General features: G+C 59.0%; 49 protein-coding genes, 7 pseudogenes and 1 riboswitch (1 of these 57 running past the window's edge). Of the genes and pseudogenes, 28 read left to right on the plus strand and 28 right to left on the minus strand.

Annotated features, from left to right (window positions below; translation table 11 throughout):
* Positions 1-127 (minus strand): ABC transporter permease subunit (locus tag ACQ5BM_RS29355; protein WP_429819031.1); only part of this gene is annotated, 127 nt, incomplete at its 3' end.
* A 211-nt stretch (positions 128-338) separates the two neighbouring features.
* On the minus strand, positions 339-1,370 hold the full coding sequence (locus tag ACQ5BM_RS29360) for a 1-aminocyclopropane-1-carboxylate deaminase/D-cysteine desulfhydrase (protein WP_429818895.1): 1,032 nt from the start codon (positions 1,368-1,370) through the stop codon (positions 339-341).
* Between the two features lie 75 nt (positions 1,371-1,445).
* Here ACQ5BM_RS29360 and ACQ5BM_RS29365 point away from each other — a divergent pair, with 75 nt between their 5' ends.
* Positions 1,446-2,249 (plus strand): AraC family transcriptional regulator, encoded by an 804-nt coding sequence (locus ACQ5BM_RS29365; RefSeq protein WP_429818897.1) that lies wholly within the window; start codon positions 1,446-1,448, stop codon positions 2,247-2,249.
* Positions 2,250-2,358: 109 nt separating this feature from the next.
* Here the strand turns inward: ACQ5BM_RS29365 and ACQ5BM_RS29370 are convergent, their stop codons facing one another.
* The 7 genes from ACQ5BM_RS29370 to ACQ5BM_RS29400 form a co-directional block, all read right to left on the minus strand.
* Positions 2,359-2,628 (minus strand): SDR family oxidoreductase, encoded by a 270-nt coding sequence (locus tag ACQ5BM_RS29370; RefSeq protein WP_429818899.1) that lies wholly within the window; start codon positions 2,626-2,628, stop codon positions 2,359-2,361.
* Between the two features lie 237 nt (positions 2,629-2,865).
* Positions 2,866-4,032 (minus strand): mandelate racemase/muconate lactonizing enzyme family protein, encoded by a 1,167-nt coding sequence (locus tag ACQ5BM_RS29375; RefSeq protein ID WP_429818901.1) that lies wholly within the window; start codon positions 4,030-4,032, stop codon positions 2,866-2,868.
* Between the two features lie 264 nt (positions 4,033-4,296).
* Positions 4,297-5,304 carry a LacI family DNA-binding transcriptional regulator gene (locus tag ACQ5BM_RS29380; protein ID WP_429818903.1) on the minus strand — a complete coding sequence of 336 codons (1,008 nt, stop codon included), beginning with the start codon at positions 5,302-5,304 and terminating at the stop codon, positions 4,297-4,299.
* A complete protein-coding gene (locus ACQ5BM_RS29385) occupies positions 5,292-6,239 on the minus strand; it encodes a LysR family transcriptional regulator (protein WP_429818905.1) in 948 nt (315 codons plus the stop codon). Before ACQ5BM_RS29385 ends, ACQ5BM_RS29380 begins: the two co-directional genes overlap by 13 nt.
* Positions 6,236-6,748: a riboflavin kinase gene (locus ACQ5BM_RS29390; RefSeq protein ID WP_429818907.1), complete on the minus strand. Its 513-nt coding sequence runs from the start codon at positions 6,746-6,748 to the stop codon at positions 6,236-6,238. The genes ACQ5BM_RS29385 and ACQ5BM_RS29390 overlap by 4 nt, the downstream gene beginning before the upstream one ends.
* A gap of 66 nt (positions 6,749-6,814) precedes the next feature.
* Positions 6,815-7,240, minus strand: coding sequence for a GlcG/HbpS family heme-binding protein (locus ACQ5BM_RS29395; protein ID WP_429818909.1), 426 nt, complete (start codon positions 7,238-7,240; stop codon positions 6,815-6,817).
* 17 nt (positions 7,241-7,257) lie between these two features.
* Complete coding sequence (locus ACQ5BM_RS29400) at positions 7,258-8,268, minus strand: D-2-hydroxyacid dehydrogenase (protein ID WP_429818911.1); 1,011 nt, start codon at positions 8,266-8,268, stop codon at positions 7,258-7,260.
* An 85-nt stretch (positions 8,269-8,353) separates the two neighbouring features.
* A riboswitch (glycine riboswitch) is annotated at positions 8,354-8,443 on the plus strand.
* Between the two features lie 126 nt (positions 8,444-8,569).
* Between ACQ5BM_RS29400 and ACQ5BM_RS29405 the strand changes: the two genes are divergently transcribed.
* From ACQ5BM_RS29405 to ACQ5BM_RS29445, 9 genes are all read left to right on the plus strand, one after another.
* Positions 8,570-9,820, plus strand: a complete 1,251-nt coding sequence (locus tag ACQ5BM_RS29405) for a D-amino acid dehydrogenase (RefSeq protein WP_429818913.1) — start codon at positions 8,570-8,572, stop codon at positions 9,818-9,820.
* A gap of 230 nt (positions 9,821-10,050) precedes the next feature.
* The gene (locus tag ACQ5BM_RS29410; protein WP_429818915.1) at positions 10,051-11,157 is read left to right on the plus strand and encodes an LLM class flavin-dependent oxidoreductase; all 1,107 of its coding nucleotides are present in this window, start codon (positions 10,051-10,053) and stop codon (positions 11,155-11,157) included.
* A gap of 100 nt (positions 11,158-11,257) precedes the next feature.
* Positions 11,258-12,430 (plus strand): ABC transporter substrate-binding protein, encoded by a 1,173-nt coding sequence (locus tag ACQ5BM_RS29415; protein ID WP_429818917.1) that lies wholly within the window; start codon positions 11,258-11,260, stop codon positions 12,428-12,430.
* 86 nt (positions 12,431-12,516) lie between these two features.
* Positions 12,517-13,434 (plus strand): ABC transporter permease, encoded by a 918-nt coding sequence (locus tag ACQ5BM_RS29420; protein ID WP_429818919.1) that lies wholly within the window; start codon positions 12,517-12,519, stop codon positions 13,432-13,434.
* A gap of 5 nt (positions 13,435-13,439) precedes the next feature.
* A complete protein-coding gene (locus ACQ5BM_RS29425; protein ID WP_429818921.1) occupies positions 13,440-14,228 on the plus strand; it encodes an ABC transporter permease in 789 nt (262 codons plus the stop codon).
* Positions 14,229-14,237: 9 nt separating this feature from the next.
* A complete protein-coding gene (locus tag ACQ5BM_RS29430) occupies positions 14,238-15,320 on the plus strand; it encodes an ABC transporter ATP-binding protein (RefSeq protein ID WP_429818923.1) in 1,083 nt (360 codons plus the stop codon).
* Between the two features lie 22 nt (positions 15,321-15,342).
* Positions 15,343-16,968 (plus strand): GMC family oxidoreductase, encoded by a 1,626-nt coding sequence (locus tag ACQ5BM_RS29435; protein WP_429818925.1) that lies wholly within the window; start codon positions 15,343-15,345, stop codon positions 16,966-16,968.
* A complete protein-coding gene (locus ACQ5BM_RS29440; RefSeq protein ID WP_429818926.1) occupies positions 16,955-18,385 on the plus strand; it encodes an NAD(P)/FAD-dependent oxidoreductase in 1,431 nt (476 codons plus the stop codon). The genes ACQ5BM_RS29435 and ACQ5BM_RS29440 overlap by 14 nt, the downstream gene beginning before the upstream one ends.
* 21 nt (positions 18,386-18,406) lie before the next feature.
* Positions 18,407-18,760: a RidA family protein gene (locus ACQ5BM_RS29445; protein WP_429818928.1), complete on the plus strand. Its 354-nt coding sequence runs from the start codon at positions 18,407-18,409 to the stop codon at positions 18,758-18,760.
* A 52-nt stretch (positions 18,761-18,812) separates the two neighbouring features.
* Here ACQ5BM_RS29445 and ACQ5BM_RS29450 read toward each other — a convergent pair whose 3' ends face one another.
* Positions 18,813-20,783 (minus strand): sigma-54-dependent Fis family transcriptional regulator, encoded by a 1,971-nt coding sequence (locus ACQ5BM_RS29450; RefSeq protein WP_429818931.1) that lies wholly within the window; start codon positions 20,781-20,783, stop codon positions 18,813-18,815.
* Positions 20,784-21,005: 222 nt separating this feature from the next.
* Between ACQ5BM_RS29450 and ACQ5BM_RS29455 the strand changes: the two genes are divergently transcribed.
* The 4 genes from ACQ5BM_RS29455 (at position 21,006) to ACQ5BM_RS29470 (ending at position 25,319) form a co-directional block, all read left to right on the plus strand.
* On the plus strand, positions 21,006-22,442 hold the full coding sequence (locus tag ACQ5BM_RS29455) for an NAD-dependent succinate-semialdehyde dehydrogenase (RefSeq protein ID WP_429818933.1): 1,437 nt from the start codon (positions 21,006-21,008) through the stop codon (positions 22,440-22,442).
* A gap of 113 nt (positions 22,443-22,555) precedes the next feature.
* Entirely contained in the window at positions 22,556-23,023 is a 468-nt protein-coding gene (locus ACQ5BM_RS29460; RefSeq protein WP_429818935.1) for a 6,7-dimethyl-8-ribityllumazine synthase, read from the plus strand.
* 576 nt (positions 23,024-23,599) lie between these two features.
* A complete protein-coding gene (locus tag ACQ5BM_RS29465) occupies positions 23,600-24,103 on the plus strand; it encodes a flavin reductase family protein (protein ID WP_429818937.1) in 504 nt (167 codons plus the stop codon).
* Positions 24,104-24,113: 10 nt separating this feature from the next.
* Entirely contained in the window at positions 24,114-25,319 is a 1,206-nt protein-coding gene (locus ACQ5BM_RS29470) for a bifunctional 3,4-dihydroxy-2-butanone-4-phosphate synthase/GTP cyclohydrolase II (RefSeq protein ID WP_429818939.1), read from the plus strand.
* 402 nt (positions 25,320-25,721) lie between these two features.
* Here ACQ5BM_RS29470 and ACQ5BM_RS29475 read toward each other — a convergent pair whose 3' ends face one another.
* The 4 genes and pseudogenes from ACQ5BM_RS29475 to ACQ5BM_RS29490 all read right to left on the minus strand — a co-directional run.
* Complete coding sequence (locus ACQ5BM_RS29475; protein ID WP_429818941.1) at positions 25,722-26,885, minus strand: MFS transporter; 1,164 nt, start codon at positions 26,883-26,885, stop codon at positions 25,722-25,724.
* A 423-nt stretch (positions 26,886-27,308) separates the two neighbouring features.
* Positions 27,309-27,590, minus strand: coding sequence for a Rieske 2Fe-2S domain-containing protein (locus tag ACQ5BM_RS29480; protein WP_429818943.1), 282 nt, complete (start codon positions 27,588-27,590; stop codon positions 27,309-27,311).
* 119 nt (positions 27,591-27,709) lie between these two features.
* A complete protein-coding gene (locus ACQ5BM_RS29485) occupies positions 27,710-28,462 on the minus strand; it encodes an SDR family NAD(P)-dependent oxidoreductase (RefSeq protein WP_429818945.1) in 753 nt (250 codons plus the stop codon).
* Positions 28,463-28,684: 222 nt separating this feature from the next.
* A pseudogene (locus tag ACQ5BM_RS29490) lies at positions 28,685-28,916 on the minus strand (transposase); the annotation flags it as partial.
* A 517-nt stretch (positions 28,917-29,433) separates the two neighbouring features.
* Here ACQ5BM_RS29490 and ACQ5BM_RS29495 point away from each other — a divergent pair.
* The 10 genes from ACQ5BM_RS29495 to ACQ5BM_RS29540 all read left to right on the plus strand — a co-directional run bounded on the left by ACQ5BM_RS29495 (position 29,434) and on the right by ACQ5BM_RS29540 (position 40,481).
* A complete protein-coding gene (locus ACQ5BM_RS29495; RefSeq protein WP_429818948.1) occupies positions 29,434-30,255 on the plus strand; it encodes a carbohydrate ABC transporter permease in 822 nt (273 codons plus the stop codon).
* Between the two features lie 62 nt (positions 30,256-30,317).
* The gene (locus ACQ5BM_RS29500; RefSeq protein ID WP_429818950.1) at positions 30,318-31,619 is read left to right on the plus strand and encodes an extracellular solute-binding protein; all 1,302 of its coding nucleotides are present in this window, start codon (positions 30,318-30,320) and stop codon (positions 31,617-31,619) included.
* A gap of 82 nt (positions 31,620-31,701) precedes the next feature.
* Positions 31,702-32,619, plus strand: coding sequence for a carbohydrate ABC transporter permease (locus ACQ5BM_RS29505; RefSeq protein ID WP_429818952.1), 918 nt, complete (start codon positions 31,702-31,704; stop codon positions 32,617-32,619).
* A 1-nt stretch (position 32,620) separates the two neighbouring features.
* A complete protein-coding gene (locus ACQ5BM_RS29510) occupies positions 32,621-34,894 on the plus strand; it encodes a propanediol/glycerol family dehydratase large subunit (RefSeq protein WP_429818954.1) in 2,274 nt (757 codons plus the stop codon).
* A complete protein-coding gene (locus ACQ5BM_RS29515; RefSeq protein ID WP_429818956.1) occupies positions 34,891-35,313 on the plus strand; it encodes a diol dehydratase small subunit in 423 nt (140 codons plus the stop codon). The genes ACQ5BM_RS29510 and ACQ5BM_RS29515 overlap by 4 nt, the downstream gene beginning before the upstream one ends.
* 15 nt (positions 35,314-35,328) lie before the next feature.
* Positions 35,329-36,426, plus strand: coding sequence for an ABC transporter ATP-binding protein (locus ACQ5BM_RS29520; RefSeq protein ID WP_429818958.1), 1,098 nt, complete (start codon positions 35,329-35,331; stop codon positions 36,424-36,426).
* The gene (locus tag ACQ5BM_RS29525) at positions 36,423-37,214 is read left to right on the plus strand and encodes an SDR family NAD(P)-dependent oxidoreductase (RefSeq protein ID WP_429818960.1); all 792 of its coding nucleotides are present in this window, start codon (positions 36,423-36,425) and stop codon (positions 37,212-37,214) included. Before ACQ5BM_RS29520 ends, ACQ5BM_RS29525 begins: the two co-directional genes overlap by 4 nt.
* Positions 37,215-37,247: 33 nt before the next feature.
* The gene (locus tag ACQ5BM_RS29530) at positions 37,248-38,405 is read left to right on the plus strand and encodes a phosphotransferase (RefSeq protein ID WP_429818962.1); all 1,158 of its coding nucleotides are present in this window, start codon (positions 37,248-37,250) and stop codon (positions 38,403-38,405) included.
* Positions 38,402-39,709 carry an aspartate aminotransferase family protein gene (locus ACQ5BM_RS29535; protein ID WP_429818964.1) on the plus strand — a complete coding sequence of 436 codons (1,308 nt, stop codon included), beginning with the start codon at positions 38,402-38,404 and terminating at the stop codon, positions 39,707-39,709. The genes ACQ5BM_RS29530 and ACQ5BM_RS29535 overlap by 4 nt, the downstream gene beginning before the upstream one ends.
* Before the next feature lie 118 nt (positions 39,710-39,827).
* On the plus strand, positions 39,828-40,481 hold the full coding sequence (locus ACQ5BM_RS29540; protein ID WP_429818966.1) for a GntR family transcriptional regulator: 654 nt from the start codon (positions 39,828-39,830) through the stop codon (positions 40,479-40,481).
* 89 nt (positions 40,482-40,570) lie between these two features.
* Here ACQ5BM_RS29540 and ACQ5BM_RS29545 read toward each other — a convergent pair whose 3' ends face one another.
* The gene (locus ACQ5BM_RS29545) at positions 40,571-41,260 is read right to left on the minus strand and encodes a GntR family transcriptional regulator (protein WP_429818968.1); all 690 of its coding nucleotides are present in this window, start codon (positions 41,258-41,260) and stop codon (positions 40,571-40,573) included.
* Between the two features lie 163 nt (positions 41,261-41,423).
* Here ACQ5BM_RS29545 and ACQ5BM_RS29550 point away from each other — a divergent pair, with 163 nt between their 5' ends.
* The gene (locus ACQ5BM_RS29550) at positions 41,424-42,902 is read left to right on the plus strand and encodes an NAD-dependent succinate-semialdehyde dehydrogenase (protein WP_429818970.1); all 1,479 of its coding nucleotides are present in this window, start codon (positions 41,424-41,426) and stop codon (positions 42,900-42,902) included.
* 24 nt (positions 42,903-42,926) lie between these two features.
* Here ACQ5BM_RS29550 and ACQ5BM_RS29555 read toward each other — a convergent pair.
* The 7 genes and pseudogenes from ACQ5BM_RS29555 to ACQ5BM_RS29585 form a co-directional block, all read right to left on the minus strand.
* Positions 42,927-43,030: pseudogene (locus ACQ5BM_RS29555) on the minus strand (AAA family ATPase); the annotation flags it as partial.
* 66 nt (positions 43,031-43,096) lie between these two features.
* Entirely contained in the window at positions 43,097-43,471 is a 375-nt protein-coding gene (locus tag ACQ5BM_RS29560) for a nuclear transport factor 2 family protein (RefSeq protein WP_429818972.1), read from the minus strand.
* A gap of 206 nt (positions 43,472-43,677) precedes the next feature.
* A pseudogene (locus ACQ5BM_RS29565) lies at positions 43,678-43,872 on the minus strand (pyruvate kinase); the annotation flags it as partial.
* Between the two features lie 39 nt (positions 43,873-43,911).
* A complete protein-coding gene (locus tag ACQ5BM_RS29570; protein ID WP_429818975.1) occupies positions 43,912-45,171 on the minus strand; it encodes a glycerate kinase type-2 family protein in 1,260 nt (419 codons plus the stop codon).
* Between the two features lie 4 nt (positions 45,172-45,175).
* Positions 45,176-46,513, minus strand: coding sequence for an MFS transporter (locus ACQ5BM_RS29575; protein WP_429818977.1), 1,338 nt, complete (start codon positions 46,511-46,513; stop codon positions 45,176-45,178).
* Positions 46,514-46,634: 121 nt separating this feature from the next.
* On the minus strand, positions 46,635-47,486 hold the full coding sequence (locus ACQ5BM_RS29580) for an alpha/beta hydrolase (protein WP_429818979.1): 852 nt from the start codon (positions 47,484-47,486) through the stop codon (positions 46,635-46,637).
* 368 nt (positions 47,487-47,854) lie between these two features.
* Positions 47,855-48,718: pseudogene (locus ACQ5BM_RS29585) on the minus strand (IS630 family transposase); the annotation flags it as partial.
* 284 nt (positions 48,719-49,002) lie between these two features.
* Between ACQ5BM_RS29585 and ACQ5BM_RS29590 the strand changes: the two are divergent.
* Together ACQ5BM_RS29590 and ACQ5BM_RS29595 are read left to right on the plus strand one after the other, a co-directional pair.
* On the plus strand, positions 49,003-49,446 hold the full coding sequence (locus tag ACQ5BM_RS29590) for a VOC family protein (RefSeq protein WP_429818981.1): 444 nt from the start codon (positions 49,003-49,005) through the stop codon (positions 49,444-49,446).
* Between the two features lie 42 nt (positions 49,447-49,488).
* Positions 49,489-50,541 carry an NAD(P)H-dependent flavin oxidoreductase gene (locus tag ACQ5BM_RS29595; protein WP_429818983.1) on the plus strand — a complete coding sequence of 351 codons (1,053 nt, stop codon included), beginning with the start codon at positions 49,489-49,491 and terminating at the stop codon, positions 50,539-50,541.
* 67 nt (positions 50,542-50,608) lie between these two features.
* On the opposite strand, the pseudogene ACQ5BM_RS29600 reads toward ACQ5BM_RS29595, so the two are convergent.
* The 5 genes and pseudogenes from ACQ5BM_RS29600 to ACQ5BM_RS29620 all read right to left on the minus strand — a co-directional run.
* A pseudogene (locus tag ACQ5BM_RS29600) lies at positions 50,609-50,832 on the minus strand (IS21 family transposase); the annotation flags it as partial.
* A gap of 174 nt (positions 50,833-51,006) precedes the next feature.
* Positions 51,007-51,114 (minus strand): annotated as a pseudogene (locus tag ACQ5BM_RS29605) (GTP 3',8-cyclase MoaA); the annotation flags it as partial.
* A gap of 135 nt (positions 51,115-51,249) precedes the next feature.
* Positions 51,250-51,606 carry a cupin domain-containing protein gene (locus ACQ5BM_RS29610; protein WP_429818985.1) on the minus strand — a complete coding sequence of 119 codons (357 nt, stop codon included), beginning with the start codon at positions 51,604-51,606 and terminating at the stop codon, positions 51,250-51,252.
* A gap of 263 nt (positions 51,607-51,869) precedes the next feature.
* Positions 51,870-52,378 (minus strand): annotated as a pseudogene (locus ACQ5BM_RS29615) (MFS transporter); the annotation flags it as partial.
* Between the two features lie 34 nt (positions 52,379-52,412).
* Positions 52,413-53,957, minus strand: coding sequence for a PLP-dependent aminotransferase family protein (locus ACQ5BM_RS29620; protein ID WP_429818987.1), 1,545 nt, complete (start codon positions 53,955-53,957; stop codon positions 52,413-52,415).
* Between the two features lie 233 nt (positions 53,958-54,190).
* Here ACQ5BM_RS29620 and ACQ5BM_RS29625 point away from each other — a divergent pair, with 233 nt between their 5' ends.
* The gene (locus tag ACQ5BM_RS29625) at positions 54,191-54,982 is read left to right on the plus strand and encodes an AraC family transcriptional regulator (protein WP_429818988.1); all 792 of its coding nucleotides are present in this window, start codon (positions 54,191-54,193) and stop codon (positions 54,980-54,982) included.
* Between the two features lie 1,273 nt (positions 54,983-56,255).
* Here ACQ5BM_RS29625 and ACQ5BM_RS29630 read toward each other — a convergent pair.
* Positions 56,256-57,362 carry the 3' portion of a helix-turn-helix transcriptional regulator gene (locus tag ACQ5BM_RS29630; protein WP_429819034.1) on the minus strand. 1,773 nt of this gene lie beyond the right edge of the window, so 1,107 of the gene's 2,880 nt are visible here — the last part of the coding sequence; the start codon falls outside the window, past its right edge; the stop codon is at positions 56,256-56,258.

Raw genomic sequence — 57,362 nt, forward strand, 5'->3', positions numbered from 1 at the left:
AGATATCGCCGTGGGCGAAGTTGATCATGCCAATGATGCCGTAGACCATGGTATAACCAATCGCGATCATACCATAAATAGACCCAAGAGTCAGCCCGTTGACGAGCTGCTGGACGAAATACTCCATTTATACCCCCCCCGGAGGCGGTTTCTCGAAGACCGCATCCGCTCTTCCTGCCGGCCGCTATTCTGACAGCCATTCTTCCGGCGAAACACATGTGCTCGAAGTAAACGTAAGACGCTGACCACGGTGGCGACACTCTCGTCCGCCACCATGGCTCCCTACTAATCGGTCAGCGTAAGGTCCCTCAGAAACCTAGTTATGACAGTCGGTCGCCCTACAACGCAATTTTTGAGAGGCGTCCTATTTCGGACCAGATGCGCTTCGCGTATCGAGGGTCGAAAAGCGCGTGATATCCTCCCGTGTGCCAGAAGACCACGGGCCCTTTCAACTCGTTTTTCTTGGCAAGATCGATGATGGCGGCTACCGCCTTGCCGCTATAAACCGGATCAACAAGCAGCCCCTCCTTGGTCGCAAGCAGGTCGATCGCTTCATATATGCCACCCGCAGGCAGCCCGTAGCCCTCGCCCAAGTAGGCTTCGCTTATGTTGATATGCTCGCGCGTCAACTCGACGTCCGCGCCAATTAAACTTGCGCCTCCGCGGGCGAAAGAAAGATACGTACCGGTAACGTCGGGATAGACGTTTTCTGCAACAACTATACCACGTATTTCGCTTTCAAATCCATGTAACGCGTTTCCAAGGACCAGTCCTGCATGGGTTCCGCCGGAAGAGCTGGCGTGTATAACGGTTCCAACAGAACGGTCTTGTTCTCTCATTTGATTGCGAAGCTCGCCATATGCGAGAGCGAAACCAAGGCAGCTGCGTTCAGAAGCACAACCAATCGGAAGTCGATATACACGCTCTCCGGACTGTTCGAGTTCGTTGACGACCTTCTCAGCATGTTGAGCGAGTTCAAGCCAAGTAACATTGCCAACAAATCGCAGATCGGCACCAAAGAGACCGTCAAGCATGAGGTTCCCGACTGGCTCATGCGGCTCATCGTGACAAAGAAGCAATGTGCATTTCAGCCCGAGAACGGCGCTAGCGGCGGCTACCGCACGAGTCGCGTTCGAGAGACGCGACCCTTCTGCAACGAGGTGTGTTGCACCGACAGCGACAGCATGGGCCAGCTCAACCTCCAACTTGCGAACTTTGTTGCCCGCCAGTCCCACGGTCCCCATGTCGTCGCGTTTACACCAGACTTCCACCCCAATCGCCTCACTGAAGCGCTCGAGGAGCTGTACTGGCGAAACAAATCCACGCAGATTTAAGCGAGGCAATCTTTCGAGCTTTTCCAGAGCAGTCATCTGATAGTCCTTTACATATCATCAGGTGCGAACATTATTATCGAAGGGCAGTATCGAAATACGGACACTGAATACGTGGCTTCTGACAAAATCGCAGACGAAGGTAGCACCGGCGAAAATCAAACGTTGTCGCCCGAATCGATCGTAATGAAGATCGTCCAACTGACGGAAGTCACTGCTTTCCCGATGGAACGGCATGCCTGGGGTCAATTCGTGTACTCCCTAGAAGGTGTCATCGAGTTGACCGTAAAAAGTAGTCGCTACGCGGCACCGCCGGACTTTGGAGTGTGGTTGCCTCCAGAGACCGATCACCTTGCATGGGCAGATGACGACACATCATACTTTCTGCTGGATATTGAACAGAGCCTCTGTAGCCGCCTTCCGAATAGAGCGAGCGTTCTCGCTGTCGGGGCAATTGCCAAGGCAATACTCTTGGATCTGAAAAAACGGGACGTACGTGAGCCTCAGAATGCAGATGATGCGCGGTTGATGCGAGTTCTAGTCGATCAGCTAAGTGTCGGATCCCCCATGGAGAGCTTCCTCCCACTTTCTGATGATCACGCCCTCAAACAGGTCCTAGAAAAATTGTGCAAAGATCCCGGTGACAGTCGATCCCTTGAAGACTGGGCCAGATATGTGAACAGCACGGAGCGCACTTTGGCCCGCCGCTGCAAGCGAGATCTGGGGATGACGTTCGTCAAATGGCGGCAACGACTCCGTCTATCGCGCGCTGTTGCCATGCTTTCGGATGGCCATTCTGTTCAGACAGTCGCCCAGAAGCTGGGCTACAGCACGACTTCCGCATTTATTGTTATGTTCCAGGGAGCAACTGGTGTGACCCCAAACGCGTTTAGAGGTCAATTGCGAGAGGGTGCCTAAATGGTTGCGGGCAAAGCTCATCCCATCACTTCAGATCACCACCGTTGTATCTTCCACAAGCACCACTGACCGCAGCCACATTGCTGCAGGTTTCTTCGAACCGGAGTGTCTACCCCACCGAACCGTCGTCACAGCGAACAATCGCCCCTGTTATATAGCTTGCCTGCAAGCTGCAGAGAAAGGCCGCCGTGGCGGCGAACTGGGCGACGGAACCATATCTACCCATAGGCAACGCCTTTTGCGCCTCGGCGGTAACCTGCTCCAAGCTCCGGCCACAGCGTTCCGCGGCAACGGCATTGAGACTGGCCAATCTATCAGTAAAGATGCTTCCTGGCAGCAGGACGTTTGACGTCACTCCACAGTTGTGTTCGTATCGCATCACCTCACCGGAAAACTCCAGCCTCCGCTGGTCCAAAAACCTGGGGCGGTTCAAAACCGCCGGGGCTCTAGTCGCCGCTGGGTGAAAGTTCCGTGGCACGTCATCACGAATTCAGTCTCATCTCACGGCTGTCTCAAACAAAACTCGAGACCTTGATAAGAAAAAGAAGTCAGGCTCAAAAGGTGCGAGCCGGGAAATGGTCCCGGCTCAAGCGTGATTGGGGCTGGCTGAAGCAGCTTACGCCGCTTCCTCAAGGTAGTCGTAGCAGCAGTAAGGCTTGAGGCGCTCGGTATCGACCTCAGCGCCCAGGCCGGGGTCGGTGCCGACGTCAAGGAAGCCATCCTTGATCCGGCCTTCAGGCGGGTTTTTCAGGACCTGCACGTACCCTTGGGATTCAGGAAGATAAGGGTAGATTTCAAGGTCCATCGCGTTGGCGCAGGCAGCCCATACCTGAAGCGTGGCGGCGGTGCAAAGTGAGGACGCGCAGTTATGCGGAGACATACGTGCATTGTACGCCTCGGCCATAGCAGCAATCTGGATAAGCTCGAAAACGCCGCCGCAGTTCCCGACGTCAGGCATGACGACGTCAATCGCGCCCGTGTCCAGGAGATTCTTGAACCCATTCCGGGTGTACACGCGCTCACCCGCGGCGATCGGGAACTTGTAACGACCGGCAAGGTTCTTGAGGCCCGTCAGGTTGAAAGCGTCCAACGGCTCTTCGACCCAGGAAACCTTCAGTTCCTCGCAGACGTCAAGGATGCGAACCAATTGATCGTTGTTGACACCGCCGGACAGATCAATGAGAAGCTCGGCCTGATCACCGACTACGTCCTTGAGAAGGCGAATCCGGTCGATTGCGCGCTTAAATTCATCGGCGGAGAGCGATCGCCGCTGCACATGCGTCAGCGTCCGGCCGGGCTGCTGGGTTGCGAGCGGATAGCTCTTGAGCATTTTGTAACCGTCCTTGAGAGGACGCTCTGCGGCTTTCGCCCATTCGACCGCATCATTGCAGTGGTAGTTCCAGCCGTTTGCATAGACCGGAGCCGTTTTGCTGAAGGCAGCGCCGAAGAAGTCATATACAGGTACGCCGGCGGCTTTGCCCTTGATGTCCCAGAGCGCCTGGTCGATGGCGCTCACCGCCGCGAACGCGATCGCACCGCCGCCCTTGGTCCAGAATGAGTTGTCGTAGATCGCGTGATAGACGTGGCGTGGATAGAGCGGGTTCTCGCCCACGACCCGGGCCGCGTAATCAGCGACCATTCCCGCCGCACCGCGTGCACCGAGGCCGTAAGCCACGGCAGCTTCACCCCATCCGGAGATGCCCTCGTCTGTAATTATCTCCACGAGGACCGGACGGACACCGCCCGTCGGAATTCGATATGCACGGATGTTAGTTACGCGCATGGCTGCTTACCTCCCTGCCCGAGCGTCGACCCCGGACGCGACGACGTTGAGTTAATGTTTTGAGCTGCTTGGGTTGGCGTAACTGATGCCGATCTCCTGCAAGCTTGGTATGAATAGTTCGCGTAACTGGCATCACATGGCAAAATGGAAGTTCTTATACCTCTATCAATCCGGCTTATGCCGCTCTGATCGACAACAGGAAGTCAGCAAGACATGGCCCGTTCGCTTATGAGCGGGTCGCAAGAATGCACATCGGCTGGGAATTTACAGGGCGTGCACCAGCACTTCCGAAGGCAGCGCCACGTCGCGCGAAATCGTGCGACCTCCAGCACGGCTGACCAGCATATCCACTGCGGTCCGCCCGATCTCCGATCCACGGCCGTCGATAGAGACTAGCGGCGGAATCTGAAAAGCTCCCAACGACGTTCTGCACAGCGACAGGACTGCCACATCCGCACCGGGGCTAAGGCCCGCTTCTCTTAAAGCTCGATACGCGCCAACGGCAAAATCGTCATCTTCGACAACCAAAGCGTCAGGCCGCCCCCCGGACATGATCATGTCCGCAACTCGCGTGTAACCGACCTCGAAAGCGGACTTGCGATTGGAGCCCCCCTTCGACGCACCTCTCGGACCTGACGTGCTCTTACCCAAGGCCTCCAGATACGCTTGAAACCGCAAGTGGCTGGACGACAAGCGGATCTCCGTGTCTCTAAATGGGCCGACGTATCGAATATCCGTATGTCCCCGTGTCTTCAGGCTATCGATCGCCGTTTTTGCTGCTCGAGTGAAATCCGAGGAGACGCAGTCGAAGCGATGGTCATTTTGCTGCCAGTCCACAATGACCATCGGCAAATTCAAACTTGCCACGCGATCTGCCTCGTCGTCGACAAGTCCACCTATGATTACGCCGCCGAAGACGCGTGCTGTTGACAAGCTGTTGTTGAGGTCTTCAATTGAGAAGTCAATGATGCTGATCCTAAGTTCCGCGCTTCGCCGCTCGACGCCCGAGCGGATCGTTGACAAATGACCATCGCTGCAGACCGATGCGCCCTGACATCGACTGGCTATCACAATTGATTTGTACGCTTCCGGGTCCGCTGTCTTGGCCGATGCTCGCATCCTCGGCGAAGCGTAGCCGAGTTTCCTTGCCGTTTCGACAATGGCGCCACGGAGTTCCGGTGTCGTTTTGAAGGTCGGATCCCCGCTCAGAACCCGGGAGACGGCAGTTGGGGATGCGCCGACGATGTCTGCAATGTCTCTCACCTTCGCCATGGTTGTCCCGTGTGCGAAACGGAAACTGGCGCGCCGTTCACCTCGTCGGCCTGATGAGCGCGCAACACCTTTCTCAAAGCCTCGTAGCACTGGTCGGCAACCTTGGAACGGGGGCGGTATCGCGGCCGGATCAGGTAGTATCGCGACGGCTGTACGTCGGAGATTCGGTGATAATCAGCATCGAGCGTGTCCGACGTCAGCGCCTGCATTGTCGAGCAAGTGATGCTGTCGACAACCGCGACGCCTCGGTTCATGACCGAGAAGCATGCCATGGGAAAGAAGCTTGCGAACTCGACACGTGGAGGCCCCAACTGCGCCCTGATCTGGTGCGTGGCCCGGTTTTCTTCGTAGAGCGTCGAGACATCGAGGCCCTTAAGGGTTCCGATCGAGACCGCCCCCTGGCCAGCGAGAAGCCCCTTCTGGCAGATTGCATAGACAGGTACTTCGAACACCTCCGCTTCGAATAACGAGGAATTCGTCAGAACCTCGGATTTCCCCTCATCGGTGAGCGCGATGTCGTGGCGCTGGTTTTCCATCTCCGAGACGATCGCAGCCGACGTGGCCGTCATCAGCCGCAGCTGCTGCCCTTGAGACGCGATCCCGGCAATCGCCGATGGGACGAGATAGTTTCCCGTGTTGTTTGAGGAAATGATGGAAACGCGGGGAACCTCAATCGAGGTGAGCTGTCCGAAACGATGGCGGATATCGTTGATCTGCGCCATAAGCGGGCTTATCTGCTCAAAGAGCACATCCGCTTCGGCGCGAGGCGTGATCCGACCCGCATGGCGGTCGAACAAAACCGTGGTCAGCTGGTCCTCGAGAGTAGAGATCGTCATGCTCACGGCCGGCTGCGTGCGGCCCAGGTTCTTTGCAGCTTTCGACATGCTACCCGTAAGCATCACCTGATAAAACGCTTCGATCTGGTGATACTTCATGTCCCGCCTCCACCTGCCACGCCGACGGGACCAATCGGGCATTCGGACGCCAGCACCCTCCTCGCCAGGACAACGTCCTTGCGGATTTGTTCGATCATCGGCTCCAGACCTTCGAAACGGAGTTCCGGGCGAAGGAATCTCACGAATCCGACTGAACACGTTTCCCCATAGAGGTCGTCGGCAAAGTCGAGCACGTACGTCTCGAGGATCAATTCTCCATTCTCGACTACCGTGGGCCGCCTTCCGAAGCTCGCTACGCCCCAGTGGCATTCTCCCGATTCACGTATGAACTGGACTGCGTAGATTCCGGCCTCGAGATCGACATCCTCGCCCAGGACCATGTTTGCGGTCGGGAAGCCGATCGTCCTGCCCAGCTGCGCGCCAGGAATGACGACATCTGAAATGGTCTTAATCCGGTTCAGTGGCACTCGCGCCTCTCGCGTAGAATGCCAGAGTGATCTGTCTGACGTGTGGTCAGCGGAAACTTCGATTTGTTCACTAGCCAGCATCTCGCCCTCCAATAGTCCACTATCGTTGGCGGACGGCGAAGGATCGCCGCCCGCCGTTTTCAGAACTTAGTCGATCGGGTCCGCGCCGATCGCTGCCAGCGCGGCTTTTCCGACCTCAATGTCCTGATCGCCCGTTCCTGAGCCGACGCCGATTGCTCCCGCGAGCCTACCGTCGAATTTAATCGGCAGCCCGCCCGGAAGGTTCGTCACGCCGCCCGAGGTCGCGATACCAGCGGCGACAGCAAATTCCGGTGTCATTCCACCCGTTTTGTTGCGGATGGAAGCCGCGGTGCGGGCCTTCGCCCTCGCGGTCTGCATGCTCAAGTATTTCGCGCCGTCCATCCGGAGGCTCGCGATTGTCTCGCCGCTTGCGTCTACGATGCAGATGCACTGCGGGACGGACATCTGCTCTGCCTTTGCTACAGCGGCGGCGAGGGCGTCGGACGCGCCCTGGTGAGACAGGACCACGGTTTCAAGATAGGGTTTGGGCATTTCATTCTCCTTTGGTTCTAATATCCGGCGACTGCATCGACGCGGTTGCGCAGGGGCTGTCCTTGGAGGTCCCTGCGCACGTTGTCTGCAAAAATCGATAGGCAACGATCGACGTAACCGTCCGCGTCGTCACAAGAGATGTGGGGGAAGATCATAAGGTTCGGAACGTCCCAGAGTTGGCTATCGGCGGGGAGAGGTTCCTGGTCGAAGACATCAAGAGCAGCTCCACTCAACCTGCCATCGACGAGGGCTGTTGCGAGCGCCTTCGTATCAACGACGGGGCCGCGCGCAATATTGAACAGCGATGCGCCGGGTTTTAGGAGCGCAAGCTCCGTTTCACCGATCAGTCCTCTGGTGGACGTGGTAAGCGGGCAGCTGACAACAAGGCAGTCAGCGAGAGGTAAAGCCTTGTCAAGATTGGAGACCGCGAAGACCTGGTCTGCTGGCGAGCCGGCTTCCCCTGATCGCGTAACCGCCACTATCTTCGCTCCGAGAGGACGGAGATGGTCGGCAATCGCCGACCCCAATGCGCCGAAACCGACAAATACAATCGTTTTGTTCTCAATTCCCGTCGCCAGACGGTTGTCCCACCGATGGAGCCGCTGGTTTTCTATATGCCTCGGCACTCCTTCGCACAGCATGAGAACCGTCATAAGTCCGAAAGCTCCGCCTTTGCGAGCGTGCACGCCGCTGCTATTCGTCAGCACCGCGCCATTCGGGAGCCAGTCAAGAGGCACATATTTCTCCACGCCGGCGCTAGTGCAGTGAACGACGCGCAGCTGTTTGCCGTGCTTTTTCAGGCGCGCGGTGTCGAACCCGGAGCCGATAAAGTATTGCGCGCGTTCCAAAGACTCGAAGTCAGGAAAGTTGGTAGCGCAGGATCTGATTTTCGCTGCGCCTGCGAGAGGACCTAGTGCGTTTAAGACCGCTAGTTCTGAAACGAAGTACGGTGACTCCGGAGGCAACCCGTTTTCCACATAAACCAGAAAATCTCGCATAATCAGACCCTTGTCTCTCGCTACCTCCATGAAAGCAACTTTCGTGCCACTTTGAAACTTTTCTCGATCGAGGGCTTGCGCGTTTCTGCGTCCTGTGCCTACCCTAAGGGTGTTCGAAGGCTGTGCAGGAGAGATGGCGCTGGACGCCACGCCGAAGGAGCAACCCCCCAGGAAACTCTCAGGCAAACGAGACTGCTCAGTTGAACAATCTGGAGAGAGGCGCTTGCGCCCACCGAAGGGGACCCCCACTGGGGATAAGCTCTCAGGTAAAGAGACAGATTGGGGGCTGTGGGACTGGCGAAGTCCCGGCACCAACTGTTGGAGAGATAGAGTGCCCCATATTGCTGTACTCGGCGCTGGTATCACCGGCGTGACGACCGCTTACGCCCTTTCCCGCCGCGGCTTCGATGTTACCGTTGTGGAACGTCACCGCTACCCGGCGATGGAAACGTCGTTCGCCAATGGCGGTCAACTTTCTGCGAGTAACGCGGAGGTCTGGAACCACTGGTCGACCGTGATGAAAGGCATCAAATGGATGCTCAAAAGCGATGCCCCCCTCCTGATGAATCCCAGCCCCAACTGGCACAAGTACTCGTGGATGGGCGAATTCATGGGGAACATTGGCGGCTACCGGACGAATACGGTCGAAACCACCCGGCTTGCAATCGCCGCACGCAAACACGTGTTCGAGATCGCCGAGCGCGAGGGGATAAACTTCGATCTGGAAAAGCGCGGTATTCTGCACGTCTACTACGACAAGCCGAGCTTCGATCATGCTAGCAAGGTGAACACTATGCTGACCGACGGGGGCCTAGACCGCCGCCCGGTGACAAAGGAGGAGATCAAGTCGATCGAACCGGCCCTCGTAGGCGATTTTTACGGAGGCTTCTTTACCCCTTCGGACTCGACAGGTGACATCCACAAATTTACGCGCGGATTGGCGGAAGCCTGCGCCAAGCGCGGCGTAAAGTTCCTTTTCGACGCCGAAATCGAAGACGTAAAACCTGGGCAGACCACGAAGGTTTACTGGAAGCCGGCGAACACAACGAACAATGAAATCAATGTCCTGTCCGTTGACGGCGTGGTAATATGTGCGGGTGTCGGTAGTAGAAAGCTCGCCAACATGCTCGGCGACCGAATAAACGTTTATCCCGTCAAAGGATATTCGATAACGGTACATCTCGACGACGAACAGAGCCAACGCGGAGCACCTTGGGTAAGCCTGCTCGATGACCGGGCCAAAATCGTCACCAGCCGCCTCGGAGCGGACAGATTCCGAGTGGCCGGCACGGCAGAGTTCAACGGCATAAACCGCAACATCCGACAGGATCGTATCAACCCGCTAGTGGGTTGGGTAAGAACTCTGTTTCCGGACGTGTCCACCTCGAGGGTGGTGCCATGGGCGGGATTGAGACCCATGATGCCGAATATGATGCCCCGTGTTAAAACCGGCTCTCGGCCGGGCGTATTCTACAACACGGGTCACGGACACCTCGGGTGGACGCTTTCCGCCGCCACAGCCGAGATAGTCGCCGAGCTCGTGGAGCGAAAACACAAACCGTCGAAAAGCAGGGCGGCTTAGAAAAATCGCCGGGGCCGAACGAAAGTTCGGCCCTTGTGTTTTGGGGGGTCTCAGTCCCAAGCTTTTCTCATCCACGAATCTCACACATGAGACTTAGCGAACAATTTGAGACTCGCCGACGAAGCGGACCAAAGCATTGATTTAAAGAGTTTTTTGAAGTTGGCACGGCGCTTGCTCTACAGTTCGTGAGGATCGGACAGGCCGATCTGAATTCGAAGAGGAGACTTCAAATGGACCTCGGTCTATTTATGATGCCACTGCATGACCAGCGGCGAAATTTCACGGAGCTTTTGAAGCAGGACCGTGAAGCTGTCATCCTCGCCGATCGCCTTAACTTCGCAGAAGTGTGGGTCGGCGAGCACATCAGCTGCTCTTGTGAGCCCATTGCAGACCCGCTTCAGTTCTTTGGCACACTGATCCACGCAACCAAGCAAATCAAATTCGCTACCGGCGTTCTCAACCTGCCGCAGCATCATCCGGCCCGCCTGGCAGGCCAAATCGCACAATTCGACCATCTCTCCGAAGGTCGCTTCATCATGGGCGTTGGCCCAGGTGGCCTCGTAACGGACATGGAGCTTTTCGGCACGCAGGACAAAAACCGCGCCGAGATGACGACTGAATCCATCAAGATCATGCATCAGATCTGGTCCCAGGATCCGCCTTACAACATCAAGGGCAAGTATTGGGATGTGGTAATCGAAAACACGCTCATCCCGAGCCTTGGCTTCGGCCCCATGCTGAAACCGTACCAGCAACCCTTCCCTGAGTTGGCCATCTCGGTCATGAGCCCGTCCTCAAGCAGCGCTCGCCAAGCCGGCGAAAATGGCTGGAGCATCGTATCCGCCAACTTCACGCCGGTTGCCAACGTCAAGACCCACTGGGACCAGTACCTCGTCGGCTGCGAAAAGGCCGGGCGCCGGCCCGACCGCAACAAGTGGCGTATTGCACGCTCTCTCCTCGTAACCGACAGCGACCAGGAAGCGGCTGACTATCTGGCCGAGGATGCTTCGTCGTACCGTTGGTACTACGAATACATCGTCGAGGATATGAAAGCCTTCAAGCTTCTGGGCGTCCTCAAGCCATCGATGAACACGCTCGATGAGGACATTACTGTTCAGAACTGCCTGGACTGGATGGTCATGTCTGGCTCGCCGAAGACCGTCCTCGATAAGCTCGTCGCCTTTGTTGACGACGTTGGCGGTCCGTTCGGCTCGTTGATGATGACCCAGAAGGACTGGGACCGCCCCGCACTGCACAAGCGTTCGATGGAACTGCTTGCCACTGAGGTCATGCCCAAACTGCGCCAGCACGTCGGCACGCTTGCCGCGGCCGAATAAGAAGCTCGATCGATCGCCACGCGGGAAACCCCGCGTGGCCAAGTACAAGAAACCATATGCGGGAATAGAACTTTAACTGTTCAAACTGGGAGCGTACATCGTGAAACCGGAAGACAAATCTGCAGAAATCGGGCCCGCGCGCACCGCTGATATTTTCAATGAGGTGATGCTCGGCCGTAGAAGTTTCCTTCTTGGCACAGCCGCTGTTACGGCAGGCGCGACGCTGGGTGCCTGGGTTCCGTTCGCACGTGCCGCCGTTGGTGGCGAGTTGGAAGTGATGGCCTGGGAAGGCTACACAATGGAGCCGGAAACCGCTGAGTGGCGCAAAGCCAATAACGTCACAATGCGTGCCGCCATCATGAGCAACCAAGACGACGTCACCGCGAAGATCGTCGGAAGCAACGCCGTTCGCCTCGACGCCGCTGAGTACTCAAACGGATACAACGCGATCTACGACGAACTCAAGGTTCTCACCGAACTCGATACCTCCAAACTTCCCAACTACAAAAAGGAAGACCTCTATCCTCCGTTTTACGAGGGTGGCATGTGGTACTGGGACGGCAAGAACTGGGCGATTCCGTGGGTTTGGGGTCTCGACACCATCGTTGTGAATCCCGAACTCGTCGGGTTCGAGGTGAAGAGCTACGAGGACCTGCTTCGTCCCGAACTCACGGGCAAGGTCGCGTTCTTGGATAATCCGCTCACCGTCTGGCCGCAGATCGCAAAGGTAACGGGTTATGGGGAGAAGTTCCCCAATCTTACCAAAGATGAGCTTACTGACTGCTTTGAAAAGTTGAAACCTTACCGCGATCAGACGAAGGTGTTCGCCTCGTCGAACGGCGACGTGATCTCCCTGTTCGCGTCAGGTGAAATCGCCGCTTGCTTCTGCGTATGGAGCGCGGTGCCACTGGAGACCGCGAAGCAGAATGTCAAAACCCTCGCCGTATACCCGAAGGAAGGTGGAGCCGTCTGGGCCGACGCATGGTTCATTCCGAAAACCGCAGTGAACGTCGATACGGCTTACGCGTTCATCAATGAAGCGCTCGATCCCAAGGTTCAGGCATCTGTATGCAAGACGGCTGTCTGCTCCACGGTGTCGAAGAAGGCACCCGCGTTGATGGATCCGGAAACTCGAGCGCTGTTCGACTATGATAATTTCGACGAGCAGTTCAAGGCTATGAAGATTTACGGTCAGCCGCCCAGAACTTCCACCGAGTTCGCGACGTACGACGACTGGCTGCAGGTCTGGGCGGATTTCCGCGCGGGCTTCTAAGCTCCCGGCCAGCGGGCGACTCGTCCGCTGGCCCTCATGTGCCTATGCTCTGACTTTAAACTCTTTCGGTAACGGGATGTACGCTTATGGCGACTGCCGCTGAATACGTCGACAAGACCATCGATACGACGGGAAATCCCGCGCGTTTGAAACTCCCTCCCGGCTTTGGCCTCGCTAGCCTGCCGTTCGGCTTTTTGATCGTCTTTTTTGTCGTCCCGGTCGTTCTTCTCTTCGTCACGAGTTTCTTCACGGCCCGTTCGTTCATCATCGAGCCCGTATGGAACCTGGATAATTACGCAAGAATTCTTTCGGCTGCGGGCTTCTGGCAAGCGACGTGGGTCGGGATGAAGAACGGCTTCTATACGGCGACCCTGTCTGTCGTTCTTAGCTTCCCCGTTGCGTATTATCTCGTCTACAGAACCAAGAGCAACGTGATCATGTACCTCGTTCTCTTGTCGTGGTTCTCGAGCTATCTGGTTCGCGTTTACGCGTGGCGGACGATCCTCGGCACCAACGGGGTGATCAACTCCTTCCTATTAGGCAGCGGTATCATCAACGAACCACTGGAAGTCATTCTCTTCAGCCCGTTCGCCTCGGTGCTGACGCTGATCCACATTATGCTTCCATTTTCGCTTTTGATCCTCGTGGCGTCTTTGCGCGACGTCAAACAAGATTACTTGGACGCCGCACGAGATCTGGGCGCGACGAAGCTCGGCGTGCTCGTGAAGGTCATCCTGCCGATGACTTATAAGGGGATCGTCGGGTCGTTCATGTTCACCTTCATTCTCGCCGCGGGTGACTACATCACCCCGCAGCTTCTGGGCGGGCGTGACGGGGTGACGAGTGGTCTGCTGATCGCCAACCAGTTCCGCAGCGCAGGCAACTGGCCACTCGGTTCAGCTATGGCGTTCACGCTCCTCGCAACCTTTGTCGCCGTCTACGTCGTCTTCACGCTGACACTCAAAATTCTCAAGCTTGCGCCGGGTCGGCGCTACCATGGGTGACCGCCATGCTTCGGGCCTATCTTTCCGCCTACCTTCTGTTCCTGTTCGCACCGATCGCGATCATTGTGTTGTTTAGCTTCCACGCTACCCCGGCTCTGACTTTCCCCATCCAGGGGCTGAGCCTGCGGTGGTACGAGACGCTGTTGTCAAAGCCCGAGTTTGTAACGTCTCTTCTCAACAGCTTGAAGGTCGGCTTCTTTACCGCCGTAGTGACGACGATCCTCGGTACGCTCGCCGCCCTGGCGCTAATCCGGATGAAGCGCTCGCAGAAGGCGATATTCGAATGGCTGAACTTCGCTCCGATCGGCCTTCCCGGGCTTTTCATCGGTATCGCGCTGGTGACCCTTTTCGCCCAGATTGGTCTTCCACGGACGTTGATCACAGTCACGATCGCGCACGTGCTCTGCACATTGCCTTTCTTCGTGGAGACGATGCGGTCCCGCATCAATTACTTCGACCAGTCGCTCGAAGAAGCCGCCCGTGATCTCGGTGCATCGCAGACCCAGACTTTTCGATTGGTCACCATCCCGATCCTCGCTCCCACGATCGCGGGCGCGGCAATCCTTTCATTTGCGCTTTCGTTCGACGAATTCATCGTGACGGTCTTCGTCAGCGGCAACGACACGACCCTCCCGCTTTACATCTGGTCGATGATGCGTCGCACGGTCGACCCTTCCATCAACGCAGCAAGCGTCATCGCCTTGGCTCTGTCCATCGCAGTACTGGCCGCCGGCGGGTTTACGCTCTGGATCCAACGGAAACGAGCTGTCGCAGCGCGCGACACAAATGAATAGGGGATCGCCATGTCTCAGAACATTGTAGAACTGAACAACATTACCAAGTCCTTTGGCATCTTCACGGCCCTGGACAACATCAACCTCAATGTAAAGAAGGGCGAAATTCTCACCCTTCTCGGACCGAGCGGTTGCGGAAAATCCACCTTGATGAGGATCGTGGCAGGATTTGAGAACGCAACCTCGGGCGACGTAGTCATTTCTGGGCGCGACGTCACGCATGTCCCACCGGAGAAGCGGCCGGTGAACATGGTGTTCCAACGGTACGCGCTCTTCCCACACCTCGATGTCTTCGACAACGTCGCGTTCGGCCTGCGTCTCAAAGGGCTCCCTAAGTCGCAGATCAACGACGAAGTAAACAGCATGTTAAAGCTGGTACAGCTTCAGGACTTTTCGAACCGTTGGATCGGCGAGATCAGCGGTGGACAGGCCCAGCGAGTGGCGCTTGCACGCGCGCTTGTCAACAAGCCCTCAGTTCTCCTGCTCGACGAGCCTCTGGCCGCTCTCGACCTCAAGATCCGTCACCACATGCTCGACGAACTCAAGCGCATCCACACGGAGACCGGCACCACGTTCATTTACGTCACCCATGACCAGGACGAGGCTATGATCCTCTCGGACCGGGTGGTGTTGATGAACAAGGGGACAATCGAACAGATCGGCACCCCGGACGAAATGTATGGCGCTCCGAAAACGCTCTTTTGCGCTAAATTTTTCGGAGACACAAATCTTCTCGATGGTCGCGTGAAGAACGCGGATGGCACTGGTGCTATCGTTGATCTTCCGGTGGGAGCGGCTCAGGTCACGGGCGGCAACCTGCGGGCGGGCACCCCTGTCCACGTGTCAATCCGTCCCGAGGCTATCAGTATTGCGAAAGCCAATGGCACTCAGCCGGAAGCAGCTAACCATGTTTCAGGCAACGTCGAGGACGTCGTCTTCATCGGCAGCCGCGTCGTTTACAAGGTTCGCCACAGCACCGGTACTCTCCTGAAATGCCAAGAACACCGGGCGGCCGCTGGAATTCGTTTTGGCATCGGCAGTCCGGTGGCATTGAGCTGGGATCCCGCCTCGGTGGTCGTGCTCGCGAGCTGAACAACAATAGCAGGGAATGAAAATGTACGATTATATTGTCGTCGGCGGCGGATCCGCTGGATGCACGATCGCATCGCGGTTGAGTGAAAATCCGGACAGCAACGTTCTTCTCCTTGAGCAGGGCGATCGCGACTGGAGTCCCTACATTCATTTGCCGGTCACATACTACAAGACTTCCCAGAGTGATATGCTGACGCGCTACAAGCTTGAGCCTCAGCATCATCAAGGCGGGATTACCCCGGAATTTGTCCAGGGGCGCGTGCTTGGCGGGGGAAGTTCCGTCAATGCGATGGTTTACATGCGCGGCATTCCCCAGGACTACGATCAGTGGGAAGCGGATGGATGCCACGGCTGGGGCTACAAAGACGTGCTCCCGTACTTCAAAAAAGCGGAAAGCAACGAACGCTTCGCCGGCGAGGTTCACGGAACCGAAGGCCCGCTAAGTGTTTCCGATCAACGTCACACCCACTACCTGACGAAAGCGTGGGTGCGGGCGGCTCAAGAACTCGGCATCAATTTTAATCCGGATTTCAATTCCGGCGATCAGGCAGGAGTCGGTTTTTATCAGGTCACTATGAAAGACGGCCTGCGCTGCAGCGCGGCGGCCGCCTATCTCCGGCCAGCGCGCAAGCGCAAAAACCTCACAGTTCAGACCAAGACCAAGGCGCTACGCATTCTCATTGAGAACAATCGCGCCGTTGGCGTCGAGTACTTTCAGAACGGACAAGTCGTCCGCGCCATGGCGTCTCAGGAGGTGGTCGTCTGCTCGGGGGCGATCGGTTCGCCTCATCTTCTGCTGCTCTCAGGCATCGGTCCTGCCGATCATCTCCGGGAGATTGGCGTGGACGTAGTCCATGACCTCCCCGGAGTCGGTCAGAACCTGCAGGACCATTTTGATATGTTCCTCATTTATGAGCTGACCGGCGCTCACAGCTACGACAAATACAAGAAACTGCGTTGGCAGGCGTGGGCTGGCTTGCAGTACGCGCTCTTCCGAAACGGCCCGGTGACATCCAACGTCTGCGAAGGGGGACTTTGCTGGTACGGGGCCGCCGACGATAAGCTCCCCACCCTGCAGTATCACTTCCTTCCGGGAGCTGGCGTCGAAGAGGGCTCCGACACCACCCCGAGCGGTAACGGTTGTACGACCAACGTCTATCAATCCCGCCCGCGTTCACGGGGGTACGTGAAACTCCGCAGCGCCGACCCGAACGTCTTCCCGGTCGTGGATCCTAGATATTGCGCCGAGGAATACGACGTCGAATGCCTGGCCGAGGGCGTACGCATTGGCCAAGAGATCCTCCAGCAGAAGGCTCTTTCCCAGTACGTCTCTCACCCGTACCGCCCTGGCGGCGTTTTGAAGACTAAGGCGGAACGGATGGATTTCGTCCGAAAAACCGGCCAAGGGGCGCTTCACCCATCCGGCGCGTGCAAGATGGGGACCGACGAGATGGCCGTGGTCGATACGCAACTGCGCGTTCGTGGCATCGATGGGCTCCGGGTCGCCGACACGTCGATCCTTCCCCGCGTACCTTCGGGCAATCTGAACGCTCCCGCGATCATGGTGGGAGAGCGAGCCGCCGACTTCATTCGCGGCAACAAGACGTCGTCTATCCGGTCCCGGGAGTCCTCGCATGAACTTGCTTGATGCTGTTCGATCGGACATCGAACAAGAGTTCTCGTGGTGGCAAAGGGACGCGCGGGCTGTTTTCGGCTCAGGCACACAGCCGCCACTTAACGGCACGGTAGACGTCGATGTGGCGATTGTCGGAGGCGGTTTCACGGGTCTTTGGACCGCTTTGGTGCTTAAAGAACGCCAGCCAAGTCTGCGGGTGGCGATTCTGGATGCATACCGTTGCGGCGACGGCGCGAGTTCGCGCAATGGCGGCAACGTACATGGCTACTGGGGGGCATTGCCAACCCTGCTCCCCATATTTGGCATCGACAAGAGTATCGACGCAGCGCGTTTGGGAACCCTTGCGCAAAAGAGGCTGCGCGAGTTTGCGACAGCTCGGGGTCGTGATGTCTGGTGGGTCGAAGAGGGATATTTGCGCGTCGCCACGTCGGCGGCTCAGGCCAAGAAGATTCAGGAATTCCTCAAAACAGCCAGGAATTTGGGCGTCGAGTCGACTCTCGCTCGGCTCCCGTCGACCGAACTCAGGAGCCTGTGCAATTCTCCTCGCTTCCTCGAGGGACTTCTCTTCTCAGAAGGAGCAACGGTCCACCCCGCTCGGCTAGCCTATGCCCTTCGGCAAGCGGCGCTTGACGCTGGAGTTCAGATTTTCGAGAACTCTCCCGTCAAGCACGTCCGCAAGGGCTCCCCAAACAAAGTCGAAACGGCGCACGGAGCGATCACGGCGAGGGATGTCGTTTTGGCAACGTATACCGGCACGATGGGACTGGGTCCGGTGGCGCGCACCACCACTCTCTTTTCGAGCTTTCCCGTAATGTCGGAAGCTGATCCTGAGTACCTCGAGAAAATCAACTACGGCGTGGCGCGTGGTCTGGCCGACCTACGGATGTTCACCCACTACTTCCGGCGGACCAAGGACGGACGCATTTTGATGGGTTCGGGCTCCGGCCCGTTGGAGTTGGGAAGCGCGCACAATTCGGAAAAGCTTCGTCGCGATCCTGCGAGTGCGCAGCGCGCTGCTACCGGCCTGCAACGCTTCTTTCCTGGAATGCGTGGTGGAGTGGTAGCCAGCTGGGGCTATCCAATCGAGGTAACCTCGGACCGTCTTCCTTACTTCGGGACATTAGTCGATACCCGTATCCACTACGGCTCTGGCTATTCGGGGCACGGGGTGAACGCGACTGTGATTGCAGGTGAATGCATTTCTTCGTTGATTCTCAACCAGAAAGATCAATGGACAACTTCTGCGTTTTGCGCCCGGACCCGAATGACTTTTCCGATCGAGCCGTTCCGATTCGTCGGTGGGACGATGGTGCGGGACGCTATTGTCCGGTGTGAAGACGCCGAGGACGCCGGCCGCCGCCAACCGCTGATCGCACAAGCGATTTCCAATCTGCCACGCGTCATTGGCATGCGGGTAGGAACCCGTTAATCCAAAACATGGAGACAATTTATGACGATCCAACGGTTCGAACCAAACGGCAAGCGCTTGAGTCACGTGCTTGTAAACAACGGGACGGTCTACGTGACGGGGCAAGTGCCGACCGACCGCACCCAAGGCATCGAAGGGCAAACTCAGCAGCTCCTGGACCGCATAGACCACCTTCTCCAGGTTGCCGGCACTGATAAGTCCAAGATTCTTTTCGCGCAAATCTGGCTGAAAGACATCAAACGCGACTTCGCCGTCATGAACGCTGTGTGGGAGGCTTGGATTCCGGAGGACACCCTCCCCGCTCGTGCGACCGTGGAAGCCAATCTGGCCGCAGACGAAATCTTGATCGAGATCGCTCTTCAAGCGACCCTTTAATATAAGCCGGGCAGCTGGCGATCCGCGTCAGCTGCCCCATTTCGTTTCCGGCTCACCTGCCAGAGGGCGTCAGACCAAACTGTTTGAGCTTTCGATAAAAGGTGGCTCTGCTTATTCCAAGCGCTTGCATACATGCTGCGGGATCGCCACCATAGGTTTTCATCGCAGCCGCGAGCGCTTCTTTCTCTGCTTCCGCCGCAGCGATCCTCCTCGGCATTGAAGGCGCTGATCGTTGTGTCGCAGCCGGATCCAATCCGCTCGCTGGGTCGGATTTTACGCCAGTGAAAGCTACTTCGGATCGCGCCGGCATGCTTTGGATCAGCATCAGATCCTCGGGCTGAACTACACCGGAACTCGCCAGCTTCACAGCCCTTGTAAGTACATTACGAAGTTCGCGTATGTTGCCTGGCCAGCTGTGCGCAAGGAGCAACCGCATCGCCTCGTCCGAAATCTTGACCTCGCAATCCTCGGAAACCTGCGACATCAAGTTGGCGATGATCGTTTGCAGGTCCTCCCGGTCGCGAAGCGCCGGCAATGTGACGATCGCGCCCGCAAGTCGGTAGAACAGATCCTGTCGGAAGGCACCTGACGCAACTTTGGAGTTGAGGTCCTGATGGGTCGCTGCCACCACCTGCACGTCGACTGTGCGGACGCGGCCCGATCCCAATGGCATAACTTCCTGCGTCTCCAGAAAGCGCAGGAGTCGCGTCTGCAACTGTATGGGCATGTCCCCAATTTCGTCGAGGAAGAGCGTGCCTTTGTCGGCTTCTACGATCCGTCCGACGTTTCCTTCCTTGCTTGCACCGGTAAATGCGCCAGCGCTGTAGCCGAAAAGCTCACTGTCGATAAGTGTTTCAGGGACGGCGGAGCAGTTAAAGGCCACGAACGGACCTGCCGCGCGCTCGCTCTCGTAGTGGAGCGCGCGAGTAAGCGTGTCTTTGCCCACCCCGGTTTCACCGAGAAGGAGCATATGCAAGCCGCTGCCGAAGACCTTTTTCAACACGTCGATGTTGCGCTTCATGTTCCGGTCATTGCCGGCACACTCCGCGAGGGTCGTGACTTTCTTGCCGAGTTTGGGTTTCGCCACTTTAGACGCTATCGCCGCGCCGACGATGGATGGCGTCGACGCTACGGACAGCGGTCTCCTGAGGGTGACTTCCACGACTTTACCGCTGCCGAGTGGCCGTAATTCGTTCAAGCTATCACAAAGATAGTCGAGAGCCGGATTACCGCGAATCTTTTCGAAGATGGCCCAGAGCGTACGCGAGCCGATTGCGGAGTCGTCGAGTTTGAAGAGGCTACGAGCGTTTCGCGTTGCGCCTACGATCCTAAAGTCGGTGTCTATGGCGAACATGACGGACGAGCGCTGGTCCGCTGCGACTGAGAGGGTATAGAACTTTCTAAAAGCGTTCCGAAAATACGCGGTTTCCAAACGGTCGGCCGTGATCTGAGCCACGCCGAAAACGACCCGGTGGGCCAGTTGCGGGACACCTGGATTGTAGGTCGACAGGTTTACTACGCCCAGAATTTGTCCATCAGGACCGAAAAAAGGAGCTGAAGCGCATGCTTGCCCTGTCAGGTCGGCGTAAAAATGGTCTGAAAGATAGACAGCCGTCGGCGAAAGGTTTTTAAGCGCCGTCCCGATACCGTTTGTCCCTCCGACCTCCTCGGTCCAGACCGCGCCAATCCGATCGGTGCTGCAATAAAAGCCCGCGTCTTTGCTGCGGCGCTCGGATATGATCACCCCGTTACGGTTTGCGATATGGGCGCTGTAGCCGCCACCTTCAATCATCATCAGCGTGGACTCGAGCTCGCGCGTGGCCAAAGCCACGTCGGCATCGAACATATCCAGTTCCTCTCGCAATTCCCGACGGGAAAGATCGACAAGTTGAGCGCGCGAAGGATCGAGCTTGTAGTCCTTCAGGCACCGCTCCCATGAAGCGGTTCTCCATTCCGACGACTTGCCAGAGTTGCTTAGGACCGCTGTTTCAATCAGACGGAAATGGTCGTCTGTTCCGAGCATGTATTTTGTTCCCTTGTTTTCATTGAATAGTCAGCCAAATTTGCGCCAAGTCAAGGACAACCGGAAATCTCACAATGTCTCACTATTGAGACAAAGTTGAGACTCAAGGGGAATCTAGCTCTCGATCTCCGAGACTACCTTTGTGTTTCAGAGCATTATCTTTCTGGCATGGAAGTTGCTCCTTTGCATGCAGCCAATCGGCAGTGCAAAAAGGAGATTTTAATGACTTATCCTAACACCCGGCTCTACATCGGCGGCGAGTGGCGTGATGCGTCCGACGGAAGGACGCTGGACGTAATCAATCCGGTTAGTGGAGAAGTGATTGGGCAGGTCGCCCACGCGTCAAAGATCGATCTGGAGCATGCCGTGGAGGCGGTGGCCGAAGGCTTCCGTAAGTGGAGCGCTATTTCAGCCTTCGAACGATACAAAATTATCCGCAAAGCGGCCTCCTTACTGCGGGACCGGCTCGAGGAAGCTGCGCGTTTGCTCACGACCGACGAAGGCAAACCTCTGGCAGAATCGCGCCTTGAGGTGAATTCATGCGCCGATTTGCTCGACTGGTTCGCAGAGGAAGGCCGCAGGACCTATGGGCGCATCATCCCCGCGAGGAGTTTGAGCGTCCAGCAGTACGCGGTTAAGGAACCGGTTGGCCCTGCGGTCGGCTTTACTCCGTGGAACTTCCCGATGAGCCAGATCGTCAGAAAGCTCGGTCCGGCCATCTCCGCGGGATGCTCCATCATCATCAAGGGTCCCGAAGAGGCTCCTGCGGCTCCCGCGGTGCTCTTTGACTGCCTCCACCAGGCGGGCGTTCCAGCGGGCGTCGTAAATCTCGTGTTCGGCACCCCTTCGCAAATCTCCGAATACCTTGTGCCCCACCCCGCAATCCGGAAGGTGTCATTCACGGGTTCTGTTCAGGTCGGTAAGCACTTGGCGTCCCTGGCAGGCCTTCACATGAAGCGTGTTACCATGGAGCTTGGTGGGCACGCACCCGTCATCGTGGCGGACGACGCAAACATCGACGCGGCGACCACAGCGCTCGTCTCGTCGAAGTTCAGAAATGCCGGACAGGTGTGTATTTCGCCGACTCGCTTCCTGATCCAATCAAAGGTGCACGACGAGTTTCTCGATGTTTTCGTGAAGAAGACCAAGACTCTCAAGGTCGGGGACGGGTTGGCCGAGGGAACGCAAGTCGGTCCGCTGATCAACGAACGTCGCAGGGCCGCTGTCGAATCCCTCATCGAAGACGCTGTCAGCAAAGGCGCAAAGATCGAGACAGGCGGCCACCGTATCGGTAATAGCGGCTACTTCTTCGAGCCGACTATCCTCAGCGGCGTGAACACGGATATGCGGGCGATGAACGAGGAGCCCTTCGGCCCTGTGGCACTCGTGAAATCATTCACCGATCTTGATGAAGCAATCACAGAAGCTGGTCGTCTTCCCTTTGGCCTGGGTTCTTATGCCTGGACGTCCAGCGCTTCCAGCGCGCGCCGCCTCGCACAGGGCGTTCAGGCCGGCATGCTCTCAATCAACCATATCGGCCTTGGTCTTCCGGAAACGCCCTACGGTGGCGTGCGCGACTCTGGATACGGCTACGAAGGCGGTAGCGAGGCACTGGAAGCGTATATGAATACGCGCTTCATCACACACGACGCCGTCTGAGATCTGGATCCACAAACTCCCACGGCGCACGACGTGATCGTGCGCCGTGGCATTCCCGGGGCGTCTCACCAGAAGGTTGGTGGGCAGAAATAGAGACCTTAGGAGATTAAGGCATGACCATTGCTTTTGAGCCCGAGGGCAAGAAAATCGCTGTCATCCGGGCTCGGTGGCATTCGGATATCGTCGATCAGTGTGTTCAGGCGTTCACGAGCGAGTGGGTGAAACTCGGCGGAAAACCCAACGAGATCGACATTTTCGACGTTCCCGGCGCGCTCGAAATACCCTTGCATGCACAAACATTGATCCGCACCAGCCGGTATGCGGCTGTAATCGGCGCAGCGTTCGTCGTTGACGGCGGCATCTATCGACACGAGTTCGTCGCCAACACGGTTCTTGACGCCATGATGCGCGTCAGTCTCGACACCGGGGTTCCTGTCCTCTCCACGGTTCTCACTCCGCATAACTTCCAGGAAACCAGAACTCAAGTTGCCTTCTTCAAGAGGCACTTCCTCAAAAAGGGCCGAGAGGCGGCCAACGCTACGCGACAGCTTTTGGCTGAGCGTGTGAAGGTGGAGCTCTGAGCGCCGGGTATGCACCAGGTCCAATTCATTGAAATTATCTCCCGACGGAACAGCTTCAAGCCATATCGTTGGGGCATCAGTTCGTAAGTGGGTTAGCGCCGACCATCCCTGGTCTTGGAATGCCAATTCCACCGCGAGAGCGCTTATAGATCGGGCAGCCGATCTCAAAATGCGACTTCTTCATCGGATCTTTCAAGAACTAGGCTGCGTCCTGCTCCAGCACTTTCGCACGATGGTCGCTCGATACCATAAACATCTCTCCTTCGTGACTTGAAATGGGCACAGGGGAAAGGCGTCAACTGTACCCCGCACACCGGCAAAACAGGGAATGTGCCAACTTATCTCCAACGCGCGGCTCATGCGACTGGCCGAAGAAATCAGTCGTAGCCGCGCTGAGAGGCTACCCTCGCGAACTACGTCAATCAAAAGGGAGAGCTCGTCTCAACCCGAGACGAGACTGAGATATAAAGAGCCTTCACCATTTCACTTCGTGTTTTCAACAGGTTACGACTTGGCACGCCACTTGCTTCAGTTGAAGTCATCGATCCGGTAACCGGCAAAGAGGCGGCAAAGAGAATGATCAGACCAGAGGACTTCCGTGAGGCCATGCAGCGCTTTGCAGGCCCGGTAACGGCTATAACGACTATCGAGAATGGCGTCCCGTGCGGTCTCATGGCTACCGCAGTATGTAGCCTATCCGCTGACCCGCCTTCTCTCATCGTGTGCATCAACAAGACCGCATCCGCACATGACACCATCATCCGGCAAGGATTCCTCGGCGTCTCTGTATTGCCCGACACGCAGACCGCCTTTGCCAACCACTTCGCCCGAGCAAAGGGAGTCGACCGGTTCGAAGGAGCGCTCTGGAACTTCCAGGAGACGGGCGCACCATTGCTCGCGGGAGCAAGCGTTGCATTCGACTGCCGGATAGCGACCACGCACGACGGTTATAGCCACACAATCCTCGTATGTCACATCTGCGAGATACTGCTTCCCAACGTCGACGCTGATCGTTGCCTTCTCTGGCACCGCCAGGGTTTTGTTAGCCTCGCAGCCAAACAAGCTGCTGAAAAAGCGTAAGGAGGAGACCATGCCTTTTTCTTCAATTGGAGACGCCATCGCGGCTCTCGCGCGCGGCGAAATGATAGTAGTTGTCGATGACGAGAATCGCGAGAACGAGGGCGATATCGTCGTCGCTGGCGATGCCGTCACTCCAGAAACCATTGCGTTCATGATGAGGCATGCCCGAGGTCTGGTGTGCGTTTCTCTCCCCGGCGAGCGTCTCGATGAACTCGACATGCCCCTGATGGTGACCCGGAACTCGGAATCTATGGCGACCGCCTTCACGGTCTCCGTCGATCTTATGCATGGGATCTCCACGGGCATTTCTGCCGAGGATAGGGCAAAGACAATTCGAGCATTGGTCGACCCCTCGTCCAAACCGCATGACTTCGCCCGTCCCGGGCATATCTTTCCGCTTCGCGCCAATCCTTTGGGCGTACTTGGCCGCCCTGGGCACACTGAGGCCGCTGTCGATTTGTCGCGATTGGCAGGACGCACCCCATGTGGCGTGATTTGCGAAATCGCCAACGACGATGGCACGATGGCTCGGCTGCCTCAGCTTGAAGTATTTGCGAAGGCGCATAGCCTTCATCTGATTACCATCGAAGCGTTGATTGCCTATCGGAGGAGGACCCAAAGCTTCGTTCAGGAAACCTCCTCCTCTAATATGCCGACCCGTTTCGGAGACTTCCGGGCTACGACATTTGTCTGCAAGCTTACGGGCGTCGAGCATGTTGCGCTCACGTGTGGTGACCTTTCTGGGCAGACACGAGTTCCGGTTCGCATCCATTCCGAGTGCCTAACCGGCGAAAGCTTCGGGTCGCTGCGGTGCGATTGTGGCGAACAACTCGAGCAAGCGCTTGAGATCTTCGCGAAAACTGGTGTCGGCTGCCTTGTCTACATGCGTGGCCACGAAGGTCGGGGAATTGGCATTGGCAACAAGATCGCAGCATACGGCCTTCAAGATCGAGGTTTTGACACTATGGAGGCGAACGCGGAACTCGGTCTTCCTAACGATGCCAGAGACTACCTCGCAGCGGCGTCAATTCTGAAATCGCTCGGCATCCATGAGGTCTGCCTACTCACCAACAATCCAGGGAAGGTCGAGGCCCTTCGTGCTGGGGGCGTGAACGTTGCCGAACGACGCAGCCTCATAGTAGCCGTTCAGGCTCACAGCGCACCTTACATGCGCACAAAACAAGAGAAGTTCGGACACTATCTGCAGGCAATTTAGCACGACGGGTAGAGTCGCACGATCGTCGTGGCGTTTAGCCACGACGAACTTCTTCGCAGCCATCCGGTAAGTTTGCTTCTCCGGTTCCGACGCCCCCTGGAACGGCACCCCTCAATGCTGCCCGCCATAAGTTTTGCAAGCGCTTAACTACGTTTCCTTACAACGCCTCGTAAACAGCCAGCCTGCCTCAACAGCTGGCATAAACGCAGCGGATGCTCTTCTACAATTTTACACATGGTCGGATCGACCGCCGATGTCATGACGTCATCGACGTCGGCGGATCTGACAAGGGACCTCTATGTCGATTAGCCGATCTTCGTTTTCACGCCTCAAGACACGTGGATCACAAAGTGTCCGAAGCGGCGGTGCCCCGCGTGAAACCCCGCATCCCCGCGGTTGAACTTATTGTCTGGCAAGCGCACGCCAGCCAACGGACGCCGCTGCGAGCAATGCGACCGCTAGCATTAAGAAGGCAACCACGAGGTTGCTGAGATGGGCGACGAAGCCAATCAGCGCAGGTCCCGCGAGTATTCCGCCGTAGCCCGCAGTCAAGACGGCCGCGACAGACGACGATCCTCCCTCCTGAGGACGCTCGCCCACTTCCGCCACAAGCGCGGGGAAAAGGTTCGCCAGACCAATCCCCACTAAGGCGAAACCCGCCACGGTTAGGAATTCCCAAGGACTGGCCATGACGAGGGTGACGCCCACCGCGGAAATCAGACACCCGCCAATAACCACTGTCTGTGTACTGCAACGCGCGCGCACCGCATCACCTGTGAACCGACCCGTTGTCATTGCGAGCGCGAACACCGTGTAGCCGATCGCCGACGCCTCAATTGCGATGTTGTGTCGGAACTGGAGAAATACGGCACTCCAATCAAGCATTGCCCCTTCAAGCAAGGCGGCTACGAACGAAAGGATGGCAAAGGACAGTACAGCGAGCCCAGGAAGAGCGAACTGCATTTGCTCTGTTGCGCCGGCGACCTTGGGAAGCAACCCGGGATATGAGATCGCAAGTAATAGAAGCACGAGCGCGCTGGCGGCTGCCAAGGCGTGAGCGGGGCCGAAGCCGACGCTGAGCAGCAAGGCGACACCGGCCGCCCCAACGAGAGCACCGAGGCTGAACAGCCCGTGAAATCCTGACATCAGCTTGCGTTGGCTGGCCGCCTCGACTTGGATCGCCTGCATGTTGACGACACAGTCGGCCGATCCGACGGCTGCCCCAAACGCTACTAGAACGGGGACAAGCGTAGTGATGTTGGGTGCAAGTGCGAAGCCCGGCAGCGTCACCGCGATCAAAGCCACCGTGAATGGAAGCACGGACCGGCATCCAAGTCTCTGCGCGACTATCGTGGCGATTGGCATTGCGAAGATAGACCCCAATCCCACCGCGAGGAGGAGTGCACCAAGAAGCCCTTCGCCAAGACCGAGGCGCTCCTTGACGATTGGCACTATCGGAGCCCACGTCCCCATGCCAAATCCCGTCGCGAAAAAGACGAGCCTGGTTGCGAGCTTGCTTGCTGGACTGAAAGCGAGCGGCGGGCGCGATGGATGGCTTTTAGACATGAAACGGGCTTTCGAAAGCAGCTTACGGCCGAACGTCGCGCGGCGCGAAATGATCAAAGCAATGGTGAAACGGTAGCTGGATAACAGGCCCGCGCCGATAGAGCCAAAAAGAAACCTTCATACCTTTATAAACAATGCTGATGGTCCCGGCTTGATCCGGCCGGAGCAGCGTCCTCGCATGGGCGGGCGCTAACCGGCCCACGCGAGGAGGTAATCTATCAGGTAACAGCATAGGATGGTTCGCATCAATCGGCTCCCGCACGAACGAAATTCGTGGTTCGGTCAAGGAAGATCGCCTCTTCCGCCGAGGCCTTCCGCGTGAACCGGGGCCATTTGTAGGTCTCGTGTCCCCGCTGCCCAAGAGGTCAGCCGGCGAACTGGGGATCAGATACCAGAGCGCCGAGGCGCGTTTCAACATGCCCGTCACGTATACGTACCTGATAGGTTTGAATGTCTGTCGTTATAGGCTCGCAAAGACCTTTTCCACTGCCCTCCGTGAAGAGGGCAGTCGGTTGTGCAGTCCTCGAAAAACCCCTGACTGAGGTGGGTGTAACCGTGGGAGCAGATATCATCTGTCGAGTAGAAGAGGTCTTCCGACACTCGATAGACGGCCAACGTGCGGCCTTCGCATTCGATCGAGATAACCTCGCCAACGTCAAGGTCCTCGACCCCGCAGCCAACTACCCAATTCTCAGTATCTGTCATGGCTCCTCGCTCAACGTCTACCCAACTGGCCCGGTGGTACGAACGAAGAAGACGCTCGAACAGCGACAGACACTACGAATGACTTGCACGCGCTTCTCCTGCCTTGGCCCCGTTCGAGTTCACCCGGCAGTCGTTCCCCCGTCGATGCTCAGGAGGCTGCCGGTCGCAAAACGCATTTCCGCCGCCACGTAGATAGCGAAGTCGGCGATCTCTTCCGGGCTGGAGAAGCGCTTGAGAGGAACAGCTGCCACCGCCCCCGATCGCACCTCGTCAGATCCGCCAAACCACTGAAGCTCGGACTCCATCATCGGGGTGTCGATCGGACCGGGGCAGACGCAATTCACGCGGATGTTTGGCGCTAGCTCAAGCGCCAGCGCTTTGGAAAGCCCTGCGAGACCCGCCTTTGACGCGCAGTAGTGGGCATAGTTCGCCAGGCCTTTGAAGGAAAGATCCGACGCAATCGATACAATGCTTCCCTCACCGCGCCCCTTCATCCTCAAGGCGACGGCCCTGAGCACGTTGTATGATCCCGTTAAGTTGATATCTATGTGCTGTTTCCAGAGTTCGGGCGTCAGTTCGCCGATTGGAGCAGGAGTGACAATCCCCGCAGCGTGAATAACGTAGTCAACATGACCCATCTGGTCCCAAGCGAGCTGAACAGCCGTGTCAACGCTTGCCCCGTCTGCGACATCGGCCTGCGCGACGACCGCTCCGTTTCCTATTTCGGACGCTAACTTCTCAAGCGGGTCCAGACGGCGCGCGGAAACCGCGACGCGCGCACCGAGTTCAGCCAGGCGCCGCGCGGTAGCCAAACCCACTCCTGAGGACGCACCGGTGACAAACGCAGTCTTGTTTGTAAGACGAGATGACATGGGAATTTCCTCCGAAAATCGCGTTCCGTCCGCGGTGGGAGAGTAATAGTTGGACCGCACTGCAGCAAAAAAGAAAACCTTCTAAAGCCATAAGCTCTCCTGATACCCCCTGTACCTCTCGCGGGATTCTCGCCTTGTGTGGCGACGTGAAGCGTAGCGGAACTTCCCTGCACTATGGTCCCGAATTGGCGTAGCCTTTTCGAACCGAGCCGATTCGATGATTCGCCAACGGACGAAGCTGTTGATGCAGGTGGTCGACGGACCGCAGCGTTCGGGGATCTCTGCCCAGGGCGAGCCCGTCCGGAACCGCCAGAGGATACCATTCAGCACCCGCCGGCCATCGACCCGGGGAAAGCCGCGGGGCTTGTCAGGCAACAGCGCTGGCAGGACTGGGGTGTCCCTACGCCCGTACGAGTGACCCGTGATCGGTGAGTTTAAAGCGGCGACACGTCATAAAGGCTCCTGAGCTATCCCGCGCTGTCATCACTGAGCGGCGACCCACCTTCGATCTTACTACCGTAACGAATGAGCGTGATTCCCTGTCGAACATATTCGACATCTTCGTTTTATGCGGTCATTCTTGAAACTCCCAATGATCACTACCATTGAGAACGGCTTTGCCACCAAAGGCAGGCGCGGTCTTCATCGTCATGCGACGGATTGTGTTGGGCGGTCATGTTCCCATTCGGTCATCGACTTCCGGAAGGGTAGCGCGAACCTCGACGCAACCGTCGTGACCTCATCGTCGGTCAGGTAGGACGGCCTGTTCGCGTCATGATTCCGGACATGACGTTTACCGGGGCGTGTCCGCTTTGGCCGGCGGCAGCTATTTGCGTATGCCATCAGCATGCGCTGCGCGCTTTGCTACCGCGGCCATCATTCTTCTAGTAGCTAAAATGCCGCTTGACATTCATACCGTTTGTAATCTCATATGTGTGATATGGTATTTGTTATAACAGAAGGAAGCGACTATGCCGCCGTCCATCGCCGTCCGCATTATGACGCATCTCATCTTGGGGATCTTCGCACTCTTTGTGGTTCTACCACTCCTGTGGGTGCTGCGGACGTCGTTTGCCGACAAGGTGATCGCCTACCAGTTGCCGCCGGCGCTGTTTTTCACGCCGACCCTCGATAACTACAGGACGATCATCTTCGAGATGAACTTTGGCGCCTTTTTTCTAAACAGCCTGATCATCGCGCTAACGTCCACGTCGCTCGCTGTCGTGATTGGCGCGTTTGCTGCCTACGCGATCGATCGCTACAAGGCTGGCGGGAACGCGATGCCGATCGTCATTCTCGCCACCCAAATGATGCCGCCAATCGTCTTGGTCATCCCGTTCTTCTTGATTTTCAAGGATATCGGACTGACCGACTCACGCACCGGCTTGATCGTCACATACCTCGCCTTCAACCTACCCTATGTCGTCTGGCTTATGATGAGCTTTATGAAGCGCGTCCCGCGCGAGCTGGACGAGGCGGCGCTGATCGATGGCTGCACGCCGATGACCGCCTTCATCCGCATCATCGTTCCGGCACTCCTGCCGGGCATCGGTGCGGCCGCAATTCTCAGCTTCGTGCTGAGCTGGAACGAATTCCTCTTTGCCCTGATGCTGTCGGGCAATGAGTCAAAGACGCTTCCCGTCGCAATATCCAGCCTAGTCACGCAGCAGGGTACGGCGGTTGGAGCGGTTAGCGCGGCGACCATCCTCGCCATGTTACCGATGGCGATCCTGTATTTCGCTATGCGCCGTTTCCTCGTCTCGGGGCTGAACCTCGGAGCGGTCAAAGGCTGACCGATAGACAAAACGGGACGACGGTCCAATCCTGCATTCAACACGCAAAAGGAGATCGAAGCATGCCCCGACTGATCACAACTAGGCTTGGCGTGATGGCCGCCTCGCTGCTTGCCGCCTCGACAGCGCTCGCTGATCCCGCCGCCGTCTGCAAGGGAAAGACACTCAACCTCTTGCTGGAAACCGTCCCCGACACCACCGCGCTGATTGCGGTAGGCCCGGAATTTGAGAAGCTCTCGGGTGCCAAGCTCAACATTGAAGCGGTCAACTACACTCTGATGCACGAGAAGCTCGTGCCGAGCTTGACCGCGTCCTCGGGCTCCTACGATGTGCTTGCGGTGGACAGCTACTGGGCGGGCGAATTCGTTACCGCTAAGTGGATCCAGCCGCTCGACGAGCGCATCGCCGCCGACAAGATCGACACCTCAGTCTATTACCCCGCTTTGATGGAAATCAACGGCAAGGTGAAGGGCACCACCTATATGTTGCCGTTCTGGCAATATGCGATGGGCATGTTCTACCGCAAGGACATTGTCGAGGATACTGCCTTCCAGGCGGCCTACAAGGAGAAGTTCGGCCGCGACTGGCGCATTCCCGAGACGCTTCAGGAATTTGCGGACGTTGCCAAGTGGGCGGGTCAGCAAACCGGCAAGGCGGGCGTCGCCATGGCCGGCCAGCGCGCCGACCCGGTCGTAATGGAAGCAACAAACTACGTCTTCTCGCTTGGCGCAGACTTCTATAACCGCGAGACATGGGAGCCGGCTCTGAACTCCCCGGAAGGCATCGAGGCGGTGAAGGTTTACGCTGATCTGCTCGCCAATGCCGCCCAGCCGGGCGCGCTCGGCGCGAACTTCGATGACGTCGCAAATGCGTTGAAGCAGGACAAGGCAGTCTTCGCAATCTCCTATCTATTCCTGATGCCCACCCTGCAGGACCCGAAGGAATCCAAGGTGGTCGACAAGATGGGTTTCGCGCGCATGCCTGGCCAGGACAGCCTGCTCGGCGCCTGGGGCTGGGCGATCCCGACCAATGCAGCCAATGCGGATTGTTCCTGGGAATTCATCAAGTGGGTAGAATCCAAGGACGTGGCGAAGAAACGCGCTTTGGCCGGCGGTCAGGCGACACAGGCCTGGATCTATGACGACGCCGAATACCTGAAGCGCTGGCCGCAGATGGCGGCGGTGGGCGACGCGCTCGCGCATGCCAAGGGCCTGCCGGTGATGTCCCGTGCGACGCAGCTCGTCGAAGTCTTCGCCGAGGTGATGGGGGAGGTTCTCGCCAATGGAGCGGATCCGGCGGCAGCCATCGCCAATGCTGAGGATAAGTTTGCCCGCCTGACCAAAGGTGATCCGCTGCTGAAGTGATCGTCACCCATACGAAATAGCTGCGGCCGGACATTTCGTCGGCCGCAGTGCCTGATCCTCACATTCCATGGATGCCACAATCATGACAAGCGCCAGCCAGATCGCAGTCCCCCCCTACTCGGCCCCGGCCCGCAAGTCGGACGGGTTCTCGACAGGTTTTTATAAACTGCTGTTCATGACACCAACTATCATTGTGTTGGCTTTAGTGGTTGCGGGGCCGCTCCTCTATTCATTTTGGCTCAGTCTGCACGAGTACATCATTACCTATGGAATGGGCGACCTTGTTTGGTTCGAGAACTATGCGGTCATTATGACCCATGAGTTTGCCGGCGTCTCCTGGGTCACAATGAAGCTGATGGTAATCGTTGTTGTCCTTGAGTTCCTGACTGCCTTTGGCCTTGCCCTTCTCCTGAACCAGTCCTGGCTGAAGTTTCGCGAGTTTTATCTCATGGTGCTGATGCTACCGATCCTCATGACCCCAGTGGCCGTCGCGCTGATGTTCCGCCTTATGTTCAATCCAAACCTCGGAATTATCAATTGGCTCCTGTCACTGGTCGGCATTCCCCAGCAAGGCTGGTTCGGTGATCCAAACCTCGCGCTCGCGACTGTCGTGTTCGTCGATGTCTGGACCGAGACGTCGCTCATGCTGATCATGCTCTACGCCGGGCTGAAATCGCTGCCGCAGGACCCAGTCGAGGCCGCACGCATTGACGGCGCCAATGCCTTCCAGATTCTTCGGCACGTCACCCTACCAATGCTCAAGCCCGTCATCCTCGTGACGCTTCTGATCCGCATGATTACGGCCCTGAAGAGCTACGACCTCATCTACATGCTGACACAGGGTGGCCCAGGCAAGGTTACCGAGACGATCAGCTTCTATGCCTATCGCCTCGGCTTCCGCTTCCTCGATATCGGCCAGGCAGCGGCCGTTTCCTTCATTCTTCTCGCGGCGGTGATTGTCCTGACAGTCATGCTGTTGCGGATCATGCGGGAGAACTGACGTGACGCACGATCATCCACGGCACTGGAAGCGCATCCATGAATGGGACCAGCGCCCCCTGCGGCTCGACAGCTTTTCCGAGGAAAGCCCAGAGAACGGCTTTGCCGTGTTTCATTCGCCTTGGGACCCCAGCCCCGGGTTATTGCTCGGGCCAAATGGCGAGATCCTTGAGATGGACGGCCGCAAAGCCGCCGACTTCGATATTCTCGACGCGTTCATTGCAGCCCATCACATCGACCGAACTGTCGCTGCTGAGGCCATGGCGCTCGACAGCAACGCTGTAGCACGGATGCTTGTCGACGTGAACGTACCCCGCGAGGAGCTGGAGCGGCTTGCGCGCGGTATGACCCCCGCCAAGCTGGCTCAAGTGGTGGGTAGGCTATCCGCGCTGGAGGCTACCTTCGCCTATTCCAAGATGCGTCAGCGGCACAGCCCGGGCAACCAGGCGCACGTCACCAATGCCAAGGATGATCCGCTTCAACTAGCGGCGGACTCGGCCATCGCGGTGGCGCTGGGTTTCGACGAGATTGAAACCACAATGCGCGTGGCGGGCAATGCCTGGGCCAATGCGCTCGCCTGCACGGTGGGCGCCGCCACGGGACGCGGCAGCACGCTGTTCCAGTGCTCGATCGAGGAGGCCGAGGAACTCAAGATCGGCCTCGCTGGCCTTGCCACTTATGCCGAGACCGTATCGGTGTATGGCAGCGAGCGCTCGTTCGTTGACGGCGATGATACGCCTTGGTCAAAAACCTTTCTGACGGCCGCTTACGCCTCACGCGGCATCAAGGCCCGCTGCACCTCGGGTGCTGGGGCCGAACTACTAATGGGCTTTCATGAAAAATGCTCGGTGCTCTATCTCGAAGCACGGTGCCTGTGCCTCCAGCGCGCCATGGGCGTGCAGGGCACGCAGAACGGCGGGGTCGACGGCGCGCCGCTGACGGCTTCGATGCCGGGAGGCGTTCGCGAATTGATGGCAGAGAACCTGCTGGCGGTGTGGTTAGGGCTGGAATGTGCCTCGGGCAATGACACGAAGACGTCGGAATCCGAGATCCGCATAGGGGCGAAGATCACGCCCTACCTGCTCGCCGGATCGGACCTCATCACCTCGGGCTTTGGCTCGATCCACGCCTATGACAATTCTTTCAATCCTTCGCTTTTCAATGCCGAGGAGATGGAAGACTACCTAGTCCTTCAGCGTGATTTCGAGGTGGACGGCGGGCTTGCTCCGCTGGCTGAGGAGGACGCGCTGAATGTGCGGCGTCAGGCGGTTGACGCGCTTGACGATGTGCTGGACGAACTCGGCCTCGCGAGAGCAGAGGCCTCCATGAAGGACAGCGTCATCCACGCCTCCGGCTCCAACGATACGGACACATTTCCCCCTGTCCGCACCTTGGAGATCAGCCGCGACATCGCCACGCGCGGGCTGACCGCGCTCGACGTGGTGCGGGCGCTTGCGCTACGCGGCCATCGTGAAATGGCAGAAAACTTGATGAGCATGCTGCGCCAGCGCATCAGTGGTGATTACCTGCAGACCTCGGCTATTTTGCGCGACGGCAAAGTCGTCAGCGCAGTAAACGATCCGAACCAATATTCTGGACCCGGCACCGGCTACCGTATGGACGAGGCGCGCTGGAATCGCGTGAAGGCGGTTCGGGGGACGATCAATCGCGGCCATGTCATCGACGCCGAGGGCAGCCATGAGCCTCCAACTGGGTCAGCGCAGTTCTATGCGGTCGGCAAGGCGGAGAAGGGCTTAGACCCGCACGAGGTCGTTATCGCGATCTCTCCGGCCTTTGGAGAGCGTCTTCACCGCACAACGGCGGGCCATGCCGTTAGTGATGTGCTGGACGCACTTACGCAGGGCGTTTTGGAGGGTGGCGGTATGCCGCGCGTGGTGCGGATCCGCCATACAGCAGACACTTCATTCCTCGGCCTGAGCGCCGCGCACCTAGCAGGCTCTGGATACGGCATCGGCATACAGGCCAAGGGCACCGCGGTCATCCACCACAGAGACCGATTGCCGCACATGAACCTGGAACTGTTCTCCAACGCACCCCTGGTGTCGCTTGAGCAATATCGCGCCATGGGCCGCAATGCAGGGCGCATGACTTGGGGCGAAACGCCCGAGCCAATCATCGTGACCAATGACGGGCAGGCGCTCGGCGCGCGCTTCCACCCACGCGTCGCGCTGCTTTACGCCATTGAAACGGAAATGACCGAACCCGGCGCCGAGCCGGAAGAGATGTTCTTCGCCAGCGCGGAGCGTAACGCATGAGCACCGATGCCCGCAATCTCTATCCACTCTCCGAGAAGGCGCCGCATCTGGTGCGCAGCAAGACCGGGCTGGGGCTTGAGGATTTCACCGTGGATGCCGTACTGGAAGGCCGGATAAGCGCGCAGGATTTGGCGATCACGCCCGAGGCGCTGCGATTGCAGGCCGATATCGCGCGCGCCACGAACCGCGACCGCCTGGCCGAGAATTTCGAACGCGCCGCCGAACTGGTCGCCGTCCCGCAGGACATGCTGCTCGATACCTATGAACTGCTGCGCCCTGGCCGCGCGAAATCCGCCACGGAGTTGCGCGAGCGCGCCGCGCTGATGCGGCGCGACTATGGCGCAACCCGCATCGCCGCCCTGATCGAGGAGGCCGCCGATGTCTGTGAACGACGCGGCCTCTTCACAAAGAGATTCTAGAAGAGGAAAATTCAAATGGCCCAGGTAGAAGTGGTTCGGCTCGCCAAAAGCTTTGGCACGGTCGATATCATCCGCGATCTCGATCTGAGGATCGCCAACGGGGAATTCGTCGTATTGGTCGGCCCCTCCGGTTGCGGCAAGACCACCTTGCTGCGCATGATCGCCGGGCTGGAAGCCAGCACTGCCGGCGAGATCCGCATCGGCGATCGCGACGTCACGCATCTTTCGCCGCGCAATCGCGACATCGCGATGGTCTTCCAGTCATATGCGCTCTACCCGCACATGACCGCTGCGGAGAACATGGGTTTCAGCCTGAAGCTCGCCAAGGTCCCGCAGGCCGAAATCAACGACCAGGTGAACCGAGCGGCTAAAATGCTGCATATCGAACACCTGCTGGCGCGCAAGCCCCGGGACCTTTCTGGTGGCCAGCGTCAGCGTGTCGCCATGGGTCGCGCCATGGTGCGCGAGCCGGCGGTCTACCTCTTCGACGAGCCTCTCTCCAACCTCGACGCGCAGCTTCGAACCTCGATGCGAGCCGAGATCAAGCGCATGCATCTGGAAGAGAAGCAGACGGTGATCTACGTCACCCACGACCAGATCGAGGCGATGACGCTTGCCGATCGGATTGTCGCCATGCGCGCAGGCAGAATCGAGCAGATCGGCTCGCCGGACGATCTCTACAACCGCCCTGCCACTACTTTCGTCGCGAAATTCATCGGCTCGCCCGCCATGAACCTGCTGCCCGCGAAGGTCGAGGATGGCGTCATCACCGTCGCTGGAACCCCTTCCTTCCCGCTGCCCGCAGCCTTCGCCCACCTGAAGGGGGAACGTGGCCGCGAGGTGCTGCTCGGCGTCCGACCCGAGGCATTCCATCTCGAGGCGCGCCGGTCCGACTGGCCGTCCTTCACCATCAGCGCGTCGCTGATCGAACCGTGCGGCGCCGAAGTCTATGTCATCGGCGATCTTGCCGGCCAGGAGGTCACGTTGCGCCTGCAACCGGGCACCGCGCCGGAACGCGGCGAAGCGCGCAGCTTCCATGTCGACGCCGGAGCCGTGCATCTGTTCGATGCCAAGACCGAACGCAGCCTGCGCCATGAAGGAGACACCCCATGAGCGATACGCTTCTCAGCGGCAAGACCGCGCTCGTCACCGCAGCCGGATCGGGCATCGGCCGGCAATCCGCAAATATTCTTGCGGCCAACGGCGCCTTCGTGATGGTGACCGACCGCGACGGGGGACTAGCCGAAGAGACAGCACAGGCCATCCGCGCCGCCGGTGGCCTTTCCGCATCGTCGGCAATGGATGTGGCAGACGAGGCCGCCGTCACCGAGATCTTCGCCCGGCTGGTGCGTGAGCGCGGCGCGCTCAACATCCTGCACAATCACGCCGGCATCCAGATCGGCGGGGCGCTCGAGGCGATCGATGCTGGCGACATGCGCAAGAGCTACGAGATCAATGTCGTCGCGCAATTTACGGCCTGCAAGGCGGCGCTGCCGCACATGCGGGCGCAGGGCGGCGGAGTAATCCTCAACACCGCCTCGAATGCCGGCGTCTTCCTCGACAAGGGCATGCTTGCCTATATCACCACCAAGTCGGCCGTCATCACCATGACCAAGCAGATCGCGCTGGACTACGCCCGCGATGGCATCCGGGTGAATGCACTTTGCCCCGGCTGGGTCGATACGCCGTTCAATGGTCCCTACGAGGCCCAGCTCGGCGGCCGCGCGGCCTTGGAAAACGTCGTGCGCGATCTCGTGCCAATGGGCCGCTTCGGACGGCCGGAGGAGATCGCCGAAGCTGTTCTCTTTCTCTGCTCGGACCGCTCGTCCTTCATCACCGGTCATGCGCTGGTGGTCGATGGCGGCGAGTGTCTCGCCGGCGGCAGCAACTCTTCGGTCTGACTTGCGGCCGATACATAACCAAAGGATACAAACGTGGTCATTAATCCTCGAGCGGGCGGAGCTGGCCTCTCCTCTGACCTGCCGCCATTTATTGTTTCGACCGATTGCTTCTCCTCCTTTCCAACCGGAAACGTAGCTGAGAGTTCGCTTCTATCGGTTGCGCCACCCGGGATCTCGCTGGAAGACGCAAGCCATATTGCCAAGCGCGTATTTGGCGTTTCCGGCGAGATAAGGATACTATCGTCCGAGCGAGACTCCAATTTCTACATCCGCCTCACAAGCGGTGAGCAGGCGTTGCTCAAGATCACAAACGTAGCGGAAAATCGCGATGTCACCGCCATGCAGACCGCGGCCCTTGCGCATATCGCCGCCGTCAATCCTTCGCTGCCCGTCCAGCGTATTTGCCAAACCCTGTCTGGCGAACCTTGGGAGATGATCGAGGGACCATCGGGGCAGGAACATGTCGCGCGATTGCTGACCTTTATCGACGGTACGATGTTGCATGCAGCAACTCCGAGGTCCACGGTCTACCAGGGGATTGGTGTTCTGCTAGCGCAGTTGACTAAGGCGTTGCGCGGCTTTTTTCATCCGGCAGCGGGCCACGCGCTGCAATGGGACATCAAGCATGCTGGAAGACTGCGTCCCATGCTGGAAGCCGTCGAAAATAGCGACCTCCGTAAGCGGTTAGCGCTGCTACTCGACCGTTTCGACGCCGAAATCGCCCCACAGCTTCCGCGTTTACGCACCCAGATCGTCCACAATGACTTCAACCCACACAACCTCGTGGTTGACAGGGTGGATGCGTCCCGTTTGACCGGAATCATCGATTTCGGCGATATGGTACACACACCGATCATTTGTGACTTAGCTGTCGCCTGCTCCTATCACATTACGGATGACGCCGAACCTTTGCGTCGTGCTGCTGATATCGTTGGCGGCTATTTCAGTGTTCTTCCACTGGATGAGGAGGAACTAACGCTCCTGCCGGACTTGATCCGGCTGCGCCATCTCACAACGCTCGCCATCACCTCGTGGCGCGCAAGGCGTTACCCTGAAAATGCCAGCTATATCATGCGAAATGCCGCGGCCTCACTGCGCGGTCTCGACGTGATCGACCAGATTGGCGCTGCCACGACCGCACAAGTGTTACGCGCAGCTGCCCTTTCCGCCAAACAGGAGCATGTACAATGACCATGGTCAATGCGTTTGATCCAAATAGGCTATCGGCTCTCGACGCCGAGGACGCTGCTTTGATCAAGCATCGAACCCAAGTGCTTGGGCCGGCCTATCGCCTATTTTACGAGCAGCCCCTTCATCTTGTCCGCGGCGAAGGGGTGTGGCTCTATGATAACAAGGGGAACGCTTACCTTGATGCCTACAATAATGTGGCGTCAGTCGGGCACAGCCATCCCAAGGTCGTTGAGGCGATTACGCGCCAGCTCAGCATCCTCAATACCCATACCCGATATCTTCATGAAGGCGTGGTCGCCTACGCGGACAGGCTGCTCGGATCCATGCCTGATGCGCTCGGCCACATGATGTTCACCTGTACCGGTTCAGAGGCAAACGACCTCGCACTGAGGATCGCGCGGTCATTCACTGGGCGACAGGGTGTCATCGTGACGAACCGTGCCTATCACGGTGTGACCGAGGCCGTATCGGAAATTTCTCCTGCGTTGGGTGAGTTTGTTCAACGTGGACCAAGGGTTCGACTGATCCCCGCGCCAGACACACACCGAGTTCCACCAGATGAACAGGGTGCGCTACTCGCTCGTGATCTTGCTGTGGCGATCGCCGCGATGCGCCGCGACGGCATTGAGCCCGCTGCCTTCGTCGTTGATACGATCTTCTCGAGCGACGGACTCTACGTTGATCCTCCGGGTTTCCTCAAGCCGGCCGTTGAGCTCATCCGCGCTGAGGGCGGACTGTTTATCGCGGACGAAGTACAACCGGGTTTCGCGCGAACAGGGGAGACTTTTTGGGGGTTCCAGCGCCACGGCCTGATCCCTGATATGGTTAGCCTGGGTAAGCCGATGGGAAATGGCTTTCCAGTAGCAGGACTCGCAATACGGCCCGAGCTCGTCGAAGAGTTTGGAACAAAAGCGCGATACTTCAACACATTCGGTGGCAGCCCGGTGGCTTGCGCTGCCGGAATGGCTGTGCTCGACGTTATAGAGCAAGAAGGCTTGCAGGAAAACTCGCGTGTTATCGGAGATTTCCTCCGCAAAGGCCTCAGCGAGGTCACCGCTGGGCGAAGTGATGTCGCTGAAGTGCGCGGCGCGGGGCTATTTCTTGCAGTCGAATGCATAGACGGCGATAAGGCCAACGGCCAACTTGCAAGTCACCTAGTAAACCACCTCCGTCAAAACGGTGTCCTCATAAGCGCCATCGGACCGGGGGCAAATATCCTCAAAATTCGCCCACCTCTGGTTCTTGGTCGCAGCGACGCCGAGCGGCTCATAGAAGCGGTCAAAGCGGCTTTCGTTGCATATTGATTGACGAGCGCGATTGGGAAATCCCCGCCATTTGCTTGTCTACCCTGGCTGCCAAGGAGTGGCTACGTTCGCAGTGCGCGGACTGCTTCGTTTTGGCAGCCAAAACTTGGAAGAGCACATGGAGTTCACTCAGTTAACCTCGGAACCCTTGCACGAACAAGCGTATGCTACGTTGCGCAACGCACTACTAACTGGCAGGTTAGTGCCTGGGCAGTCATTAACAATCCGTGGAATTGGCACCAGCCTCGGCATATCGTCCACGCCGGTACGTGAGGCCCTGCAACGGCTTATCGCAGAGGGCGCTCTGCAGCTAGCGGCCAATCGCAGCATCCAGGTGCCGGTGATGACCCGCGCCCGCTTCGTCGAAGTTACCGACATTCGTCTTCGATTGGAGCGTCTAGCTGTCGAGGCGGCGGCGGCTCGTGCGGGCGAAGAACTTTGTGACCGACTTGATGCATTGTCGGCACGAATGCAGTTGGCGATAAACAATCGCTCTTTTCCGGATTACCTCGCAGATAATCAAACGTTCCATTTTACAATTTATGAAGCGTCCGACCTGCCCTATCTGCAACAGCTGATCGGACTATGTTGGCTTAGAACCGGGCCTTGGCTCAATGGGCTGGCCCAGGAGGGCCGATATCATTCAATAGCCAATGACGAGCACGAGAAGATGATTGACGCTTTGCGACGAAAGGATGCAAGTGCAGCATCGGAGGCAACCAGTCGCGATATAAGCGAGGCAGCTTCTATCCTGATAGAATTGCTTCCCTAAGGTAATAGCTCCATAAATCCCCGGGCACGCTCTCCTGCTCGTTGGTCAAATTGAGGAGTGTTATCCGTGGAGAACACATCTTCCAGCTATCAGCGCACTTGGGCGGTAACAGTCTTGCTTTCGTTCGCTAAATGCTCGATTCGTGGGAGAAGGAAGTCAGCGGCTTTTGATATGTCGGCCACCATATGGCGTCGCACCTCGGACGCGTTGCCATTCCGGATCTCTCTAACAATGTGTTCATGCTCCTCATTGGCAATTGAACCGTAGCCAGGGTGAGAGAACAGTTCATTCATGTAGACACCTACCTCTCCCCACAGGTTCTCAATGATACGAAGCAAACGAGGCGATGCCGAATGTTGGTAAATTGTAAAATGGAAGCGTTGGTTGAGAGAGACATAGTCGGCATGATCTTCACGCTTGGCAGCTTCGCCAAGTTGCTGCGCCAGTGCCGCAAGCTCAGAAATCACACGTGGCGGCATGATCTTGGTTGCAAGCTCGGCAGCAAGACCCTCGAGTTCGCATCGAATTCTAAAGAGCTCAACAAATTTATCTGCATCCCAGTCGGGGACGGCAATGGATCGGTTGGCTAACATGACCAGTTGTCCTTCACCCACAAGCCGTTGTAGCGCTTCGCGAACAGGAGTCGTGGAGATGCCGTAGGCCTCTGCCAGCGTTCGGATAACCAGAACTTGTCGCGGCGTGAACTCTCCTGAGATCAGACTTCTTTTGATCGAGTCATAAGCCCGCTCATTAAGCGGCTTATATTCGATCTTCCCCATAGTCTCGCTCTTGAAAACAGTCATTTTAGCCCAATTGTTCGGTTTATAACGGTCGTGACATCATACAACATGTCATTGTCTCGACAAGGACATTCAGGACGACATCTTCAACGAGGCGCTCGACATGATCGAGTAGACCATCCGCGAATGCAGGAGTTAAGCAATGACCATTTCGGACGCACTCACCTCAAGGCTAAAGGACCCCTCGCTTGTCACCGATAAGGCTCTGGTCGCCGGTGAATGGATCCCAAAAAGCGATAGCGGCAAGACTTTCGAGGTCACCAATCCGGCCAATGGCGACATCATCGCCATCCTGCCTGACATGAACCGTGACGAGGCGGCCCGCGCGATCGACGCAGCCTACAAGGCACAGAAGGAATGGGCGAAGAAGACGGGAAAGGAGCGCGCGACGGTGCTGCGTAAGCTCTACGACCTGATGGTCGCCAATGCCGACGACCTCGCCGCGATCCTGACCATGGAAATGGGCAAGCCGCTGGCCGAGGCCAAAGGCGAGATCCTCTACGGCGCGTCCTATGTCGAATGGTTTGGCGAGGAGGCAAAGCGCGTCTATGGTGACACCATTCCAGGCCACCAGCAGGACAAGCGCATCATCGTCATTAAGCAACCGGTCGGCGTCGTCGCTGCGATCACTCCCTGGAACTTCCCGAATGCCATGCTGGCGCGCAAGTTTGCGCCGGCGGTAGCCGCCGGCTGCGCCATGGTTTCGAAGCCGGCTGCTGAAACACCGCTTTCGGCACTGTCTCTGGCTCTGCTGGCCACGCGTGCTGGTCTGCCGGCCGGCATCTTCAACGTCGTCACCTCCACGGATTCATCCTCGATCGGCAAAGAGTTCACGGAGAACGACAAGGTTCGCAAGTTGACCTTTACCGGCTCTACCGGCGTCGGCAAGATCCTGATGCGCCAGGGCGCAGAGCAGATCATGAAGCTCGGCCTCGAGCTTGGGGGCAACGCTCCTTTCATCGTCTTCGACGATGCCGATCTCGACGCGGCCGTCGAAGGCGCTATGGTCTCGAAGTACCGCAACAACGGACAGACCTGCGTCTGCACCAACCGCCTTTATGTCCAGGCGAGCGTCTATGACGCCTTCGCCAGAAGGTTGGCGGAGAAGGTCGGTGTGTTGAAGGTCGGCGACGGCTTCGAGGCGGGCGTCCATGCCGGCCCGCTCATCACCCAAAAGGCCGTGGAGAAGGTCGAGGAGCACATCGCCGACGCTCTAGAAAAGGGCGCGAAAGTGGCAGTCGGCGGCAAGCCGCACGAAAAGGGTGGGCTGTTCTTCCAGCCAACCATTCTCACGGGTGTCACGAGCGAAATGAAGGTCGCTCGCGAAGAAACGTTCGGTCCTGTCGCACCTTTGTTCAAGTTCGAAACCGAGGAACAGGTTGTCGAGATGGCCAATAACACCGAGTTCGGCCTGGCCTCCTACTTCTTCTCGAAGGATGTCTCGAAGATCTTCCGCGTGGCCGAAGCACTGGAATACGGCATAGTCGGCGTCAACACCGGCCTGATCTCCACCGAGGTGGCGCCCTTCGGCGGCATCAAGCAGTCCGGCCACGGCCGGGAAGGCTCTAAGTACGGGATTGAGGACTATATTGAGATCAAATATCTTTGCCTGAGCATCTGAGGACAGTCTGGTGATGTCGGATAGCGCGAAAGCTGGCGGCGTGTTGAGAGCTTTGGAGCGGACGGGCTCTGGCATGAGTTCGGCGTGTTGACGTAGCCGTAATGCGAACCCTCAAACTGAACGACGACTGGCACTCCCCCACCCGCCGCAAGCGGGTGGGGGAGAAGAAGGACGTCAGCACTCAGACGAAATCGTCACTGGCCCATCTGGGTCATGAACACCTTCTGCGCCACGACCCATCTGCCGTCGACCTTCAGGAAGGACAAAAGGTCGGTGAAATAGCGCGGCGGCATCTGGCACTTGACCTTCACCAGCGCCATGGATGGCCCGACCAGGTCGATCGCCAGCACATGGTCGTCGCGCTCAAGCCCGGTCTCCTTCGGCGACTTGCGGCCCCGCACCACCTCAAACCATTGCTCGCGCGCCACCACCTTGATCTCGCCGTCGAGTGACTGCGTCAGCGCGCTGGTCGGATGGAAAACCGAGGCGAGCTTCTCGATATCGCCCTCGTAGAGCCCGTCGAGATAGGTCCGGGTCGCAGCCTCGATCGCCTTGATGTCGTCGTTCATGGGTCACTCCTTCATGCTCGGGCAGGTTTTGGCAGAGATTGATGCTTACCGCTATATCTGAACGCACGCTTTTCCCTTACTTGCCGCGAGGGCGGCGTGTTCTTCAGTGGGTCTAGGGGCGATGCGCGCTCAACGTTTGGCTTTCGATTCCGAATGCGTTCTCCGCCGAAATGACGGCGACGCAGGGCTACGACGGCATAACCATCGCCAATCGGGCGGCCGACCTCCTTCTCCAGGGCGCGGAGGGCCGCGTGAACCTTGGCGTGGTCGTCCTGCAGAGCGTGACTGAAGTTCAGGCGGAAGGTATCGACTGCCGCAAGGAATAGGGCGCGCAGCTTGCCGGGCGCCGCACTCGCGGGGCCGACGGTGGCGACGATCTTGGCATGGCGGTGACGGCGCATGGTGTTTCGGCCTTGGCAGGTCGCCTCTGCTGGAGAAGGTCAGACGATGAGGACGGCCCGGAAATCGTTGACGTTGGTCAGGGTCGGGCCGGTGACGACGGCGTCGCCCAGGGCTTCGAACAGGCCGTGCCCATCATTGCGGTCGAGGCTCTCCGTCAGAGAGAGGCCGAGCGATGCAGCGCGGGCCGCGGTGTTGGGCGCGATCACCGCCCCGGCGATCTCCTCAAGGCCATCGACGCCATCAGTATCGCCCGCGATGGCGTGGATCCTCGGATGGCCGCCAAGTCCGATCGTGAGCGCCAACAGGAACTCGACATTGCGCCCGCCCCGGCCGGAGCCCCGCACCGTGACGGTGGTTTCCCCACCGGAGAGCAGCACACAAGGGACCGGGACCGGCAGACCGTGGGTGGCCGCGCTCAGGGCAATTCCGGCCATAACGCGGCCGACCTCGCGGGCCTCGCCCTCCAGCGCGTCGCCAAGAATGCAGGCGCGAATGCCCTCGTGCTCCGCACGCGCCGCAGCCGCCTGGAGTGCCATCAGGGGGGTCGCCACCATCCGCACGTCGGGGGTGACGAGGCGCGGATCGTCCGGCTTGATCGACTCGCCCTCGCCGCTCTCCAGGTGAGCACGGACGGCGGGCGGAATCTCCAGGCCGTAGCGGGCGAGGATCGCGAGCGCATCCGCACAGGTGGTCGGATCCGGGACGGTCGGTCCAGAGGCGATGTCGAGCGGGTTGTCGCCCGGCGTGTCGGAGATCAGCAGCGTCACCACCTGCGCGGGATGACAGGCCACCGCGAGCCGGCCGCCCTTGATTGCCGAGAGGTGCCGGCGGACGCAGTTCGTCTCGCCGATGGCGGCGCCAGACCTGAGCAGGGCACGGTTCACGGCCTGCTTGTCGGCCAGCGTCAGCCCCGGCGGAGCGAGGGACAACAGGGCCGAGCCCCCTCCGGAGAGCAGGCAGAGGACGAGGTCGTCGGGCGTGAGCCCGGCGACCAAATCGAGGATGCGCCGGGCGCCGGCTTCACCAGCCGCGTCCGGCACCGGGTGGGCTGCCTCAACCACCTCGATCCGGGTCGTCGGGGCGCCATGCCCGTAGCGGGTGATCACGAGCCCGGTGAGATCGCCCGGCCAGGCCGCCTCGACGGCCCGGGCCATCGCGGCGGCCGCCTTGCCGGCCCCGACCACGATCGTGCGCCCACGGGGTGGGCTCGGCAGGTGGTGCGCGAGGCTGACGGCTGGATCGGCCGCCGCCACGGCGGCCGAAAATAGCCGCCGCAGGAGATCACCGGGCTCGGTCATGGTCTCATATCGCCGTACGTTGTGGTTGACCTATTTGCATGGCTTGTGTTTCCGCGTTGTCGACCGAGATATCGTCACGATAGGTCTCCGGCCCCATCCACACCGCGTAAGCCGTGCAGAGCCCGAGGAAGATCGCGTAGACCGCCACCGGCCACGACGAGCCGGACGCCCATGATACCATCGCGGTGGCCAGCGCGGGTGCGGGACCGCCGGCGAGCAGCGAGCCAAGCTCACGCGCGCAGGCGAAGCCCGAGAAGCGCCGCGCCGGTCCGAACAGCTCGGAGAAGTACGATGCCTGCACGCCGATCATCATACCGACCGCCAACTGCGCCAACCAAAATGCTGCGATCACTGCCGCAAACGATTTCGACTCCAGCAGCCAGAAGAACGGGAAGGCGATCAAGCAGCCGACCAACGCACCCGCGATGTAGACCGGACGCCGCCCAATCCGATCGGACAACGATGCGAAAGACATTCCGCACACGATCTGAATAACGTAGCTCGTCATCAGCACAAACAGCAACTGATCCTTCGGCAACCCAAGCGTGTTAACTGCGTAGCTGAGCCCGAAAACCGGAAACAGATAACTGAAACCGTTCTCGGCGAGACGAGCCCCGAGAACGACAAAGAAATTGCGCGGTTGCTTCATCACCGACTCGATGATCGGATTCTTCGCTTTCTGAGCCGGTTGCTTAGCGATCGTCTCGTACACGGGCGTCTCGTCGATACGGAATCGTATCCAGAGGCCGAACGCGACAATCACGATGCTGGCGAGGAACGGGAGGCGCCAACCCCAGGTCATGAACTGCTCCTGTGGCAGCTGAGACACCAGCCAGAACGCGCCCGATGCTAGCAAGAAGCCGAGGGCGCCGCCGGCCGGTGCAAACGAGCACCAGAGCCCGCGCTTATTCTTCGGCGCATATTCGGCAAGCAAGATCACGGCGCCGGTGAATTCGGCACCTGCACCGAAACCTTGCACCAATCGCATCGCGACTAGAAGGATCGGTGCCCATATGCCGATCTGCTGGTAAGTCGGGAGCAACCCTATGATCGCGGTGCCGAGGCCGACCATCAGCAGCGTGATGACGAGCACCGGCTTACGGCCGTGACGGTCTCCGATATAGCCGAAGAACAATCCGCCGAACGGGCGCGCGACGAAGCCGACGCCGAAGGTCCCGAGCGCGATAAGTGTGCCGTTGCCGCCGAAGTCGAAGAAGAGTTTGCCGAACACCAGTCCGGCAGCGGTCGCATAGAGAAAGAAGTCGTACCATTCGAGTGCCGACCCAATATACGATGCGGCGATGACTTTGCGTGGATGCTTTTCTGCCGTAGCAGTTCCCATGTGGTGATCCTCCCCAGAATAGTTGTTGCTTTTGAGGCCTGCAGCGGCGGCCCCGGCGATGGTTTTTACGATTCGCCTCGGCCCTTTGGCCGAGGCGAACTCCGACGCGAGCGGTCGTGGCTCATGCGGCGGACCTCTGCGATAGCGCGAGAATGTCCTGCGCGGCCTTGATTAGAGCACCACCGTGAAATTGAGAGAGGATTGTGAAGTGATTTTCGCCGGCCAGCGCGATGAGCGGGCCGGTCGCACCGGCTGCCGTACGCATCGCATGCAGCCGACGCGAGTCGCTGATGAGCGCCGGCAGATCGTTCTCTCCGCAAGTGATCGCCATCGGCTTGTGGACGACAGGAAGCCGCAATGGCGAGAGCGTTTCAATCTCGACTTCGGTCAGCTTCAACGCCTCATTGAGATAGGTGTCGCGGAGAGGTCCTAGCTCGTAGACGCCCGCAATCCCGAGTCCCGCAGCCACGGCCGGATGACCAAGTAGCATCGCGGTCAAGTGCCCGCCGGCCGACCAGCCGCTCAGCACGTACGGGCCGCTAACGCCATACTTCGCGCCATTCGCTGCAAGCCAATCCAGCGACTGTCGAATTTCGCCGACAATTTCGGTCAACGTGGCTTCCGGCGCGAGCGTGTAGCCCGGTATCGCGAACGACCAGCCAGCCTTGTTGACGCCTTCCGCGTAGGTCGCAAACACTTCGCGTGAGTTACGCTGCCAGTATCCGCCGTGAATAAAGATAAGGCACGGCCCCGCTTTCTCCCCTGGATAAAGGTCGAACGCCATGCGCGGCTTGTCACCGTAAGGAATGTCGAGCGCTTTCGCATGCGCTGCCCGATAGATCTTGGATGCAGCAGCACGGCGCTCGATCAGTTCGGCGCTGTTCTTTACCGCGATATTGGTGTTGTACGAGGCGTCGCGCTGCTCCTGCGAGAGCGTCGCCCAGACTTCCTGTGGCACAGCACTCATCTGCATTATGCCTCCGCCGAGGGGGTTAGCAGAGCGGTGCCAGCAACGGACGCAATGTTGCCATCGCTGATCGTTACGTCGCGAACGCCGTACGATCTGGAGGCACGGCAAATTTCACGTCTGCTCAGAATCGACAGACAGTTCTTGTTCTCCATTTGAGCAACTCCTCTCAAGCAGTGAAAACGATCTAGTGGAACAACCATCGACCAATTTGCGATTCAGAACGTCGCGGCAACTATGGTCGCGTTTGCGCCTTCATTGTTTGAAGTTCACGCTCCATGAACAGAGCCACTGGGAGAACTTTCGATGGTGCCAGTTGGGCCTTTGTCAGCCTCGAACGTTGCGCGCGCAACAGGAGCGACAGCGCCGCCTAACTCGCGCATGAACTGCCAGATGTTCTCGACCGGCTTCAACTCAGGTGCCTTGGCGGGCAGTGGCATGAGGGTGATGTTGGCCGGGACTACCAGCCTCCTCGACTGTTGCCGTCCCGCCTGATCGAACGGCAGCACCGCGTGAGCCCCCGGCGCGACAGCGTGCGAGATCTCCGCCAGATGCAGGCTCATACCCTCACTTCTGCAGGGGCGCGGAACGAGGCCAGCACCCTTGCCTTCAGCCGGGCAGATCGCTCCGAAGATGTCGGTGGATTGGGGCCTCTGGTCCTTGGGCGCTGAGGGCCGTGTGTGGCCCAGCGCCGGGTGGTCTTGTTCTTCTGCCCCACGCGAGCCTCATCGCAGAACCAGATCTCTTTGGGCTTGCCACTGGCAGGACTTGCCTTGATCTCCTCCAGACGAGCGGAGAAGGCCTTTTAAAAGCGTCTACCTGAGCGTCGCTCTTGGCGTGGTGGCGCGGGCGGGCCGAGAGCTTGCGATACCCGCAATTCACGGCTCGGGTCGGCACTGAGATGGTGATCCGGAATTTCTCCCGGACCCACTGGACCAGATCGACCAAGCGCCAGCGCACCACGCCATGAACGGCAGGATCGGCCCCTGCTCGATGACCATCACAAGCGCACTCCGATGCGTGTCTTTGAGCCTGGTGGGCACACCCGGCGGCTTGCGGTCGATGAGCCCATCAGGCCCGAGCGCGTTGAACCTGACCACCCAGTCCCGCACAATCTGCCGCCGCTCATAGACCGCGGCCAACGCTAATAGACGCCGCGCCTGCGGGCCGTGCTTGGTCTTGCGGGCGAGCCCTCGAAGAGCAGCGGCGTCGAAGCCGTTCCGGAGTGGGATGGGCATGGCGAACCTCCATGCCCCAGCTTGAATCAGACCCACGTTGCCTCGAACAGGCCCAACAAGTCACGCCTTTAGGGAGCTGGTATCAGCTGGTACCATTAATTCTTCGCGCACTGGCTCTATTCATTGCTTGCGTAGAGCATCAAGTAGAGACGGGTAGGGGGCCATATCCCTCGCCCCATTCAATCCCAAAGACCTAGCGTGTCGTCACCAGCGTCCGAAAGGAACTGTTAGTGGAAGAACATAAAGTTACGAAAGCCGGGCCATCCGGCGCCGGAGTTCCCGCAATGCTCGATCCCGCGCCGCTGCCCGAACTCGCCGAGGCGTTGACCGATATGCCCCAGGGCCTGGCGATCCACCTCGACCATTGCGTGATCCACGTCTCGGACTGGGAGCGGTCCAACGCCTTCTACCGCGACGTGCTCGGGGCCGAACCGCTACCGATGGGCCGGGGCTTTGCCTACCGCTTCGGCGGCGTGCAGCTCAACGTTCAAGGTCCCGGCCAGATCGGCGATCCGCTCCCCCGGCTGCCGGTCATGCCCGGGGGCAGCGATCTCTGCTTCCGCTGGTCGGGGTCGATCGAGGAGGCCATCGGTCACCTCGAACGCCACGGAGTTCCGGTCGAGCTCGGCCCGGTGCCTCGCAACGGCGCCGCCGGTCCCGGTATCAGCATCTATTTCCGCGATCCGGACGGCTCGCTGATGGAATTCATCACCTATCCGACCGGCTAGGAACTCTCAAATTATCGACGGACAATCGAAGGGATCGCGGCCATGTCGTCGAAACAGGCGCAACTCCTGGACCTTCTCGGGATTAATCTGCCGATCATTCAGGCGCCGATGGCCGGTGCAACGACGCCGGAGATGGTCGTCGCCGTGAGCGAGGCCGGCGGCCTGGGCTCTCTGCCGAGCGCACAGTATACGGAAACCCATCTCCGGGCCGCGCTGGACAGGGTTCGCGAGGGCACGCTGCGCCCGATCAACCTCAACTTCTTCTGTCACTCGAACCCGGCCGAGGATAGGGCCCGACAAGCCACCTGGTTGGGACGTCTCTCTCAGTATTACACCGAAGCCGGCCTTGACCCGGGCATGCGGTTAACCCCGAGCGGACGCACGCGCTTCGACGATGCTACATGCGATGTTGTGGAAGCCTACCGGCCGGAGGTCGTCAGCTTCCACTTCGGTCTGCCAGAGACAGAGTTGCTCGATCGGGTCAGGCGCACAGGCGCCAAGGTGCTGGCATCTGCGACCACCGTGGCGGAGGCCCGTTGGCTCGCTGATCGAGGCGTCCACGCCGTCATCGCCATGGGCTTCGAGGCTGGCGGGCATCGAGGCAGTTTTCTGACCACCGAGATGTCGCAACAGGTCGGCACCATCGCCCTGGTGCCGCAAGTTGCAGACGCCGTCCCAGTGCCGGTGATCGCCGCCGGAGGCATTGCCGATAGGCGCGGCGTCGAGGCGGCCTTCGCGCTGGGCGCGGCCGCCGTGCAGGTCGGCACCGCCTACCTGTTCACATCCGAAGCGAAGGTCTCGGAGGTTTATCGCAAGGCGCTCGAAAGCCCGAACCGACCTACCGCAATCACCAACCTGTTCACCGGCAGGCCGGCGCGCGGCATCGTCAATCGGCTCATGGAGGATCTCGGCCCCCTGTCTGATCTCACCCCGGCCTTCCCGACGGCTGGTACAGCGCTGGGACCATTACGGAGTGCTGCCGAGGCCGCCTGCCGCGACGACTTCACTAACCTTTGGGCCGGCCAAGCCTTGCCGCTCGCGCGGCCTATGTCTGCGGCCGCCCTCACGCGGACGCTTGCCGGTGGCAGCGCTTGAGCGATGGATCCGGTGATACGGCTCCGGCGTTTGTCACGTTGGTGAACGTCAAGATGTGGAAACCTCGTCTAAGGACACGGCTGGCCGCATCGTGATGCTCGACGAGCGCGATTGTCGAACAGCGCTTCGGCCGGAACCCCGCCGAAGCGCAGAAAGGCGCCTTCCATGCCCTCGAACCAGTCGGCCTGGCGCTCCCGCAGCGAGGGGCGGATATACAGCCGGCGCGAGTAGCCAGGGTGGCCACGAACAGGTGCACTCGCACCCGCTCGCCGCGATCCACACCCGCGTGTCGGTAAGGGCAAACGACTTCCGGAAGTGATCGAACAAACCGGTCTGGACATTTGTGTGCCGTTAGTCGTTAGCGTCAGCTCCTGCAGAGCACGGGAGTCAAGATGGCGGGACAGTCCTCGCGTCAGATCGACGAAGCCGCGCCGCCACGCGCGATGACGGTCAAGCACAACCCCGTTCGTCGAGTGTCAGGCGGTCCTTCCTCAGAAGGAACGTCATGTCCTTCGACATCCGGTAGACAAAGCGGTCGCAACGATCCGTCACGGACACTTTCATCTGAGTGAGTCACGATGCGGGAGAAGTCACCGACGGGTGGTTGATTGCTGGCTGGAACGAGCGTCATATTCACACGATGAACCCTTGAAGCCAAGATTTGCGGGGGCATCCCGACGTGGACGCCCCCAAAGCCCCAGGAGCCGATTATTTGAGCTTGATGGTAAAGTGCTTGAAAACTTCTTTCTCGATTTTCCATGTACCGACAAAATCCTTCTCGACCACGAAGGCGTCTCCGGCCTTGACCGTCACCGGTTCGCCGCCATCCGGCGTGATGGTGATCTGACCTTCGATCATGTGGACGAATTCAGGCGCAGCATACGTTGCGTGATAGGTACCCGGCGTGGCACTCCACCAGCCCGAAATCGAAGAGTTGTCGTCTGCTGTGTATTCGATCCAGGTCTTCATCGTCGGATTGCCGGCGACCTTCTTCCACCCGTCCAGATCCGCTTCGATCGGAGTAGCTGCCTTGACGCCGAACTTCGATACTTTCCTGTTTTCCACGCGAAACGTCCTCTCAGTTGTGCACGCCGCCGGCGCGCTTAGGAATTGCGGGATCGCAGCCACAACAACATCGCCGAACTGCCCCCTCGCCTATTTCCAATTCTGGAGCTTCGCTGAGCAGGGCCAGCCAGCGAACAAACAATGGGGCCAGTGCGCGCGCTCACGACCGGATCCTGAATTTAGCTCACCGCCATTCCCGCAATCGCGCACCCCATTGACCCCCAGGCGCCCAGGGCGGCTTCCCGGTCAGGCGTTGGCGAGCCTCCAATCAAGAGCCCGCCGAGAATCGCGCGAAAGCCGAAGGCGCCGAGCATGATGCCGTAGGTCTGGGCACCTCCGCGCAGAAAATCCCGTGCGACCAGAGGCATCAGCGCCGAATCGAGGCGCCTATTAAGCCCGGTCACCAGTGTGCGGCTGAGGACCATCCTGATCGACGGCGAGTAGAGGATGTGCCGGACCCCTGAGACAATCGCGCGGCTCAACTGCTCCCGTCCAGGGAAGACACGCTCCAAACCCAACAGGGCGAGCATTCAAGGGGACGTAGAGTACAGGGTTCAGTGCAAACGCCGCTACGGCACCTGCGCTTACGACGACTATCCCGCCAACTGCAGGGCCGAAGCTGCACCAATGTGTAGCTGATACCACTGAGCGCGACGGCCGCTGGCAGGGCCTGAGGTGGCACCTGCTCGCTCACAGACGACTGCGAGGCGGGCGTCATGATAGCCATACCGCTGCCGGCAAGGAAGCAGAGCGCAAGCAGACGGTTCGGCGTGTGCCGCCACGTCATGGGACAGTCACCTTCGTGGCTATACGAGGAGTGCCGGCCCATTACGGCATCTAGGCGTTGCCGCCCCGGCAAACGAACTCGTTCGCGCTTTCGCGTCAGACAGGGCGCCCGCAAGCCGGATGAAGCCGTCCTCGATTTGAGTCGGCGTCAAATGCACATAGCCCAACAGGATCTTTCGCTCGTGATCAGCGAGCATGTTTTCGTGCAGGACCGCTCCTGATGGCAGTCCGTGGAGGCCCACCCCGACGGTTCTTGCAAGGGCCTCGAGTTCCGCGGCGTTAGGCAACGAGTCCGGCGGGCTCCAAAGCATGTGGGTGCCAGCCTCGTCACCCGCCAGCGTCGGCTGTCCGAAATACTTCTCAATGGACGATCTCACTTTATCGCGGCGGTCACGATAGGTGTTACGGAGCCGCTTCAGGTGGGCCGTAAAGCTCCCATTCTTCATAAACTCCGCGAGCGTCGCTTGCTCGAGCCACGGAGAACCGTTGTCGATCAAGGCCTTCAGCGTTCTTGTCGCGTTCAGAAGGTGACGCGGCACAATCATGTACCCGAGACGCAAACCCGGGCCGATCGAACGCGAGAACGAATTGAGGTAGATGACGCAGCCAGTGCGATCGAGAGACTGCAACGATGGCAGCAAGGTTCCCTCGTAGCGGAAGTCGGAGTCGTAATCGACCTCCAGAATGTAAGCGCCGGTTTTTGCCGCCCATTGTAAAAGCGCCAGTCGGCGTTCGAGCGACATGGTGCCGCCCGTCGGAAACTGATGCGATGGCGTCACGTAAACGACCTTCACCCGATGCTCGAGCAGTCGTTCCACGATAATTCCATTCTCGTCGACGGGCACAGGGATGACCCTGCCGCCATGCGTCTCGAACAGGAAGGCGGCGCCGCGATAGCACGGCGCTTCCATCACCACTGGCGTGTTGGTGCCCACCAAGAGATGGGCGGCGAGGTTGATGCCTTGCTGGAATCCGCCCACGATGACCACATTCTCGGCCGTGACGGACATGCCACGCGAGGGTCCAAGATAGTTCGCGATGAGATCTCTCAATTCGAGGATTCCGGCGGGATCATTATACTCGCACATGCGTTTCGATGCACCGCCCAGGCACTCGAGAACAAGACGTCGCCAAGTCTTGGCTGGAAAGGAATGCGGTTCGGAGCGCCCGAAGCGGAAGTCTGTGCGGATCTGGAGATCGGGGGGCGCATAAAGGCCCGGCAAACCCCGGGCTCCGTACGGGAGCGGCAAGTTGATCGAGGACATCATGTCCGATTTTTCGATGTTCTTTCGTACCATCGTGGACATCGCATCCTCAGGCACCGTCCCGCAAACAAAGGTTCCCCTTTGCGGCACGGTGCGGATGTAACCATCGGAAATCAATTTTTCGTAAGCCTCGCAGACAGTGTTCCGTGATACCCGCAATTGGCTGCTCAAGTCACGGGAGCTTGGCAGTATACCGCCGGCCTTTAGATGCCCAGCACGGATATGATCTACGATTTGCTCGTAGATCTGCACCTGCAGACTGATTTTACTCTTGGAGTCTAGATGAATGACGATTTGCATCTCAGGACGTGTCCCCTGGCGTGGGATAGCTTCGGGTGGCCATCGCGATCACCGGCCGGGGCCGGCCCCATGCGATGTTTTGTCATGAAAAGCTCGAGTGTTCACGGGTCGATCTCGAGAGATTGCGCGGTACCGTCTATGAAAGTCTTGCGGCCGACTGCACGCAGGGTATATAGCACCACGACCTGCCCTGCCACCGATCATGGGCCACGAATCTACTAGAGTGGGCCACTATGCCGTTCGTGCATATCGATGCAGTTGACCACATCCCCCGGCCGATCATCGCCCTCGGCCGGGATGTTCCCGACGGTTTCGTGATCGAGCCACACCACCACCGTCGTGGACAGTTGATCTCGGGCGCTTGCGGGGTCATCGTGCTGAGGACCGTGGAGGGCACGTGGGTGATGCCGCCCCAACGCGGCATGTGGATCCCGCCCGAAATGGAGCATCACGTCCGTATGGTCGGTAACGTCTCCATGCAGAGCCTCTATCTCGAGCCCGACGCTGTCCCGGGGCTGCCGAGCCGCTGCCAAGTCGTTGCCATCTCGCCCTTCATGCGCAGCCTCATCACGGAGGCTTTAGCCCTTCCCCTCGAATACGAACTACAGGGACGTGCCGGGACGCTCATGCGCCTGATCGAGCACGAATTGCAGCAGCTTCCGGTTCTGCCTCTCTCGCTACGGTACCCGGCCCAGGGGGCCTTGTCGGCGCGCTGCCGCCAGTTCCTAGAGCAACCAGACATCCATCAGACGACCGACGAATGGGCTCACGCGCTTGGCATGAGCCGCCGAACCTTCACCCGCCTCTTCCGGCGCGAAACCGGCTTAAGCTTCATCGCGTGGCGCCAACAGGCCTGTCTGCTTTCCGCGCTGCCACGTCTGGCGGCCGGCGAAGCCGTGACCACGGTGGCAATGGATCTCGGCTACGAGAACCCCGCGGCCTTCACAATGATGTTCAAGCGGGCCTTCGGCAGCCCGCCACTGGTCTACCTCGGGCTCAGAAGCGCTCGCGCGCTCACAGGGTAGGCCTAAGGGAGCGATCGTATGCTAGGAGCCGGACCCCAGGACCCTACTAGCCATCCCTGAAACTCCTCCTCGTGGTGAGTCCACTGCCGCTCGGAGTGAGCCGAAGCGATCGCCTCATACAGCGCCAAAAGGCGGGATTGTGCTTCCTCGACCTGTCCTGGGCTGAGCTGAAGACCTAGCCGGTCTGCGCAGAGGATCATGAATTCCGCGACAGCATCGTCCGAGAGCATCGACCATATGTACTCGAGCGAGCGCAGGCTCTCACGACCGGGAACGTTGCCCCAAATGACTGCTTTACTCTCGCGTGCCAGTCTGACGAAGATCCCTGCTCTCTCCGCCCCTACGTGAGGAGCGGTGGACGTCCCCTTCAGTGGCTGCTCGGATCCCCCAAGAGTGCTGCAACCACCGCCCGACCTCGGCTGCTACAAAATCGATCGCTCCGGCGTTCCTTCCGCGCACCACCACGGTTGGTGTCAAGCAGCATGAGAGATTGGACCAGTTCACGATGAAGCTTGACACCCTCCGGCTCGTGCTACTCTGCAATTGCTGTCATCTCGAGTTCTGCAGCAGCAGTAAACAACGGTAAGGGCTCGTCACGCAGCGCCTTGATCGCCCAAGGCGCATCTGGCGCGGCGTCGGATCGCACATCATTCTTCGAAGTCAACTCGTGGGGTGGCGGATCACCTGCCAAATTTGTGTCAATCTCCTTCAGAGCACAGGTGGGCGTGTGACTGCCCTCCTCCCTCTATTCTCTACCACCATGCGGCGCTGGCGTGTGAACGGGTCAATCAGGATGAGACTCGGCGGCGGGGGTGTGACGAAGGGAGGGCGTAGCCCGACCGAAGTTACACCCCCGCCGCGGCGCAATTTATAGGCGTCTCATGATCGCGGTCGGCCCGCTATGGTGGCGGTTTTCTGGAATGTGCCGGGTCGCCATGTAACCGATCATCAGATGAGATTATTCATGAAGTATCGACAAACGCATTCTGTTGAGGTCGCCTCCGCGAAGGCGTCGATCAGCCGGGCGACGGCGTTCCGCATGGAGAAAGAACGCGGCTTGACGGCGATGGAGGATTTCGGAGGACTTCGCTTTAATCGGGACTCACGCGGTAGACCGGCAACTAGTGGCGAGATAGCTGGGAGGTCTATAGCTAGCCGAAGCGGCGGTCTCCCTCGGGAGACCGCCGACGAGGACGCAATTTTCTTGATCACTGCGCCATCAGCCGACCTTCCTTGTTCAGTCGCATGCACAAGTGCCGCCAAACCAACAACTCTATCCCAGATCGATAATCCGGAGCCGGTGTGCGACAGCGGCCGCAGCGCCACGGCTGGGGACGGAAAGCTTGGCCAGAATGTTGGACACATGAACGCTCGCCGTTTTCGCCGAAATGAACAGAGTCTTGGCTATCTCCCTATTGCTCTGTCCGGCTGCGACTAGCCGGAGCACCTCAAATTCCCGATCCGTCAGGCCGAGGGGCGCCTTTGAGGCGCCCTCATCCTCGTCCTTTCGTAAATCAATACGAGCCTTTGCGGCGACGGCTTCGATCTGGTCGCGCAAAAGCCGAGCGCTGATCGAATGGGCAAGCTCCGCGCCGCGTCTGAAATGGCACGCTCCCGTCGAGCGCCTGTTGGTGCTCACTGCGGCAGCGCCTGCTTGCATGAGGGCATATGCCTGCCGGAAGGGCCGGCCTAAATCTGCCCAACCTTGGGCTGCGGCTTCCCATTTATCGAGATCAGGAGCCGTAGCGCGGGAGATTTCAGCCGTTATTTCCAGCCTCTCCGCCCGCTCCACCATATTGCGGCATCGAGCCTGAGTGGCCAGCTCAGCGAGTTCGAGAGCGATGTCTTTCTGATTCGTATCGACGGCAAGGCGTATAGTGGAGACCAGGAGCGGCCATGACGCGCCGCTTCGCGTTTTCAGATATTCCAGGGCGGACCTGACCAAAATTGCAGAGTGATCCCCGTCGCTCGCGAGAGCACGGCTTTCGATCTCAAATCTCAGAAGATTGGCCGCCATACGGTTGGCGACCTGGGGTCCGGGCGGGAGATCGCGCAACGATCTTACCGCCGATGCAATTTGATCCGCATCCGCCAATACCAAGGCGATCTCCGCCTGGCATTCATATACATGAACAAGCCCGAGCGGCAGCGGATCCAAAGCTGCCATCCGCTCGCACGTCTCAACAGATTCGGAAATGCGGCCGAGCGCCAGGAAGGCGCGACAAAGGGGCGAACCGACCGTTGCTCCTGTGTACCGAGCTTGGCCGAGCTCGGCCATGCGCTCGAAGATCGCAGGTCCGATCTCAAGGATATCAGCGTATTTTCCAGTCTCGAGCAGGGCCTGAAGCAGAGCTGCGCCGGCCAACACCTCGACGCGGCC

It is taken from the genome of Ensifer sp. B1-9 (assembly GCF_050474445.1).
Lineage (GTDB): Bacteria > Pseudomonadota > Alphaproteobacteria > Rhizobiales > Rhizobiaceae > Ensifer.

What these genes read in the sequence shown, in the direction of transcription:
- ACQ5BM_RS29520 (WP_429818958.1), top strand. Translation starts at nt 35,329, where the DNA reads ATGGCCCAGGTAGAAGTGGTTCGGCTCGCCAAAAGCTTTGGCACGGTC.
- ACQ5BM_RS29465 (WP_429818937.1), top strand. Translation starts at nt 23,600, where the DNA reads ATGATCAGACCAGAGGACTTCCGTGAGGCCATGCAGCGCTTTGCAGGC.
- ACQ5BM_RS29385 (WP_429818905.1), bottom strand. Translation starts at nt 6,239, where the DNA reads ATGAAGTATCACCAGATCGAAGCGTTTTATCAGGTGATGCTTACGGGT.
- ACQ5BM_RS29535 (WP_429818964.1), top strand. Translation starts at nt 38,402, where the DNA reads ATGACCATGGTCAATGCGTTTGATCCAAATAGGCTATCGGCTCTCGAC.
- ACQ5BM_RS29455 (WP_429818933.1), top strand. Translation starts at nt 21,006, where the DNA reads ATGACTTATCCTAACACCCGGCTCTACATCGGCGGCGAGTGGCGTGAT.
- ACQ5BM_RS29400 (WP_429818911.1), bottom strand. Translation starts at nt 8,268, where the DNA reads ATGGAGGTAGCGAGAGACAAGGGTCTGATTATGCGAGATTTTCTGGTT.
- ACQ5BM_RS29625 (WP_429818988.1), top strand. Translation starts at nt 54,191, where the DNA reads ATGCCGTTCGTGCATATCGATGCAGTTGACCACATCCCCCGGCCGATC.
- ACQ5BM_RS29460 (WP_429818935.1), top strand. Translation starts at nt 22,556, where the DNA reads ATGACCATTGCTTTTGAGCCCGAGGGCAAGAAAATCGCTGTCATCCGG.
- ACQ5BM_RS29570 (WP_429818975.1), bottom strand. Translation starts at nt 45,171, where the DNA reads ATGACCGAGCCCGGTGATCTCCTGCGGCGGCTATTTTCGGCCGCCGTG.
- ACQ5BM_RS29380 (WP_429818903.1), bottom strand. Translation starts at nt 5,304, where the DNA reads ATGGCGAAGGTGAGAGACATTGCAGACATCGTCGGCGCATCCCCAACT.
- ACQ5BM_RS29375 (WP_429818901.1), bottom strand. Translation starts at nt 4,032, where the DNA reads ATGCGCGTAACTAACATCCGTGCATATCGAATTCCGACGGGCGGTGTC.
- ACQ5BM_RS29450 (WP_429818931.1), bottom strand. Translation starts at nt 20,783, where the DNA reads ATGCTCGGAACAGACGACCATTTCCGTCTGATTGAAACAGCGGTCCTA.
- ACQ5BM_RS29550 (WP_429818970.1), top strand. Translation starts at nt 41,424, where the DNA reads ATGACCATTTCGGACGCACTCACCTCAAGGCTAAAGGACCCCTCGCTT.
- ACQ5BM_RS29595 (WP_429818983.1), top strand. Translation starts at nt 49,489, where the DNA reads ATGTCGTCGAAACAGGCGCAACTCCTGGACCTTCTCGGGATTAATCTG.
- ACQ5BM_RS29475 (WP_429818941.1), bottom strand. Translation starts at nt 26,885, where the DNA reads ATGTCTAAAAGCCATCCATCGCGCCCGCCGCTCGCTTTCAGTCCAGCA.
- ACQ5BM_RS29545 (WP_429818968.1), bottom strand. Translation starts at nt 41,260, where the DNA reads ATGGGGAAGATCGAATATAAGCCGCTTAATGAGCGGGCTTATGACTCG.
- ACQ5BM_RS29425 (WP_429818921.1), top strand. Translation starts at nt 13,440, where the DNA reads ATGCTTCGGGCCTATCTTTCCGCCTACCTTCTGTTCCTGTTCGCACCG.
- ACQ5BM_RS29525 (WP_429818960.1), top strand. Translation starts at nt 36,423, where the DNA reads ATGAGCGATACGCTTCTCAGCGGCAAGACCGCGCTCGTCACCGCAGCC.
- ACQ5BM_RS29560 (WP_429818972.1), bottom strand. Translation starts at nt 43,471, where the DNA reads ATGAACGACGACATCAAGGCGATCGAGGCTGCGACCCGGACCTATCTC.
- ACQ5BM_RS29395 (WP_429818909.1), bottom strand. Translation starts at nt 7,240, where the DNA reads ATGCCCAAACCCTATCTTGAAACCGTGGTCCTGTCTCACCAGGGCGCG.
- ACQ5BM_RS29445 (WP_429818928.1), top strand. Translation starts at nt 18,407, where the DNA reads ATGACGATCCAACGGTTCGAACCAAACGGCAAGCGCTTGAGTCACGTG.
- ACQ5BM_RS29370 (WP_429818899.1), bottom strand. Translation starts at nt 2,628, where the DNA reads ATGCGATACGAACACAACTGTGGAGTGACGTCAAACGTCCTGCTGCCA.
- ACQ5BM_RS29515 (WP_429818956.1), top strand. Translation starts at nt 34,891, where the DNA reads ATGAGCACCGATGCCCGCAATCTCTATCCACTCTCCGAGAAGGCGCCG.
- ACQ5BM_RS29360 (WP_429818895.1), bottom strand. Translation starts at nt 1,370, where the DNA reads ATGACTGCTCTGGAAAAGCTCGAAAGATTGCCTCGCTTAAATCTGCGT.
- ACQ5BM_RS29505 (WP_429818952.1), top strand. Translation starts at nt 31,702, where the DNA reads ATGACAAGCGCCAGCCAGATCGCAGTCCCCCCCTACTCGGCCCCGGCC.
- ACQ5BM_RS29390 (WP_429818907.1), bottom strand. Translation starts at nt 6,748, where the DNA reads ATGCTGGCTAGTGAACAAATCGAAGTTTCCGCTGACCACACGTCAGAC.
- ACQ5BM_RS29480 (WP_429818943.1), bottom strand. Translation starts at nt 27,590, where the DNA reads ATGACAGATACTGAGAATTGGGTAGTTGGCTGCGGGGTCGAGGACCTT.
- ACQ5BM_RS29620 (WP_429818987.1), bottom strand. Translation starts at nt 53,957, where the DNA reads ATGCAAATCGTCATTCATCTAGACTCCAAGAGTAAAATCAGTCTGCAG.
- ACQ5BM_RS29500 (WP_429818950.1), top strand. Translation starts at nt 30,318, where the DNA reads ATGCCCCGACTGATCACAACTAGGCTTGGCGTGATGGCCGCCTCGCTG.
- ACQ5BM_RS29485 (WP_429818945.1), bottom strand. Translation starts at nt 28,462, where the DNA reads ATGTCATCTCGTCTTACAAACAAGACTGCGTTTGTCACCGGTGCGTCC.
- ACQ5BM_RS29430 (WP_429818923.1), top strand. Translation starts at nt 14,238, where the DNA reads ATGTCTCAGAACATTGTAGAACTGAACAACATTACCAAGTCCTTTGGC.
- ACQ5BM_RS29575 (WP_429818977.1), bottom strand. Translation starts at nt 46,513, where the DNA reads ATGGGAACTGCTACGGCAGAAAAGCATCCACGCAAAGTCATCGCCGCA.
- ACQ5BM_RS29470 (WP_429818939.1), top strand. Translation starts at nt 24,114, where the DNA reads ATGCCTTTTTCTTCAATTGGAGACGCCATCGCGGCTCTCGCGCGCGGC.
- ACQ5BM_RS29580 (WP_429818979.1), bottom strand. Translation starts at nt 47,486, where the DNA reads ATGCAGATGAGTGCTGTGCCACAGGAAGTCTGGGCGACGCTCTCGCAG.
- ACQ5BM_RS29435 (WP_429818925.1), top strand. Translation starts at nt 15,343, where the DNA reads ATGTACGATTATATTGTCGTCGGCGGCGGATCCGCTGGATGCACGATC.
- ACQ5BM_RS29410 (WP_429818915.1), top strand. Translation starts at nt 10,051, where the DNA reads ATGGACCTCGGTCTATTTATGATGCCACTGCATGACCAGCGGCGAAAT.
- ACQ5BM_RS29590 (WP_429818981.1), top strand. Translation starts at nt 49,003, where the DNA reads ATGCTCGATCCCGCGCCGCTGCCCGAACTCGCCGAGGCGTTGACCGAT.
- ACQ5BM_RS29540 (WP_429818966.1), top strand. Translation starts at nt 39,828, where the DNA reads ATGGAGTTCACTCAGTTAACCTCGGAACCCTTGCACGAACAAGCGTAT.
- ACQ5BM_RS29420 (WP_429818919.1), top strand. Translation starts at nt 12,517, where the DNA reads ATGGCGACTGCCGCTGAATACGTCGACAAGACCATCGATACGACGGGA.
- ACQ5BM_RS29440 (WP_429818926.1), top strand. Translation starts at nt 16,955, where the DNA reads ATGAACTTGCTTGATGCTGTTCGATCGGACATCGAACAAGAGTTCTCG.
- ACQ5BM_RS29495 (WP_429818948.1), top strand. Translation starts at nt 29,434, where the DNA reads ATGCCGCCGTCCATCGCCGTCCGCATTATGACGCATCTCATCTTGGGG.